The following is a 57,471-nucleotide window of genomic DNA, read 5'->3' as shown; positions in this document are numbered from 1 at the left end:
CATGCGTTTGCTGGCCCCACCCGCAAGGATCAGGCCATAAAGCGGCCTCACGATTCGATCCTCTGGAAGTCGCGCTTGCCGCCTGCCTTGCCCATCAGCCGGACCTCGCGGATGACCATGTCGTGGGACATGGCCTTACACATGTCGTAGATCGTGAGTGCCGCTACGGACGCGCCGGTCAGGGCTTCCATTTCCACGCCTGTCCGCCCCTTGCACGACACGCGACAGTCGATCACCGCCTCGTCGCCCTCGATCGTTATGTCCACCCGGCAGCCGCTGAGGGCTAACGGATGACACAGCGGGATAAGCTGCGATGTCGATTTCACACCCATCACGCCTGCAATCTGCGCCACGGTCAGAACTGCGCCCTTGGCCGTCATGAATCCGGCGTCAGACAGCGTCCGCGCCATGTCGGACGGGAAAACCAGACGGGCCTGCGCGTGGGCGCTGCGCTCGGTCACGTCCTTGCCGCTGATATCGACCATGCGCGGATCTTCGCCGTGCTCGTTGACATGGGTGAGCGTTTTCATCGTGTTCGATCTCCCGATCCGACTACCATTTTTAGCCGCCGATATAGTTCATCTCGATGCGGCGACGTGCTGGTGCATCCGCAGACGCAGCCCGCTCCTCACTATACCTGTCCGTCCGCTGGCGCCACACCCCGGCCAGCAGCGCACGCAGGGCCGTATCGTCTTCGTCGCTCCGCAAAAGTGTTCGCAGATCTGTCCCTTCCGACGCGAACAGGCAGGTATAAATCTGCCCCTCCGACGACAGGCGCGCGCGGGAACAGTCCCCGCAGAACGGCGCGGTGACGGAAGAAATAAACCCGACTTCTCCGCCCCCGTCGCAGTAGCGGTATCGTTGCGCCACTTCCCCGCGATAATGCGCGTCGACCGGTTCGAGCGGCCAACGGGCGTCAAGACGTTCCAGCAGTTCACGCGACGGAACCACTTCCGCGCGCTCCCAGTGATTGCGCGTTCCGACATCCATGTATTCGATGAACCGCAGTACGACGCCACTGCGGCGAAAGCGTTCGGCGAGTGCTTCGACGCCTGAATCGTTCAGACCGCGCTGGATGACGGTATTGAGTTTCACGCCGCCTGAAAAACCTGCCTGCGCAGCGCTGTCGATCGCCTCCAGAACCAGCTCAAGCTGCGCGCGGCCTCCGCTCATCCGCGCAAAAACCGCCGGGTCCAGACTGTCGAGACTGACCGTCACACGATTCAGCCCCGCCGCTTTCAATTCCCGAACATGCCGCTCCAGCAGAACCCCGTTCGTAGTCAGTGCAACATCTTCCACACCCGGGATGGACGCCAGACGCGCTATGAGGTCCGGTAGCTTCGGACGCAGAAGCGGCTCGCCGCCTGTCAGGCGCAGTTTGCGCACCCCGAGCGATACGGCCACACGCGCCACACGTTCGATTTCATCAAAGCTCAGCCGTTCTTTCGGCTCCAGAAAGCGGAAATGCTCATGATAGGTCGCTTCCGGCATGCAGTACGGGCAACGGAAATTGCACCGATCCATCACGGAGATCCGCAGATCATGCAGCGGACGGCTGAAGCGGTCGGTTAGGGCGTTACCAGCCATGAAACAACACGGCCGTTCCACGGGACGACACACCATCCCCACGCGACAGTTCCACAAACCCGTCCGTTGAGGCCAGAAAGCTGAAATCCCCGGATGTCGGCATCGGACAGGGCGTTGCGCGCGCCTGCCCCGTCGCATCATAATGGAGTTTTACGGGCAGAAAGCGCGTCAGTGTCGGGATACGTTCGGCATCGGTGTCCAGCATGACCGTGTAGGGTTCGGGGCGGCTCAGTCCCTGCCCGGCCAGAAGCATCGGCATGACGTAACGCACTCCACAGGTCGTGGCGGAAACCGGGTTGCCCGGCAGTCCGAAAACACGCTGCCCCTCCGGTCCGACCCCGAACCATAACGGTTTGCCCGGACGCTGCGCCACCTTGTGGAACACCCGCTCGACCCCGATTTTCGACAGCGCTTTAGGAACGTGATCGAAGGCCCCCATCGAAACGCCCCCACTCAGGATCAGAACATCATGCCGCGAGAGCTGTTCGCGCAGCGCGACGATCGTCTCCGCGAGATCGTCCGGGACGACGGAGCGTTCAATGCAGTTGAACCCGCGCGACAAAAGCGCGCCGGTCAGGGCGAATTCATTGGAGCGGCGGATTTCCCAGTCCCGCACAGGGCCGCCCACATCCACGAGTTCGTCGCCCGTCGCCACGATCCCGATGGAGGGAATCCGCGACACGCTCACCTGCGCATGGCCATTGCCCGCCAGAACAGCAAGCGCCGGACCGTCCAGACGGCGCCCGGGAGACAGAAGCTCCGTTCCGGCGGCACAATCGGAACCCCGGCGATGGATGAACTGGCCCTTGCGCGGCTCATAGCCCTCTTCAAAACGAATCAGTCGCCCTTCGCGGACAAGACGTTCGACCGGAACGACGGTATCCGCCCCTTCCGGCAACACCGCGCCCGTCATCACTTCCAGACAGACAGGGCCATCCGGTAAAGCCTGCCCCGGCGCACCGGCGCGCTGGATTCCATGCGAGACCAGCGTCTGGCCCGTGCCGTGACGATAGGCAATGCCGTCCATCATCACACGGTCATAAGGCGGCTGGGCGCGCTCGGCATGGATCGTCTGCTGAAGGACACGACCGGCCGCCATCGTCAGATCCACGGTCTCAGTCCCGAAGCTGCCGGCATAATCCAGCACCAGTTCCATGGCCCGTGTAACGCTCAGGAGATCACTCATTTCCGCTCCGGTCTCTGGTGCGTCTGTTGCGCTGGCTGAAATGCCGACGCCGCGTTCCCTGCCGATATAGACCTCATGGCCTACGGATCAACAGTCTGTGGGTGAAAGGGTATGTCATAATCGTCTTTGGCGTTACCCTGACGCCTTCAAAGCGCATCAGGGACCCCCATGACGGACGCGGTACAGCTCTCTCCCCTTCCCCAGTGGCCGGACTATGGCCTGACGGACGATCTGCTTCCCACACTGGAACGCTGGGCCGCAGACGGGAAAAGGGCGGCTCTGGCGACACTGGTCAGCATCACGGGTTCTTCGCCCCGCCCGCTAGAAAGTGAAATGGCGATCTGCGAAGACGGAGAGGTTCAGGGCTATGTGTCGGGCGGCTGTGTAGAAGCAGCCGTGCGCGTCGAGGCGCTGGAATGTCTGAAGGATGGACAGCCCCGAACTTTGGATTATGGCGCGGGCAGTCCGGTTCTGGACATCCAGCTTACCTGCGGCGGGCGGATCGGTATTTTCGTGCGCCCGATCCCTGATCTCGCTACTCATGTTGCTGCCCGCAAAACCGCACGGGACAACCGCCTCCCCATCACCCTTGTCACGGATCTCAACAGCGGAAGCATGACGTTCCGGGACGAAATGTGCCCTACCGGACTGGAAGCAGGCCGTTTCTTTCGCCCGTACCTGCCACTTTTAAGGCTGGTTCTGGCAGGTGGAGATCCGGTCACACTGGCAATTTTGAACCTGTCCGCTGCCATGGGACTCGAAACCATTCTGATCCGCCCTTACGGACCACCCGAACCTCCTCCGGGACTGCCTTCGACACGTTATTTACGAGGAAATCTGGAGGCTGCCCTCCCTACGCTGCCACTGGACCGATGGACGGCGGTTTACAGCCTCACCCATGACGCCCATTCCGATCTGATGCTGACGGCACATGCGCTGAAATCAGACGCTTTTTGCGTCAGTATTCTCGGCAGCCGCCGCAAAATTCCCGGACGTCTGGAAGCTCTCAGAGCAGCAGGCGTCCCTGCCGAAGCCTTTGATCGACTGCACCTGCCCGCCGGGCTGGAGATCGGCGCACAGGCTCCCATGGAAATCGCTCTCTCCATTCTGGCCCAGATGATCGCAAAGCAGCCTCAATGAAACGCCACTGCGCTCTGCTTCTGGCCGCGGGGGGCAGCACACGCCTAGGACGGCCCAAGCAGCTTCTGACTATCCATGGCGTGCCATTGGTGCGCCATATCGCAGAACTCCTGCTAGCGACGGAGCCGGAGCGTCTTATTGTCGTGACGGGTGGCGCGGCCACAGAGACAGGTCAGGCTCTCGCGGGTCTCGACAGTGTTCTTGTGCAGAATCCCGACTGGAAAACCGGCATGGCGTCTTCGCTCCAATGCGGATACCAGGCACTTGGAACAGATCCGGGCCTATTGCTGATTGCTGGAACGGATCAGCCTCGCCTGACATGCGAGCACCTCAGCACCCTTCTCAGACAGGGCGACAGCCATACGGATGTCGTCACAGCTTATGGAGAGGAAGGCCGAGGCATCCCAGTCCTGCTCAGCCCTGCAACGCAACTACGCCTTGCCGATCTGCGCGGTGATACCGGCCTGCGCCAGCTCTGGAAAAACGGCGCCAGCACACCGGCTTTCCTCCACGCTCCCGAACTCGGCTTCGACATCGACACGCCCGAGCAGCTTGATGCTGCGATCCGGGCGGGATGGATTGATCGGGACTGAAAAGCCGGGCTCGTTATGAACCCGGCTGGCAGACTTCAGGAAATACGGTGAATCCAGCCATGGACGTCATTCGTCCGACCGCCCTGCACATCCGTCAGGGTTTTCTTGAGCTTCTGGGAGACCGGGCCTGGCGTTGTTCCATCCCCAAACACGGCCTCGCCCGACGGACGGACAAACTTGCCGATCGGCGAGAGAACCGCCGCCGTGCCGCAGGCAAACGCTTCCGTATATTTGCCCGAAGCCGCACCCTCAAAAAGCTCGTCGATCTCGACAGGCTCTTCAATCACCTCAATCCCCTGATCCGCAGCAAGCTGGATCAGGCTGTTGCGGGTGATGCCGCGCAGGATGGTCCCGCCCAGAGGCGGCGTGACGATCTTGCCGTCCTTGCGAACGAACATCACGTTCATGCCGCCCATTTCCTCAACGAAGCGACGCTCGCGCGCATCCAGGAACAGGACCTGATCGCAGCCCTTCTCCTTGGCTTCAGCCTGGGCGATCAGGCTGCCGGCATAGTTGCCGCCACACTTGGCTTCACCCGTGCCACCGATCGCAGCCCGCGTATAGTTTTCAGACACCCAGACGGACACACAACCGGAACCGAAATAAGCTCCGACCGGACAGGCGATGACGATGAACAGATATTCGTTCGCTGGCTTCACGCCGAGGAAGACCTCGTTGGAAATCATGAACGGACGCAGATAAAGGCTCTGCCCCTCTCCAGACGGCACCCAGTCCTGATCCACGCGCACCAGTTCATCAACGGCCTGTACAAACAGGTCTTCCGGCAGTTCCGCCATTCCCATACGACGTGCGGATTCGGCAAAGCGCGCTGCGTTGGCTTCCGGGCGGAACGTGGCGACATGGCCGTCCTTTTCCCGATAGGCCTTCATGCCCTCGAAGATCTCCTGCCCGTAATGCAGAACCGTCGAGGCCGGATCAATGCTCAGGGGACGGCGCGGCGTGATTTTCGCATCATGCCAACCCTTGTCTGCGGAATAGCGGATGATGGCCATGTGGTCGGTAAAGACGCGTCCAAAGGACGGATTGGCCAGCAGTTCCGTCCGCTTCACGGGATCGGTCGGGGTTTCGGTCTTTTCGATGATGAAAGGCGTCATGGGAAAACACTTCCGAAGATTCTGGTCTTTTAAAACAGCGGACGCACTCTGCCATACATGGCTCACGCTGGCGATACGGAAGATTATTTCTTTTTTATATTTTTTTACGAAATTAAAATACCTAATATCCCTAAATCAGGCATAAAAAAAACCCGACCATTCTGGTCGGGCTTTTCGTCGTTCGGGAAGACTGAAAAATCAGCGCTTCGAGAACTGGAAGGAACGACGTGCCTTTGCACGGCCATACTTCTTACGCTCGACGATGCGGCTGTCACGCGTCAGGAAGCCAGCAGCCTTCAGGATGCCGCGCAGGCTCGGCTCGTAATAAGTCAGTGCACGGGAGATACCGTGACGGACGGCGCCAGCCTGACCGGACAGACCGCCACCAGCGACCGTGCAATACACGTCGAACTGGTTGTAGCGATCGGAAATCAGGAACGGCTGCGTGAGAAGCATACGCAGAACCGGGCGGGCAAAATACGTCGTGACCGGACGGCCATTGACGATGATGTCACCCTTGCCAGGCTTGATCCATACGCGGGCCACGGCGTCCTTACGACGGCCGGTTGCGTAGGAACGGCCCTGGGCGTCACGCTTGACTTCGTGAACCGGGGCAGCGTTGGAGGTAACGGCAGGAGCAACGCTCGCAAGGTCCTGCAGCGTGCCGGTGCGCTCTTGGGTCTCGGACATGATACAGGCCTTACGACTCGTGGGTTACGGTGTTTTTGCGGTTCATCGCAGCAACGTCCAGCTTGACGGGCTTCTGGCCGTCATGCGGGTGCTCGGAACCGGCATAGACATACAGGTGCTTCATCTGGGCGCGCTGCAGAGGACCACGGGTGATCATGCGCTCGACAGCCTTCTCGACAACTTCACCCGGGTGCTTGCCCGTGAGACGCTGCGTGATGGTGCGCTCCTTGATTCCACCCGGATGACCCGTGTGGTAGTGGAACAGCTTCTGTCCGACCTTGTTGCCCGTAAGGACAACCTTCTCGGCGTTGATGACGACAATGTTGTCGCCGCAATCAACGTGCGGGGTGAACTGCGGCTTGTGCTTTCCGCGCAGGCGGGTGGCGATGATGGTGGCGAGACGGCCGAGAACGAGCCCTTCGGCGTCGATCAGCACCCAGTTCTTCGTCACCTCCGCTGGCTTCAGCGAACGTGTGGTCTTCATTAGTGACATTCCAGCTTGGGGTGCGCCCACAAAGGCCGCACCGTGGATGGCGCCTGCGGTCAAAACGATGTCCGAAGACACCCTCCTTCCCCACAAGGCGGATCAGGTGGGGCCTTATTGCCGTCTGCAGCGCGCGCGTCAAGCCCCGTTCACACATTGAATTATGTGATTCGCAGCAGTTTTCAGCCATTTTTGGCAATATGGTATCCCATTACCGCAACAAAAACGAGGTCCGCATTGCTCCATGTCACGACAATGGTATCCTGCGGCCACACAGAACGTTCGCGCCCGACGCCTGTGCGGGGCCGTTTCAGACAGGAACATCAACGTGAAAAAACCCTGGCTCGCGGCGAGCCTGATTTCAGTAACGGCTGTGATCGGCCTGGCCGGTGTTCACCACGAAGCCCATATGGGGCTGGTCCGCGGTCTGTCGAGCTTCCGAGCCGCCCTTCCGCCGGGAACCACATTCACTTACGGGACGGCCACACCGTCCATCCTCGCCCTCGGCGCCACCTTGACAGATATTACCCTGCGCGACGGTTCAATTACCCTGCGCGCCTCTCAGATGCGGCTGGGGCACCCCCGCTCGCTGCCAGATGGCAGGCTTTCCATCCGAGGCGTAGACGTCCGCGAACCCTTTCTTCAGACCCCGACCCAGATCATTCACGGCAGCGCACTCAGCCTGCGGAAACTGATCCTGCCGAAAGCACGAGAGGCGGCAGAAGGACATTCCCGCATCGATCTGGCGCATGTCACCCTTGCCCACGGGCAGATTGAGCAGCTTTCGATCCAGAATCTCGCGCAGTCCTCGCCCCCCGCCCCCGTGAACGTTCACAGTCTCTTCACCCGACGCCTGATAGTGGACAATTACGGACCGGCCCTGCTCACAACCCTGCGGGCCGATGCTGCAACAGTGGCTTACGAACGCACGCTTCAGGCTCCCGGTCATGATCCACAACTTGTCAGCGGTCAGGCCAGTCTGGAACGGCTCGATCTGAAACAGGTCGATCTCGCAGCACAGGTCGCAGCGCTCTGGGATCATCTTCCTCTCCCATCGCAGATAGCGCCCCCTCAGAGCTTTGCCGCCCATAATTTCAGACTGAACATGACATCCGGCCTGTTCCGGCTGGACGATCTGCACGGGACGGGCGCTCTGGAAAACCAGATCGCGACAGTGACGCAGGATCTGAAAGGCTTTCACTTCCAGAGCGACGAAAAACTGCCCTTTCACATCAATGGTGCGGGCTCGACCGCGCATTATGTGCAGGTCTCAAACCTCGCGGATCACACGTCCCGAACCAATGCCACCCTCGCAGTTCCAGGTTTCATGACCCTCACCGCCGATGCGCGCACCATCCAGACAGACTTCACAGAAAGACATCCGTCGCAACAGCAGTTGCTTCAGTCCACAGCTCTGCAGAACGTCACGATCTCCCTGCAGGGAGATCGGCTTCTTGATGCCGGTTTCCTTCTTGCCGCACGACAGATCGGAAATGGCACCACCGCAGAGCAGATCCGCGAGCGGACCGCACAGATCCTACAGGCAGGCCTTTCCGCCAACCCAGCTCTCGCAGCAATTCCAGATTATGTGGAACATCCCACAGGGCGCACTCTGACGGTCACTTATGCTTCCGCAACGCCGATGTCCCTGACGGCACTCAATGCGGCCATGTCTTCGCCCGCTGCAATGCTGACGTTCCTCGCCTCCCCCGATCTGAAGGCTTTTGCACAATGACGCCCGAAGATATCACGCATCACACAGCGCCGATCAGTGGCCCGGTCTGCATCATCGGCGCCAGCGGACGCTCAGGAGCAGCCCTGTGCCGTGCACTTCTGGCGCAAGAGCAGAAGATCATTGCTGTCGTCCGCAGTCAGGGCAATCTAGCGCCGGATATCGCACAGGCCTGTCAGGCCGTTCGGATTGCCGATCTGACGGACCCCGCCACGCTGCCGCTGGCCTTCGAAGATGCCGCAATTGTCGTGAATACGGCCCATGCGCGCCACCTGCCCGTCATCCTCGCAGCCACGACAGCGCCCATCGTCGCTCTGGGCAGTACGCGCAAATTCACGAACTGGCCGGACGATCACGGACGTGGCGTTCTGGCCGGTGAGGCCGCGCTTGAGGCAGATGGCCGCCCTTCGATTCTTCTGCATCCAACCATGATCTATGGCGCTCAAGGCGAAGACAACGTGCAGCGGTTGGCCAAGCTGCTGGAACGTCTGCCGGTCATTCCGCTGCCCGGCGGAGGGCGCGCGCTCGTGCAGCCCATTGATCAGCGCGACGTAACACGCTGCGTGGTCGCGGCCATCCGCCTCATTCAGAACGGAAACGTCTCAGGCCCCGAGAGTATCGTCATCGCAGGCCCGACCGCCGTAGCTTACCGGACCTTTGTTCGCATGGTTCTGTATTTTGCGGAGCTTGGCGGACGCCCCATCATCTCGCTGCCGGGATGGATGCTCATGGCGCTGTCTCATGTCACGCGCCATATCCGCAGGCTGCCCCAGATTGCCCCGGAAGAAATCCGTAGGCTTCTGGAAGACAAGAATTTCGATATTGGCCCGATGGAACATCGTTTGGGAGTGACGCCCATCCCGCTTGCCAACGGGCTTCACCATCTGTTCGGGCGCCGTTCCACCGAGAAACGCAAACCCTGATCTTCAACAGATCAGGGTTTACGGCCTGCCTCAGTTGCGGGCGTAAACGTCTTCGATACGCACGATATCGTCTTCGCCCAGATAGGGTCCGGATTGGACTTCGATGAGCGTCAGCGGAATGCGACCCGGATTCTCAAGACGGTGCACGCAGCCCAGCGGCAGATAGACGCTCTCGTTCTCACGAACCATGATCTGGTCCGTATCGCGCGTCACAAGCGCCGTCCCGCCAACGACGACCCAGTGCTCCGCACGATGGAAGTGCTTCTGCAGCGAGAGCTTCTGTCCCGGCTCGACCACGATCCGCTTGACCTGGAAACGGTCCGCCTGAATCAGGCTCTCATAGAAGCCCCACGGGCGATACATGCGGTTATGCGCCACCGCTTCCTTGCGGCCCGCCTTCTTCAGACGGTTAACCATGTGCTTGACGTCCTGCGCGCGGTCACGATGCGAGACCATGACAGCATCCTGCGTCACAACGACGACCAGATCTTCAACGCCAGTGACCGTGGCAACGATTCCGTCCGACCGGACGTAACAGTTCTTGGCACCATCAAGGAAAACATCCCCGAACGTGGCATTGCCCGCATCGTCCTTGGAAGACAGATCCCAGAGCGCATCCCAGCTTCCGATATCCGACCATCCGAACGTACCCGGCACCACTGCCGCACGCTTGGTACGCTCGGCGACGGCGTAATCCACGGAGATATCCGGAGCCTGACGGAAGCTCGCATCATCCAGCCGGTCAAAATCCAGATCGCTGTGACGGGCCTGAACGGCCTGTCCGACATGCTCATAGATGTCCGGCTCGAACGTCTTGATTTCGGAGAGGAAAACACTAGCCTGCGTCACGAACATGCCGGAATTCCACAGATACCGGCCATCACGGAAGAAAGCCTCTGCGGTCGCGGCATCCGGCTTCTCGACAAAGCGCGACACTTCAAACACACCATCCAGGCCCGGAATAGGCGCGCCGCTCTCAATATAGCCATAGCCGGTTTCAACGCGCGTCGGCTTCATGCCGAATGTCACGATCCGCCCTTGGGCTGCCGCTGAGACTGCATGCTCAAGAGAAGCGTAAAGCGCGGCTTCGTCGGTAATCGCGGCGTCGGCGGCCATGATCCACAAAATGGCGTCTGGGTCAGTCTCGGCCACAAGGAACGCCGCCGCCGCGATTGCAGGCGCGGAGTTGCGTCCAACGGGTTCGAGCATGATCCGGGCATTATCGACGCCCACATCCCGCAACTGTTCCGCCACGATAAAGCGATGCTCGGAATTACAGATCACGATCGGTGCCGAGAGTTCCGCACGGACACCGCGCAGAGCGGTTTCCTGAATCAGAGTCCGTTCCGTCAGGAGAGGCCAGAACTGTTTGGGATAGCTGCTGCGCGACACTGGCCAGAGGCGGCTGCCTGATCCACCGGAGAGAATGACTGGAACAATCTTCTGAGACATAAGGGGGCTCACGCTTTTTCATCCAGGAGATGGGGGCCATACAGCCTACCCGAATGACGCGCACCATACATGAAGACGGCAACCTCTCCAATTTTACTTATAGATAGTTTTTAGAAAACCAATATTCACTTAATATTAATGATTTATAAAGCAGGAAAAACGATCCCTGAAATCTGAAACTCTTGACTGTCGACAGCAGCAGATTTTCTTATTTTCATACGGAAAACAGCTTTATCTGCGGAGAAACCAGCCCATGAAACAGAACATTTTCTCCTCGGGTATTCTACTGGCACTTCTCGGATATGCCGCCTTTGCCATCAGCGATGCCTGCTCAAAAGGGCTTGCGGGGCATCTCGATCCTTTCGAAGTCGCCTTTTCAGGCGGCGTTTTCGGCTTTCTGCTCCTGCCGTTCATCCGCAGGCCAGACGAACCCTATTCCGACATTTTCGCAACCAACCGACCGGGCATGTGGGTTCTGCGGGCTGTTTCAACATTCGTCTCGACCGCCGCCAGCGTCATGGCTTTCATGCTGCTTCCCATGCCAGAAGCGCTGTCGCTGATGTTTCTGATGCCGTTCTTCGTCACCATCATTTCCGTGACGATCCTGAAGGAAAAGGTTTCGTTCTGGACGTGGCTTTCCGTTGGAATCGGTTTTCTGGGCGTATTGATCGTCCTGCGTCCCGGCGCCCGGGCATTTCACCTCGGGCATGTCTGCGCCATCGTCGCCGCCCTCGCCAATGCCAGCAGCGTCGTGGCTTATCGACTGGCCGGGGACAAAAGCGCGCGACTTTCCCTGTTCGGATCAAGCCTTTTCGGACCGCTGATCGGCGACGGCCTTCTTATGATCACCCATGCCTCATGGCCACATGGACTGCGGGTCTGGGCCCTTCTGTTCGGATACGGTTTTCTGGCCGCTCTGGGGCAACTGTTCATGATGATGGCCACAGCCGTCGCCCCCGCGAACCGGGTCGCGCTGCCGCAATACAGCCAGATGGTCTGGGCCGTCGCGTTCAGCTACCTGCTGTTTCATCAGCCATTGGACAACTGGACATTCATGGGAATCATCGTCGTGACGCTGTCGGGCATGCTGAACTGGATCCGACAGAAACTGCGCTTCGAGCGCATGGCGCTGGAAGAACGTTGGGAGCACAGACATAAGCATCAGGCTGATACTGCAAAGCCCGGATGAATGTTCATTCAGATTTTCAGAAGAAGTGCTGGGGCGAATGACGGGGATCGAACCCGCGACAACCGGTACCACAAACCGGCGCTCTACCGACTGAGCTACATCCGCCACACAGCGACGCACTCTCTAGAGGAAGGTTGGGGCACTCGTCCAGTCTTTTGACACATTTTTTTTTCACCCTCCTGATTTTTTTTGCCTCTCCCACCCCGCGCTCCTGTCGGTTCTCCCGGCAATTCCGTCTCTTCAATCCTGAGGCCAGCCGGGTTACACTGCACGCATCATTGCCGCGCCGGGCCTGAATACGTCGCACCCCGTTCACGCCCTGCCTTCAAGGATTTTCATGACTCCCGCTCTCTATCGTCGCCAGTGGGCACAGAACCCTCTGCGCGAAGTGCTGGCCGGAATGGTTGGAACCTTTGCCCTTATTCCCGAGGTCATTGCCTTTTCCTATATCGCTGGGGTCTCCCCCGCGGTCTCGCTGTTCGCGTCATTCGTCATTTCCGTTTCAATCGCCATTTTCGGCGGCCGTCCGGGGATGATCTCGGGTGCTGCCGGATCTGTTGCTCTGGTGGCCGCACCACTGGTTCATGCCCATGGCGTTCAGGCCATGCTGCTTGCCACACTGGCTGCCGGTGGGCTTCAGGTCCTGTTCGGCCTGCTGCGGCTTCAGGCCGTCATGCGGTTCGTTCCGGCAGAAGTTCGGACCGGCTTTGTCAACGCTCTGGCCATCATGATTTTTGCCGCACAGGTGCCGCAGATGCTGGGGGTAAGCTGGCACACCTATGCGCTGATCACGCTGGGTCTTGTCATTATCTATCTGTTGCCCCGCCTGTCGGATGCCATTCCCTCTCCGCTGATCTGCATCGTGGTTCTCACTGCCATCACGATGTTTTATCCGATGCCGGTTCATACCGTCTCCGATCTCGGCGACCTCCCGACCGGTCTTCCCAGCCTGACCTTCCCGCATATCGCGCTGAACTGGGCCACATGGTCCGTTGTGCTGCCCTATGCGCTGGCTATGGCCGCTGTGGGCCTGCTGGAATCCATGATGACGGCCTCCGTCGTGGATGACATCACCGATACCCACGGCGACCAGCGCATGGAATGCACGGGCCTCGGGATTTCAAATATTCTCGTCGGCGCCTTCGGTGGCATCGCGGGCTGTGGCATGATTGGCCAGACCGTTGGCAATCTGCGCTATGGCGGACGCGGGCGTCTGTCCACTTTCACAGCAGGCGCGTTCCTGCTGGCCCTCATGGTTCTGCTGCACCGCTGGGTCGGGCAGGTTCCGATGGCCGCTCTTGTCGCCATCATGATCATGGTTTCCGCCAGCACATTCTCCTGGGGGAGCCTGCGCGATCTGGCACGCCATCCGCGCCTCTCCAGCCTGACCATGCTCGTCACCGTGGCCGTAGTCGTCATGACCCACGATCTGGCCGCGGGCGTCGCGGTTGGCGTCATGCTTTCGGGCGTGTTCTTCGCCTGGCACGCCGCGAGCCTGCTGCGCGTCACGGAAAAGCGTTCCGGCGATGTGCTGACATATAGCGCGTCCGGTCAGGTTTTCTTCGCATCCGCCGACAGCCTCTCCGATGCGATCGACTACCATACCGATGCCTCTCGTGTTGTTCTGGACCTGACCGAGGCCCGTCTGTGGGACATCACGTCCGTTCAGGTTCTGGAAAAAATTATCGGCAAACTGCGGGCGCGCGGTCGTACTGTCGAAGTTATGGGGCTGCATCCCGAACGACATGGCATTCTGGCAAGCCAGTCGAACGAAGCCCTGCTCGCGCTGTAAAAGACGATCCGGGCGGGGCAGATTGGAGATGAATTCCGTCCAATCTTTAATGTGGCCGTAATCTGGCCCCATACCCCTGCCCACGCTCTGACGGTAAGAAGAGATTATGGAGCCGCCCCAACCCTCCCCATCAGCTTTAACGCGAAAGATTTCCCGCGATCATCGCGTGGATGCCCTGCGCGGTCTCGCGCTGCTGATGATGCTGGTGGACCATGTTCCGGATGATCTGCTCAATCGCATCACGATCCGCAATTTCGGGTTTGCCGATGCCGCCGAGATTTTCGTCATGCTGGCGGGTTACGCCTCCTATCTGGCCTATGGACGCCTGATCGACCGCGAAGGCTGGAAAACCGGGATTCACCGTATTCTGGCCCGCTGCCTGAAGCTGTACCTGTACCAGACCGGCATGACGCTGGTGTTCGTCTGGACGGTTCGGCAGTGGCGGCACTATCAGCCTCTACCCGAATACACGATCGAGCCCCAACTCGCGCACGGCTATAGCTGGCTGTGGCGTATCCTGACGTTCGATGCGCTGCCCAGCTATCTGAACATCCTGCCGCTTTATGTGGTGCTTCTGGCGCTGTTTCCGCTGATTTACTGGATTCTCAAGCGCAGCCTGTGGCTGCTTGTTGCGCTCAGCGTCGGTATCTGGGCCATCGCCAATCTGGACCCGCACCTCACCATTCCCAACTGGCTCGATCCCAGTGGATGGTATCTCAATCCGTTCGGCTGGCAGTTTCTCTATATTCTCGGGATTCTGGGAGCTGTCTGGGCCTCGAAAAACAACGGCGATCTGCCGTATCGTCCTTGGGCCAAGGCTCTGTGTCTGGCCTATCTCATCGGCGCGTTCGTAGTCTGCTTCCCTTACGAATACTGGCACGTCCCGTTTCTGCGGATTTTTCCGGCGCCACCCAATACCGGCAAATCCACGCTAGCCATCTGGCGACTGCTGGACATCATGGCGATTTTCTATCTGGTGCAGTCTTCGGCTGCCCTGCGTCGCATTTCCGCCGACCGGATCGGCCAGAGCCTTGCCCTGCTTGGACGGAACTCGCTGGAAGTCTTCGCCTGCAGCACGGTGCTAGACCTACTGGGACGGCTGATGTTCGCCAGCTTCGGCATCAATCTGTGGGAACAGCTTGTGATGAATGTGGTCGGCCTCGGCCTGACCTACGCGCTGGCCATACCGCTGGACCGTGTCCGCCAGCGCGCCAGAGCCGCCCGCGCCTCTTCGCGCAGCGCGGCTCTGGCGACACCGACGTCCGAGTAGAAAAACTCAGGCGTCCGGCTGCACGATCCGGTCTGGATGAAGCAGCTCGAAACGTTCCAGATCCGCCGAGAACAGACGGACCTGCACATCGATTCCGTCTTCCCAGTCTGTCCGGCCAACCACTTCACCATGCTGGTACAGCCAGGCCAGCGCCGCGCCGTCCGTGATCGGCAAACGGACATCGACGGATTTCATGGATCGCGTCAGATACTGGTCCAGAACCTCGAAGAGGTCCGGCAGACCCTCGCCTGTGATGGCGGAAATCGCGACCGCATTCTCACGCTTCGGAACAGCCTCGACACCGCCCACCAGATCGGCCTTGTTCAGAACCTCGATCGTGCGGTCCGACCAGTGTGAGTCCAGCACCCCGTCCCGCACCATGCCGTCCAGCACGTTCAAGACGTCCGCCCGCTGGGCCACGCTGTCAGGATGCGAAATATCGCGCACATGCAGGATCACATCCGCCTGCGCCACTTCTTCAAGCGTCGCCCGGAAGGCAGCGATCAGTTCGGTTGGGAGTTCGCTGATGAACCCCACCGTGTCGGACAGGATCACATTGCGCCCTGACGGCAGACGCATACCGCGCATGGTTGGGTCCAGCGTGGCGAAAAGCTGGTCCTGCGCATGAACGGACGCCCCGGTCAGGGCATTGAACAGCGTGGACTTGCCCGCATTGGTGTAGCCGACGAGGGCCACGACCGGAAACGGTACGCGCTTGCGGGATTCACGATGCAGGCCGCGCGTCCGGCGTACCTGTTCCAGTTCCTTTCGGATCTTGCCGATCCGCTCGGCCAGCATCCGGCGGTCGGCTTCCATCTGCGTCTCACCCGGACCGCCAAGGAAGCCGAAGCCACCCCGCTGACGCTCAAGATGTGTCCATAGCCGCACAAGGCGCGAACGCTGGTATTCCAGATGGGCCAGTTCGACCTGCAACACACCTTCACGGGTGGCGGCACGCGCGCCGAAAATATCAAGAATCAGTCCTGTCCGGTCCACGACCTTGCAGGCCAGCGCCTTTTCAAGATTGCGCTGCTGACCCGGTGACAGCCGCGCGTCAATCACGACCACATCCACGTCGTCGAGCTTCACCGCTTCGGCAAGCTGCTCGACCTGACCGCTGCCCAGCAGGGTTGCCGGACGGCGCGCGCGCAGCAGGATCGCGGCCTGACGCACCACAACAAGTCCGATCGACGCCGTCAGACCGACAGCTTCCTCAAGCCGTGCATCGGCCGCACGGATTTCTTCCTGCGGCCCCGATTTTTCCCACGGCAGAATGACGGCGGCGCGTGTTGCGGGTTTTTTGGTCTCGAAACCGCTCAAAGTTCTTCTTCCACAAAATTCATCGCCGTGACCGGCATGATCGTGCTGACGGCATGTTTGTAAACAAGCTGCACATGGCCATCCCGCCGCAGCAACAGGGTCTGCGCATCCGACTGGGCCAGGATTCCCTGAAGCTTCACGCCATTGACCAGAAAGACCGTCACGGAAGCTTCCGTCCGGCGCAGATGATCGAGGAAGGCCTCCTGAACGGCACGAGGGCCGGCAGGAGAGGAATGTTCTGAAGTCACGCTGTTATCAGTCGACAGAGGAAAGAGAAGGAAAACCGGCAAGCCACTTCAGCCACTCACCGGCGTGGATGACGCGGGCGCGCGGTCTTCATTGGTTGTCACGCCAAGCTGCTTGAGTTTGCGATGCAGCGCACTGCGCTCCATGCAGACAAAGCTGGCCGTACGGCTGATATTACCGCCAAAGCGCATGAGCTGCACCTGAAGATACTGCGTTTCGAACAGATCCCGTGCCTCACGCAGCGGCAAACTCATGACATCCGCACCAGAATTGAGGCGTGTCATGGACGGCGCGCCCTGACTGATGGTGGAGGGCAGCATGTCCGCACGGATCGGATCGTTGCCCGTCCCCGGCATCATGATCAGCAACCGCTCCATCAGGTTGCGCAACTCCCGCACATTTCCCGGCCATTCATAGGATTGCAGCGCCGCAAGCGCGTCCACCGACAGTTCTCGCACCGGCAGGCCCGAAGACTCGGCGCAGCGGTCAAGGAAGTGCCGGGCAAGACCCGGAATGTCTTCGCGCCGTTCGCGCAGGGACGGAATCCGCAGCGGCACGACCGCAAGGCGGTAATACAGGTCTTCCCGGAACCGGTGTGCGGCAATCTCGGACTGAAGATCGCGGTTGGTGGTGGCGATGACGCGAATATCCACTTTCACCCGCGTATTGCCGCCCAGACGCTCGAAGGTCTGATCCTGAAGCGCGCGGACGATCTTGCCCTGCGTTTCAGGCGGCATATCCGCGACTTCATCAAGCAGGAGCGTCCCGCGATGGGCACGCTCCAGCACACCGCGACGCATCGGCTGACCGTCTTCGCCCTCAAGGCCAAACAGCTCTTCTTCGAAGCGGTTGGGTGCGAGCGTCGCACAGTTCAGGGCGATGAACGGGCCTTCCGCACGACGGGAGCGCGCATGGATCATCCGCGCTGCCACTTCCTTGCCTGCCCCGGCCGGACCGCTGATTAGCACACGGGAATTGGTGGGGGCGACACGTTCGATCTGGGCACGGATGGCCGAGATGACAGCACCATCTCCCGAAAGGGTCGTTTCCGGCCCTGCCCTCAGACGCAACTCGGCATTTTCCCGCCGCAGACGCGCGGCTTCCAGTGCACGCCGCACCACAACCAGAAGCCGGTCCGACTGGAACGGTTTCTCGATGAAGTCATAGGCACCCAGCTTGAGGCTCGACACCGCCGTTTCGATGGTGCCGTGGCCCGAGATCATGAGCGTCGGCAGACCGGGCTCTTCGGTCTGGAAAATCTTGAGCAGTTCGATTCCATCCAGCCGGGAGCCCTGAAGCCAGATGTCCAGAATTGCCAGCGACGGACGATGCGCGCGAAAGAGTTCGAGCGCCTGATCCGAGTTGCCGGCTGTCCGGGTTCTGTAGCCCTCATCGTTCAGAATACCCTCGATGAGGAACCGGATGTCCGGTTCGTCATCGACGATCAGGATCTCATGTTCCATCTGCTGTCCTCATAGTCTGAAGGTCCGTTTCCCCGGGGACATAGCTCTCCTGCTCCCATAACGGCAGGGACAGGGTGACGCGCGTTCCCCGCTGCCCGGATGTCGGGCCACGGGAAAGGTCTGGTTCCCGATCAGTGAGCTGAAGCATCCCGGAATGGTCCTCCATGATCTTCTTGACGATCGCAAGGCCGAGGCCGGTGCCCTTCGCCTTGTGGGTTACATAAGGCTCGGTCAGCCGGTGGCGTTCCACCGTCGGCAGGCCGATCCCGTCATCTTCTATGTCTAGCAGGACATGCCCGCCGCGAATGTGCAAGCCCACCACAATGTGTCCTATTGGCTGCACTGCCTGTCCTGCGGGCTGTCCGGAAGCATTTTCTCCCGGTTTTCCGCGGCCTGCCATGCTGATGGCATCGGCTGCATTCTGTAAAAGGTTTGTCAGTGCCTGACCAATAAGTCGCCGGTCACACCGCACAATCGGCCCTGACGGCGGCAGTCCGCTCGTCTCGAACACGATTTCGGGATGGGCATTTCTCTGCAACACCAGCGCCTCCCGACACAACCGCGAGAAATCCTCCGGCTGCATGACGGGCTGTGGCATCCGCGCAAAGGCGGAGAACTCGTCAACCATCCGCCCGATATCGCCGACCTGCCGCACGATCGTATCGACAAGCTGCGTATAGGTCTCTGGATCGGAGTGGATTTCCTTGCGGAAGCGCCGTTTCAGACGCTCTGCCGCCAGTTGGATCGGAGTCAGCGGATTTTTGATCTCATGCGCCACACGACGTGCCACATCGGCCCACGCAGCCTTGCGTTGGGCTGACTGAAGATCTGTGATGTCATCGAAGGTCACGACATAACCCGCAACGTCCTGACCGCGTAGTTCCGCCACGACCCGCACGAGAAGCGTGCGCCCCGCCCCCGCACCGGCGCCCTCGCCCGGCCCACCCGGACGCTGCGCGCCTTCGGTATCCACTTGAATTTCGGCGGTATGGACGCGCTCTGGCGCCATGCGGGCCGCGTCCAGCAGGGCGGAGAACTCCGGCACACGCTCCGTCAGTTTTCGGCCGATGGCGGGCTGGAGGTCGCGCTGGAGCACACTGGAGGCTGCGCGGTTCGGTAGTTCGATCACCTGCGCCCGGTCCAGCCCGATCACGCCGGCCGAAACACCCGCAAGCACGGTTTCGGTAAAGCGGCGGCGCTCGTTGATCTGGTCATAGGCCTGCATCAGTTCGGAACGCTGGCTTTCGAGCTGGTCTGTCATGCTGTTGAACGCACGGGACAGCCCCGTCACCTCGTCGTCCTTTTCCTGCCCCGCGTCTTCCGGAACTGGAACCCGAACGCCCAGATCGCCTTTGGAAATCCGCTGGGCGGCCAGAATGAGAAGCCCCAGCGGGTTGGCGATCCGGTTGGCCAGCGCCAGACCCGTCAGCATTCCCACCGCCAAAACCAGCAGGCCCATGAGCGCGAAAATGACTGCAAACAGAACCTGGGTCTTGCCACGATTGGCAATCAGCCGCTGATAATCCGCAACCAGAGTATCCGTCCGGCGCATGTGCTCCACCACATCCGGATCGACCGGACGGGTAATGACCAGCATGAGCCCGGAATTGCCACCCAGCGCCACCACGGCCCGCACCTTGCGCTGATCCGGGCGATCAAGGATTACGGCCTCACCATGCCGGGCCAGTTCCACAACCGATTTCGGCGGAAGTGGCGGGGCCGTGGACATATCCGCGTCGCTGCCCAGAAGGCCACCGACGGCCAGAACTTTGGAGGTCAGGGGATCGAAGACCTCCGCATCCGTCAGGCCGCGTTCCGTGACTTCGTCGTCCAGAAATTCCTGAAGGCGCGCCGGGTCGTGGAAAAGATCAGTCCCGCGAGAGAAAAGCTCGTCGTTCTGGACCGTGATCAGCGTGTTTGCGAGGGCGAAGGCTTCGGTCCGAGCGTTGTCGTTATGCTCCTGCAGATAGCCGACCGCGACCGATCGTGCCTCCGTCAGGGCATCGTTCACACGGTTGGAGAACCAGATTTCCACGCCATAGTGAAAGAACAGCGTTGCGACTGCCCCCACGACGATGGTCGGGGCGACCGCCACAATGCCGAACAGTGTAATAAGCCGCACATGCAGACGCGCGCCCGCCAGACCAAGCCTGCGTTCGGCCACCATCCGCCCGATCTGCACCACGGCCGCCGCCGCAATCAGCATAAGCGTGATGAAATCGAGCAGGAACACGATTGCCTGAACCTGCGGGCGGTGCGCCAGAGACATGCCACCTGACAGTACGACGAACGTCGCGAAGGCCAGTACGAGCGCCAGAACTGTCAGAAGAACCGCCCCATTGGCACTGGTCAGCCTTGCAAACAGGCGCCTCAGGGAAGGGAATTTCACTCGTCGATGCCTTTCGGGATCGTGATGTCCAGTTCGCGGATACGTTTGCGCAGGGTGTTGCGGTTCACTCCCAGAATGGAAGCGGCCCGAAGCTGGTTGCCGCAGGTCCGGCGCAGAACCATTGTAATCAACGGTCGCTCGACTTCACCCACCACACAGGCATGCAGATCGCCCGCGCCGTTTTCCAGATCACCTTCAAGATATTCGGACAAAGGCCGTTCCAGCGCCCGTTCCAGTCCGCGAGGACGCGCCGTGCCCGTACCTGCCGCCAGACGGCAGACCGCGCCGATGCGTTCAGGCCCCATCCGCTGCGCCGACGGCAGCGCCGACAACCACTGGTGCAGCCCTGCCGCCAGTCCCCCCTGTCGCAGAAGCAGGAGCGGATCGTGACGGCTTCCGGCGATGACGCGCAGATCCGTCTGTGCAAGACACTCCACGAACCGGTCCTGCATCTTGGGACACAGACAGTCGATTTCATCCAGCAGAAGGGTTCCGCCCTGAGCCTGCTGGATCCAGCCCGCCTCGGCGCTTCCAAACAGTGCCGCCTCACGCAAGGCGCGCGGAGTGGCGGTCAGAGCCGCAACCACGAAAGGATGCTGCGCGCGCGGGCTGTGACCGTGCAGCCTGCGGGCCATGTCCTGCCGGTCCAGCCGGGAGGCTCCGTAAAGGAAAACCGGATGACAGCCCTGCTCGACCAGACCGGACACGGACACTTCCGTCATGAACGACGCATGATATCAGGCCGCCTCACGCGTGCCATCGCGGCTCAGACTGCCTGCCGGTCCGGCTTCGCGGTTCCGCACAACACCGGCTTCGATATGACGGCCATAGAAGCCTTCGAGCAATGCGATGGCTTCAGCAGCATTATCCACATTATTGATCGTGGAGCGGAACGTCGCAGACCCCGGCAGCCCTGCGGAATACCAGGAGACATGTTTGCGCGCGAGGCGCAGTCCCGGACGTTCGCCGAAATGGTCAAGCATCATGCGGTAATGACGAAGGGCGATCTCTTTTTCGGTCGCCAGATCCGGGTCCGGCACATCCTCGCCGGTCCGCAGGGACTGCGCCACCTGCGCCGTGAACCACGGCCGTCCGTAGCAGCCGCGCCCGATCATGACGCCATCGGCCTGAGACTGGTGCAGCGCCTCACGCGCATCGCGGATGGTGTTGATGTCGCCATTAACGATGACCGGCAGCGAGACCGCGTCCTTCACCGTTTTAACGAAACGCCAGTCCGCTATGCCGTTATAGAACATCTGCCGGGTGCGACCGTGGACCGTCACAAGCCGGATTCCGCTCTCTTCCGCAATTTTCGCCAGACGCGGCGCATTGAGGGAGTTGTGGTCCCAGCCCATACGCATCTTGAGCGTCACCGGCACATTCACGGCCCGCGCCGTGGCTTCCAGCAGCTTCCCGGCCAGAACCTCGTCGCGCATCAGTGCGGAGCCAGCCATCTGCCCGATCGCCACTTTCTTGACCGGACAGCCAAAATTGATGTCGATGAGGTTCGCCCCCCCATCGACCGAAATCTTTGCCGCCTGCGCCATGGCTTCAGGATCACACCCGGCAAGCTGGACCGCATTGGGCCCGCGCTCGGCCATCCGCGCCATGCGCATGGTGTTTTCGTTCTCACGGATCATCGCCCAGGAGGCGATCATTTCCGACACGACCAGCCCTGCTCCCAGATCGCGCGCGAGTTGGCGGAACGGCAGATCCGTCACCCCCGAGAGCGGGGCGAGGATCACCGGGTCCTCGATCACCACGCCCTGCCCCAGATCAATGGGTTTCAGAACACGGTTCGGAGGAGCGTTCTCAGACGCATCAGGCGTGATGGAAGATGAGGGAACAGTCATGGCCCATCCAATTTACCGCCCCGCTCTCGCAAGCGCAAACGCTCCTTTGAACGCAACCCGCTTCATAGCAGGGCGTTTTCGGGCTGACCGGAGTTTACGCTCTGACTTTTAACCCGTTGGGCCGATTTCTTCGCGATGTCGCTTCAGGCCGTCCTGTGTAATCACGAAACGCCCGTCAGCACGCAGTTCGGACAAACCCAGCCGCTCCAGCCGCTCCAGACAGGGCTGGTCTTTCAATCCGGTCGGACGGCCTGTGGAGGCACAGAGCAGAAGCCGGTGCAGCGTCGAACGGCAGCACGTCTCCAGATAAGGCTCGTCATAGGATTCAGAAACAGGGGCATCGGACATGAGTTCGCGTCTATCGTGTCCCTGCGTTACCGCCAAGATAAAACGCCATCAGACATCGCCCAAAGCTGTGAGGTGGATGCTTCACAGCACGGATTAGGGTATGGAAACGATTCATGATCGATCTCGGAACGCTCGTCACTCCTCTCCTGCACCGCTTCGACACCGAAACGGCGCATGAACTCGCCATTCACTCTCTCGCTCTTGGCCTCGGCGGTCAGGCGGCGAAAGACGTCCCGGCCCTCTCGACCCGCGTGCTCGGCCTGCGCTTTCCCAATCCGATCGGCCTGGCCGCCGGGTTCGACAAGGATGCCCGCGCCATTCGCCCGCTTGCAAAGCTGGGCTTCGGGCATATCGAGGCCGGAACCGTGACGCCCCGCCCCCAGCCCGGCAATCCGGGCCCGCGCCTGTTCCGGCTGGTCGAGGACGGCGCGATCATCAACCGGATGGGCTTCAACGGCTGTGGCGTGAACCGCTTCTGCCGACGTCTCGCCCGTCTACACCGTCCGATGCCCAATGGCCGGACGCGCGGCCCGATCGTTCCGCTGGGCGTGAATATCGGCATCAACAAGACCGGTTCCGACCCGCTTCGGGATTATCCGGAACTTGTGGCCCGCGTGCGGCCGTATGCCGACTACATTACGATGAATCTGTCGTCGCCCAACACGCCGGGTCTGCGGGATCTTCAGTCGGCGGCGATGCTGAAAGAGCTGCTAACAGCGATCAACACGCGCAATCCCGAACGGCCACCGCTTCTGGTCAAGCTCGCGCCGGATCTGGATGACAGTTCCTACGAACCGATCCTTGAAGCGGCTATCGAAGGTGGTGCGCAGGGCCTGATCCTGACCAACACGACCATCGCCCGCCCCGGCACCCTGCGCGATCCGGCAGCCCGCGAAACCGGCGGCCTGTCCGGACGCCCTCTGGCGGCCCGTTCGCGGGATGTGTTGCGGATCGTCTCGGGGCTGAACAAGGGTCGACTGGCGCTGATTTCCTGTGGCGGCATTGAAACCGGCGAGGACATTCTGGCCCGCATCCGCATGGGCGCGGACATGGTGCAGATCTATTCCTCCTTCGTGCTTCAGGGCCCCGGCATCCTGAGCCGCATGAAGCAGGAACTGCTGGACGCCATGCGGCGTGACGGCTTCGAGTCGATTGCGGATGCCCATGGAGTGGACTGGAAGGACTGATCCTCCGCAGAACTTTACGTTTCCCGGGCATCTTTTCTCTTTTGGGGAAAGATGCCTTTTTCATATCCGTACTCTTCGCCGCAATCGAACCCCTGTCTTTGTAAACCGTTGAAAACCCATCAAGACACTGAACGGAACACCCGACGCATGACCACACGGCCTGCCGCGCGCGCCTCTTCATTTCTCAAAAAACAGCGGTCCCGAGCCTCTTGCGGACGTGTTCTGGGTGTTCTTTCCGTCGCTTTCACGCTGGCCTTTGCAGGACTCGTTCCCCCCTCATCCCTTGCTGCGCCTCAGGCTACAGCCCAAACGAACACGGCCCCTTCCAAGGCTCCGTCGAAAGGCATCGGGAACGATGCGCAGTCCGATCCCGCCCTGTCCGGCCTCGGCTGGGCTGCGGTTTCCAACACCATTGCTCATCAGCTCGACGACAGCGCCACGACCCTGCGACAGGTTTTTGCCGTTCTGAACCGCAAGGACGAAAATACGGGCAACAGCGAACTCGACAGCCTGTCGTCCCGGATCCAGAAAGTTCAGCAGAACACACAGGACGCGGTCACGCAGATCCAGTCCTATGACAACATCACCGAATCTTTTCTGAAGATCCTCGGCACCAGCGCGGCGGAAAACGAAGACCCGTCTGTCACGGCACAACGGCAGCGGATACAGCAGAACGCACAGTCCGTGAAATCGGCCCTGATCCGCGCCAGACTTTATAATCTTCAGGCCCAGCAGCTCAACACGGCCATCAACGCCCGCCGGACGCAGTTGCAACACGCGGCCTTATCTGAGCATACGGTTTCACCACTGGCCCCGCGCTTCTGGAAAACCCTCCTGACCGAGCGCGCCGAAAACCACTCTTCATTTCATGAGGGCGGCGTTCTGGCGGACTGGCTCCACCTTCTGATTGGCTGCGCGATCACGTTCGCGATCATCGGGCTTAGCTCTCCGCTGACCCTGCGTTTGCTGAAACGCTGTGGCGCCCATTTCCGTCCCGCTACCGAAGACAGCGTGAAAGAAGCTCTCTCCGCCAGCATCATTGCCATTACGCTCAATGGTGCGCTGGAGGCCCTGATCGCGACCCTGACATGGTTCATCTGGGCTGCGGCAACCCTGCCCGATGGGGGCGGCCCGATTGGTGCGATCATTGGCGAGACCGTTCCTGTTTGCGGCTTTATTATCGGCGCCGGACTGCCTGTTTTTGGACGGAGCGGTGTTCTGGCGCAGGGCAATCCCGGTGAGCGTAAGGCGCTTCGGGGTGTGGACTGGATTCTAGCGATCAGCATTCTTCTTCTGGATCTGCTCCGCGCCTTTCAGGCTCAGGATGCTTTCGGCCAGACACTTCAGATCCTGCTGGAAATCGCGTTCTCCATCGCCATCGGCCTGTGTGCCGTGGATACGTTCCGCCGACTGGGCAACCAGAACGATACGCGCGGCTTCGCGCCATCCGCGCTGGGCGTATCCAGCCTGCTTCTGACGGTCACGGTCATTGCCATCCTTCTGGGCTATGTGGCCTTTGCCTTCACGCTCAATGGCTGGCTGCTGTCGCTGGGCACCGGTGTAGCCATCGTGGCACTTCTGGGTTTGTGCTGGCGCGATGTTCTGGAGCGGCTGTTTTCGGAAGGCAGTTTCTTCAGCCTCCGCCTGATGCAGCTTGGCCTTCCCCAGCCGCGCCTGTCGCAAATTGGGGTGATCCTGTCCGGGCTTGGAAATATCCTACTGCTTCTGCTGCTGTTTTCCATCGCCCAGACAGACGGCAGCTTCAGCGTCACGGATATCACGACCCGCCTCTGGCTGCTGTTCGTCGGCAACACCATTCATGGCGTGAAGATTTCTCTCGATACGGTCGTGCTGGTCATCGTGCTGGCCGTGGTGGCCTATTACGCCATCCGCCAGACCCGCAGCTGGATCAGGGACCGGTTTTTTCCCACCACCCGCCTCGATATCGGCAGCCGGACGTCGATCCTCAGCATTTTCACCTATTGCTCGTGGATTCTTGTCGGCCTCGGAATTCTGTCTATCTCTGGGGTATCCGTGCAGAACCTGACCTGGGTGGTCAGCGCCCTCTCGGTCGGTATCGGTTTTGGCCTGCAATCCATCGTGCAGAACTTCGTCTCCGGCGTTATTCTCATGGCCGAGCGGCCAGTGCGCGTTGGCGACATGGTCGAAATTGCCGGTACACGGGGCGATATCAAACGCATCAGCATCCGCGCGACCGATATCGGGCTGAGCGATGGTTCGACCATGATCGTTCCGAACTCTCAGTTCATCACGACAAGCGTCAAAAACGCCACGCTGAGCGGCGCGACAGGTACCCTCACCCTGACATTTCAGGTTCCGGTGACGACCCATCCTGAAAGGGCAAAATCCATGCTGCTGGAAGTTGCAGCGCATCGCGACGACGTGCTGGCGACACCTGCACCCAAAGTCCGGGTCAGTGCCATTACCTCAGACAGTCTGACTGTAACGCTGAGTGTCGCCATCACCTCCGCCCGGGACGCCAGCAGCGTGCAGGACGCCATTCTCTTCGATGTCTTCCGCCGGTTCCGTTCCGAAGGCGTCGCCATCACGACAGCCTGATCAAAAATACGGAGAGAGACTCCGGGAAATACTCGATTTCCGAACGGACTGACCATAATGTCAGTCCGTCCAGAGAAATCAGGATTCAGACCAATGCCGTCTCCGACACATATTCCCGGTGAAAAGTCAGGCGGACAGGTCTTTCATCTGCCTGTACGCTCCAAAACGCTCTCAAGAGCGGAAGCAGCCGCCCATCTCGCACTACCGGAACGCAGAATGAAGCTGCTGTCCCTTCTCGGCACGGGGCCTGCACACACGCAGGGCCCGGATGGCAAAATCGCGTATCGCCGCGAAGATCTGGAACTCTATCTTACGGCCCTGCACGAAAAAGCCGATATATCCGGGACGGAACTGATTCGCCGCCGGGCACAGGCGGCGCCCAGCCGTCAGCGGGCCCTGGAACTCGTGCAGATCAACAGCAAAACCGGTTTTCCTGATCCAGACCCCTTCATGATGCTGGCGACCGGCGCGGATGCCCGCCATCACGCCTGCTTTTTTATCATCAAGGTCATGGCGCTGTTCGGGCTGATCATGCTCTGCATTTCGTCAACACCGCTGCTGCGAGCGCATTTCAACTGAAAGATCGTCAGAGCCTCAGCCCTGACGATCCATCAGCATATTTGTCACGGCAGCCTTGAAGGGCAGAAGCCGGTTGGCTACCGCCAGCCCAGCTCGACGCGCCATCAGGAACGGGGCTTCGTCACGGGTATAAACGGTCGCAATGGCATTGGTGGCCGCAAAGAGCGGTGCGGTCGCCAGACGGTGCGTCCGCTCGAAACGCGACAGAACAGACGGATCACCCGCATCGCCCGGACCATCCGCAATCGCCTTGGCCAGAACTTCCTGTCCCTTGAGGCCAAGATTGAACCCGTGCGCCGTAATCGGGTGCATTCCCACCGCAGCATCTCCGATCAGGGCCAGACGCGGAGCCTGAAAGCGATGGGCGTAAACGGCCTTGAGCGGATAGACACAACGCGCACTCTCCAGCGTCATCGGCCCCATACGGCCCTGCGTGCGGGCGGTGATATCTTCACTGAACGCCTTGCCATCCAGCGCCTTGAGACGCGCGATCTCGTCCGGCTCCAGTGTCAGAACCAGCGATGAACAGGACCCCGGCCGCTCATCCGTTGCGACCGGCAGCAGAGCGATCGTCTGACCTTCATCGAACCACTGAAGCGCCGTGTTAGCATGCGGCTCGGGGTGCCGCATCCGGCAGACCATGATGTTGCGCTGGAAATCGTGCACGATCGCCCCGATCCCGGCTTCGGTCCGCAGGCGTGAAAAACGCCCATCCGCCGCCACGAGCAGATCGGCCTCAAGACGCTCGCCATCGGCCAGAACGACACCTGCCGACCGCGTATCGTGCCACGAACTGGCAATGCCTTCCCCGGCTTTGAGGTCTATACCCTGCGTTCTCGAAACCACGCGATAAAGCGCCCGGCGGATCAGATGATTCGCCACCATATGCCCCAGCGCATCAGGGCCATCGGCGGGTGCATCAAAGAGAAGTGGCGGATTTCCAGTCTTCCCGGTCTCAATCCGGGCTGTATACATCGGGCAGATGCTACCAGCGGGGATTTCATCCCATGCCCCAACGGCTTTCAGCCATTCCGAGGCATGATGTGTCAGCGCGATTTCCCGCCCGTCAAAAGGCGGATCGGCCAGCACATCCGCAGATGACCGCTCGACAAGGCAGACCTTGCGTCCGTCCCGCGCAAACGAAATGGCGGCAGCCAACCCGACCGGACCACCACCCGCGATGATAACGTCGTAACGCATCCGTTCAGCCGGCATCCGCGGCGAACTTGATGGCATCGCCCTTCCAGACCGCCATGTAATCGTCGATTTCGGGACGCTTGCGCTCATCGGAATGCTTCGCGGGCGTTCCGACGAACAGGAAACCGGCGAGACGATGCGGCTCGGGCAGCCCCAGAGCTGTTAACATAATACGGTCTTCACAGAACGGACCCGTTACCCACATACCGCCGAAACCGGATGCGTGAAGCGCGTTCAGAACATTCATCGCTCCTGCCGCCACAGCCATTTCCTGTTCGATGACCGGGATTTTTCCTTCAGGCTGAAGATGCATGCCCAGTGCGATAATCATCGGCATGTTGGAAAAGCGGTGATGACGCTTGGTCTTTTTGGCTTCAGGGGCATCGGGCTCCTGCCGCCCCATCGCTTCCACTACGAGATCGGCGAAGGCCTCGCGATGTTTGCCCTTGATCACCGTATATCGCCAGGGCCGCATTTTCCCGTGATCCGGCGCCCGCAGACCAGCGGAGAGAATGGTGCGGAGATCATCCCCCTTCGGCGGAGGCTCGACGAGATGGTCCGTCGAGGCGCGAGAGAGAAGGACGTCGAGGGGGGAATGATGATGTGCCATAATCAGGAAATATGGTCCCATCTCTCTTCCTCGCCAAGGGCAATTTCCTGACACAGCCCACTTCAAGGAAACGTGACGTGCTTTCGCACAGTTTCCTCCGGGAACACGCTTTCCCCGCTCCGGCTTTTTCTTTCTGCAAACGGACGGATTTTGCACGCATCTTAGCCGGATAGCGTGGAAATCCGCGCCATGCTGGTGTAGCAGGGAGGTCATGAACGACATCCGCCACGCCAGCCTGCATCGCGCCACCAGCGAAACCGACATCACCCTTGCCCTCACGCTCGACGGCGAAGGCCGTTCCGACGTGGACAGCGGCATCGGCTTTTTCGATCACATGCTGACGGCGCTGGCCAAACATGGCGGCTTCAACCTTGACCTGAAGGCCAAGGGAGACCTGCATATCGACGGGCATCATACTGTCGAAGATGTCGGCATCGTTTTCGGACAGGCCTTTCGTCAGGCCATCGGAGACAAGCGTGGGATCGAACGTTTCGGTCATGCGCTTGTCCCGCTGGACGAAGCCCTGTGCGAAGCCGTGGTGGATATTTCCGGCCGCCCTTATCTCGCTTGGAATGTCATCTTCCCGCGGGAGAAGATCGGCATGATGGACACGGAACTGTTCGAAGAGTTTTTCCGCGCTTTTGCCATGTCCGCCCATATTGCCCTGCATTTGACGTGCAAGGCCGGCACCAATGCGCATCATATTGCCGAAAGCGGCTTCAAGGCCGTTGCCCGCGCGCTGAAAGTTGCCGTTTCGCATGATCCGCGCTCGGCGGGCGCTATCCCTTCCACCAAAGGCGTGCTGTGAAGCTCTATATTCCCTGCACGAAGCCTGATGCTCCCGGCCCGCAGATGCCCGTGATGGTGCAGGACGGCTTTTCATGGCGCGTCCTGTTTTTCGGCTGGTTTGGTCTGCTGACCTATGGCGCGTGGATTTCCGCCCTTCTGGCTGCTGCCGTCACCATGATCGTTCTGCATGTCCTGAAAGGGTTCTGGCCCCGGCTTGATCTGGTCGTAGCCATTCACGCCGTACTCGCCAGCTTCACGGCTGAGATCCGGCTGTGGGAACAGCGCCTGAATGGCCGCGTTCCCGGTACGCCCATCGCCGCACCCAGCCGGGACATCGCGCTCCTGCGCTGGATGGACCAGCAGCAATACGCCCCTTCCTACGGCACATCTCCGGAGTTTCCATGCGCGTCGTCGTAATTGACTACAATGGCGGAAATCTCGCCTCGGCCGCACAGGCAGCCCGCAAGGCCGCGACACGCAAGGGGATCGAAGCCGACGTCGTCATTTCCCGCGACTCAGACGACATCCTCACCGCAGACCGCCTGATCCTCCCCGGTCAGGGCGCATTCGCGGACTGCGCGCAGGGCCTTGGCCCCGAACTGCGCGCCATGCTTGAAACCGCAACTTCCAATGGCACTCCGTTTCTCGGCATCTGCGTCGGCATGCAACTCATGAGCGAATATGGCCTCGAACATGGCCGCACCGAAGGGCTGGGCTGGATCTCTGGCAATATCCGCCGCATGGATGAAGCCGCCAGTGCTGGCCTGCGCCTGCCTCACATGGGCTGGAACACACTGGATTTCACACCCGGCGCGCATCTGCTGACGGACGGTCTTACACCGGGCAATCACGGCTATTTTGTTCATTCCTACGCCCTGCATGATGGCGCGGACAGCGATCTGGTCGCCACCGCGCAGTACGGCACGCAGGTTCCGGCCATCGTTGCCCGCGGGAACCGCTGCGGCACACAGTTCCACGTCGAAAAAAGCCAGGATGTCGGCCTAACCATCCTCGGCAACTTCCTGCGGTGGACTTCATGACGATCACCTGTGAACGGGTCGTCTCGTCGCTGTCGCCCGAAGATCTGGACGCCCTGATTGAGGCCACATCGGCGGGTATTCTTGACGGTGGCGGCTTCGGCTGGCTTCAGCCTCCCGGCCATCAGGCATTGGCGCGTTATTTCGAGGGCCTGCTGCTTGTGCCGGAACGCAGCCTGTATGTCGTGCGTGACAGCGGCACGATCTGCGGGGCGGGTCAGCTTGTCCGGCCGCCTGCAAGCTATGAAGCCCATGCGGCAACCGCCAACCTGACCGGATTTTTCGTGGCGCCCTATGCCCGCGGACGCGGTCTGGGACGCACACTGCTGGAAACCATGCTCAAGGGCGCAAAGGCCATTGGCTGCAAGGTTGTAAACTGCGACATCCGCGAAACGCATGTCGCCGCTATCGGGCTGTTCCGGTCATTCGAGTTCGAACACTGGGGCACGCATCCTTATTATGCACGGATCGGAGGGCAGACGGTGCGCGGACTTTTTCTCTCAAAACTTCTAGCAAACGAGAACGAGGCCGCCCGCTGGCAGTCCAGCATCACGATGCCTGACGCCAGCAGTTCCGCCTCCAGTGCGGCACCTGAACCGGAAACTTCGCCTGCGACACATGGCCTGACGCTCTACCCCGCCATCGACCTCAAGGATGGGGCCTGCGTCCGCCTGCGGCGCGGCGAAATGGAAGACGCCACCCACTACTCTGACGATCCCGGTGCCCAGGCCCGCATGTTCGCCGAAGCCGGATGCCGCCACATTCATGTCGTGGACCTGAATGGTGCTTTTGCAGGACGTTCGACTAATATTCCGGCGATTGAATCCATCGTGAAAGCCACAAGCCTTCCTGTACAGCTCGGCGGTGGCATCCGGGACATGACCGCCATCGAACGCTGGCTCGAAGCGGGCGTCTCGCGCGTCATTCTAGGTTCCGTGGCCGTCAAAGACCCCGAACTCGTCCGTCAGGCCGCCCGTGCCTTTCCGGGCCGTATCGTTGCTGGCATCGACGCCCGGCAGGGCCGCGTCGCCACCGAAGGCTGGGCAGAAGTGTCGGAACTGGAAGCCAACGATCTGGCCCTACGCATGGAAGATGCCGGCGTCGCAGCAGTGATCTTCACCGAAATCACCCGCGACGGAATGTTGGCCGGACTCGACCTCGAACAGACCGCAGACATGGCGCGCCGCCTGTCCATTCCGGTCATCGCCAGCGGCGGTGTCGGAACTCTGGAGCATCTCAAAGCCCTGCGCGACGTCGCCCGCGACGTTCCGGGCATTTCCGGCGCGATCGTCGGACGCGCGCTCTATGACGGCCGTATCGCGCTCAAAGACGCACTGGACGTTCTCGGGTCATGCTGAAACTCCGCGTTATCCCCTGCCTGGACGTCAAGGACGGTCGCGTCGTCAAAGGGGTGAACTTCGTCTCCCTGCGCGACGCGGGCGATCCGGTCGAACAGGCCAAACTTTACGACGCCGCCGGTGCCGACGAACTCACCTTTCTGGACATCACTGCCAGCGTCGAAAACCGGGACACCATTCTCGACGTCGTTCGCCGCACGGCCGAAGCCATCTGCCTGCCCCTGACCGTGGGCGGTGGTGTGCGCACCTGCGAAGACATGCGCCGTCTGCTGCTGGCCGGTGCTGACAAGTGCGCCGTCAATTCGGCTGCCATCAAGAACCCGGACCTGATCCGTGAGGCCTCCGAACGCTTCGGCAGCCAGTGCATTGTAGTCGCCATCGATGCACGCTCCAATGGTCGGGATGGATGGGAAGTCTATGCCAAAGGCGGCCGCGAGCCCACGGGACTGGACGTCGTGGAATGGGCGCGGAAAATGCAGGATCTGGGTGCGGGCGAAATCCTGCTGACCAGCATGGATCGCGACGGCACCCGCGCAGGCTTTGACCTCGATCTGCTGCGCGCGGTCTGCAATGCCGTAACTGTTCCGGTCGTTGCCTCGGGCGGCGTGGGCGAATTACAGCATTTCGTGGAGGGCGCGGAAGTTGGCGCAAGTGGCCTTCTGGCGGCAAGTGTGTTCCACTTCGGCCAGTTCCGCATCGATGAAGTCAAGAACGCGCTGAACAAGGCCGGTCTGCCGGTCAGGCTTGGAGAATAAGATCATGGGAAAACCCGCCACAAAACTGGCTCCGAAGCCCTCAAAACAGCAGGATGACAAAAAATCTGACCTCCTGCAGGAACAGATTCTCCAGCGCCTGTATGACACGGTCCAGTCCCGTCGCGGCACCGACCCGTCCCTCAGCCATTCCGCACGCCTGATGTCCCGCGGCCGCAACAAGATTGCCCAGAAATTCGGCGAAGAAGCCGTCGAATGTCTGATTGAAGCCGTCAACGGCAACCGCAAGGAACTGATCGGCGAAAGCGCGGATGTTCTGTACCACCTGATCGTCATGTGGGTGGATGCAGGCGTCTCTCCTGAAGACGTCTGGACGGAACTCAAGCGCCGCGAAGGCACCAGCGGCATCGCAGAAAAAGCTGCCCGCCCCAAGGAAAAGATTGGCTGAACAGGAGCCTGCCCATGGCATACGACCCCAACAATATCTTCGCCCGCATCCTGCGTAAGGAAATCCCTGCCCGCACGGTTTATGAAGACGATTTCGTCCTCGCCTTCCACGACATCGCCCCAAAGGCGCCTATCCACGTTCTGGTCATTCCAAAAAGCCCTTACATCTCCATCGCTGATTTCAGCGCAACAGCTTCCTCAGAAGAACTCACAGGTTTCTGGCGCGCTGTTTCAAAAATCGCAGAGGAACAGGGCCTGACCCACGAAGGCTTCCGCCTCATCAGCAATTCGGGTCCCAATTCCGGACAGGAAGTTCCTCATTTCCACGTCCATCTCTTCGGTGGCACCTTTCTAGGCGTCTAAACCCAGATTTTGCGGGCATACAATTCGTATGCCACGCCTCTGTTCAGGGTTTTAAACTGTTATCCAAAATTGTGAGACGATCATGAAAGCGTTTGGATAACTGTGTCCTACGCGAACCCAATTTTAAAATACAAAATATTACAGCACCCATCCAAGCCAACCAGATATGTCGCATTCGTTACATAAACTAAATAATTTTTCGGAAAATTAAGAAATTACGAAGAAGTATCAATAATAAATTCATGAAATAACCGAGAAGATATCAAAATAAAATTTCCATAAAGTTAAATTAACTATAAAATTAATTAAAATAGATATTATATGCAGTAATATATTGGATTACATCCTTGAAATAAGAATTCTATTCTTATCCAGATAATTAAATTTTTTATCAAAAAGATATTTAAAATATTGATGGATATTTATCGAATATTTTTACTTTATTGAAATAATAGATATCCATTACGGCACTCCATAACCATAAAATATCGTGGGAGAAGCAATAATTAATACAAAATATCACTATAAAACGTTAAATGAAACAAAACATTAACAAGAGAAATAATCAAAAACCAGTAAACGTCCCGCGCAGCGAGAGCAGATCTCTGTTTATTCCAATTCAAGGCTTCACGAATGTCTTTCTCAAGTCGGTCTTTCGCGTTTGCGCTTTCAGTTCCGTGTCTTGTGCCTGCTGTTGCTTTAGCCCAAGATTCCCAGAGCGTTTTTTCTCTTCCCTCACAATCGCTGACATCCGCACTGACGGTTTTTAGCAAACAGACAGGAATGTATGTCGCATTTGATGCCAATGTGACGAACAGTCTGCGGTCTGCCCCGCTTTATGGGAGAATGGATAACCTGAAAGCACTCCGCAAACTGCTCGGTAAGAATGCTTTCAAAATCGATGCATCAAACCCGAAGCACCTCACATTGCGTGCCACATCCTCCAAAAAGTCTACCGAATCTGAAGCAGACATGGAGGATAACCTGACGGTAAGAGGAAGCCGGCACGAACTACGGACAAAACGTAATTTTGCGGGTGTTGTTGACTCCATAACTTATGATGACGCGTCCAACCTTGGTGGGGCAACGTCTATGGCCCAGTTGCTGACGCAGCTTCCAGGTGTCACGGGCATCCGTAATGGTGACGAACCTCGTTATATCAGTGTACGCGGCGTTTCTTCCGACCTCAATCAAACAACACTGGACGGTATGACGCTGGCGAGTATCAGTGACGGCGGTAGTATTCGCAGGCGCGTCAATATGCAGAACATACCGGCTGAAATGACCGGAGAGGACGATATTTACAAGACCTTTACTGCTGAACAGGATGGAGGTGCCATCGGTGCGGTCATTAACATGAACCCTCGCAGCGCCTTTGATCATGACGGGCTTTACAAATACGTGAACGCCTACGGTATTTATAGTACCGAGAAAGGTTCAGCAGGCGCTAACCGAATACCGGGCATGTCACCGCATCTAGGACAGGGCGCTAAGGCTGTTTTCTCTGATCGATTTGGAAAAAATAAAGAATTCGGCATTATATCGTCATTCCGGTACCAAAAACGCACCCGAAACACGACCAAGAAGTGGCAAGAAGATAGTTACAATTACTATAACACTAAAGGTAAAATTCTAAGTCCAAACGATCCAAGCACCCCAGGTTGGAACGGCATGACTGCTCCCCGCTATGTTGACGGTGGAAGTTATTCCAATGATCTCAATTCCCTGGGTGGGGCCACACGCCTCGAATGGCATCCAGAAAATAGCGGATTCAGTGCATCCGTTATGGGATATGCTTATGAGAGGTGGGAAAATTCCTTCATGGAGCATAACGAATACCTGCTCGACGATACAGGTATCTGGAATCAGACCCCAACTTCAGGACGTGAATACATCTACCGTGCCCGGACGATCGGTCGAAAAGATAACTGGCGAATGAATACCGATGGTGTTCTGGGCAATCTGAGTTGGCACGACAATATCTCAACGCTGAAATTACGCGCTGGATATACATGGGAAGATTATTACAATCACGAGCCGTATGTGGCTGCCCGTGTTTATCCGAAAGAAAATGCAAAAGGCGCTGTTTTCGCCGATTATACCATCAACAGAGAAAACGTAGCCAATCTTGTCGACATTATCGACATGAACAAACTTCTCAACAGCGGCTACGCGTTCCAGACTGTTGAACAGGAAGATGATCGTGATCATGAAGGGGTTACGAACGTTCGTTTGGATTATACCCGTAACCTCAGCCCGGATTTTCACGGATTTGGATTTGCGAGCGGCTTTGAATGGCGGAGTCTGAATGCCAATAATTCATCGGATCAGCTTTGGTACAAACCCGGTGGAAACGCAGCTTCAAGCATGTTCATCCCGGATATGCAGAACCCGAACGGACCATTCTTCGACCTGGAGAATTTTCCATGGAACAAGCAGACACTTGATTCCGTCAAATCCAAAAATTACACGGAACTGGCCTATTTCCGGTATCGGGAACAGCTATTCGATGGGTATGTCTCGCTTCACTACAAGTGGCGTAATTCGCAGATTATAGCAGGTGTTCGCGCTGATTCGGTCAACTTCAATGCGCTTACTCCGGGAATTGACAGTTCCTCAAACCCAACAGGAAAGCTTGAAAAAAATAACGGGGGTTATATCAACCCACTCCCTTCTGTGACGTTCGTTCACGAGTTTCCCAAAAATCTGATTCTTCATGCTGTCTATAGTCAATCTGTCGGTCGGCCTCAGCCGACAGACCTTGCACAGGCGGCACAATATAGCTGTGGTTCTTCTCAAGATACTCAGACAGCAACCGTCAATTGTTCAATGTCTCGGGGCAATCCAAACCTGATGCCTCGCAAATCGCATAATTTCGATATTTCTCTCGATAAATTCTTTAACCGTGGAAAGGGTGTATTTAGCGTTGCTTATTTTGATAAAATTATCAAACACGATATTTACACCACCAGATCGACCGAAGTGATCAATGACGAACTCACTTATGTCACACAGCCGCGAAATGCTAACAATTCGTCGCTGATGGGTGTTGAGGTCTCGATCGTGAACCGTAATATCAAAGGTCCATGGAAACAGTCTTTTGATATTAATGCCAGCGGAGCCTGGATGCGGGGTCGGATGACCTATCAGGGCGTCAATGTTTCTTACAAACTGAAGCAACTGACCGAACAGCCCTCGTATGTTTTCAACGGCAGCGTGACATGGCACATTCCGCAAATTCGTAGTGCGGTCAAAGCCGCGTTTTCGTATTCCGCAAAGTATCTTGAAGGTCTTAATGACGATCCTACGCAGATGTACGGTTACGGATCTCAGCCAAGCCTTGATCTCGGTGCCTGGACCGATATTACAGATGATCTCCGCTTGAAATACGAAGTCTATAATCTGGCGGGATCACATACGCGGATGTATTACGGACAACATCTCGACCGCCTTGAAGCAAAAGAAGATTATGGTCGCAGCATCTACTTTGAGATGGTGTATAACTAATATCTGATTTCATCGTCAGAGTTAGAAATCTTCTACTCTGACGATGATTCCTATACAATTTCAAATTGTAAGGGGCTTTCCCCTTACAAATGCTTCGGATCAGGACGCGAATACTTTTGAAATGGCGTCTTGTGCTTCCTGCTGGATGGCCCGCAGGTGTTCGGGACTGACAAAGCTTTCCGCGTAAATCTTGTAGACATCTTCCGTGCCGGACGGACGTGCGGCGAACCAGCCGTTCTCGGTGACGACTTTCAGGCCGCCAATCGGCGCGTCATTACCCGGTGCGCGGGTCAGTTTGCTGATGATTTTGTCACCGGCGAGCGTTTCCAGCGGGAACTGTTCTGGCGTGAGTTTGCTGAGCTTTGCTTTCTGTTCCGGGTTTGCCGCTGCGTCAATGCGCTCGTAATAGGGTGTGCCGAGACGGGCGATGATTTCATGATAATGGGCGCTGGGGTTCTTGCCGGTCTTGGCTGTAATTTCAGCCGCCAGAAGGCCCAGAATGAGACCGTCTTTGTCCGTGGTCCAGACGGAGCCGTCGCGCCGCAGGAACGTGGCGCCTGCGCTTTCCTCGCCACCAAAGCCCAGCGATCCATCCATCAAACCGGGCACAAACCATTTCAGGCCGACCGGTACTTCAACCAGTTTACGTCCCATTTCGGCTGCCACGCGATCGATCAGGCCGCTGCTAACGAGTGTCTTGCCGATACCGAGTTCGGGGCTCCAATCCGGGCGGTTCTGGAACAGATAGGAAATCGCCACGGCAAGATAATGATTGGGGTTCATCAGACCATCGGGCATGGCGACAATCCCGTGGCGGTCGGCGTCTGTATCGTTGGCGAAGGCAACGTCGAAGCGGTCGCCCATTTCGATCAGACGTGCCATGGCGTAGGGGGAGGAGCAGTCCATGCGGATCTGCCCGTCCCAGTCGGCTGTCATAAATGAGAAGGTCGGGTCCACCACGTCGCTGACGACGGTAGCGTTGAGGCCGTATCGGTCGATGATAGGCTTCCAGTACGCGACAGCCGCTCCGCCTAGAGGATCGATGCCGATTTTCACGCCAGCGTCCCGAATGGCCTTCATGTCAATGACGGAGTCCAGATCGTTCACATAAGGCGTGATGAAATCGTAGCCCTTGATGCAGGCTTCCTGTCTGGCCTGGTCATAAGGAAGGCGTTTGACGTCTTTCAGGCCGTTAGCGAGGAAGTCGTTGGCCATGTCCTGAATGGCTTTGGTGATGGAGGTATCGGCCGGACCGCCATTGGTCGGGTTATATTTGAACCCGCCATCTGCAGGAGGATTATGCGACGGCGTGATGACCACGCCATCGGCAAGGCCCGTGGAGCGGCCCCTGTTGTATGTCAGGATAGCATGAGAGATGACCGGGGTCGGCGTATAGCCGCCATTTTCGTCGATCCGCACATCGATACCGTGCGCGGCAAATACCTCGATGGCGGATTTCTGCGCCGGACCAGAGAGCGCGTGACTGTCCATACCGATAAAGAGGGGGCCATCAATTCCTTCGGCCTTGCGATACCGACAAATGGCCTCGCAGATGGCAAGGATATGGTTTTCGTTAAAACTGGTGTGGAGTGAGGAGCCGCGATGGCCTGATGTACCGAAAGACACGCGCTGCGTGGAGACCGCAGGATCGGGTTCGCGATCATAATATGCCGCGATCAGGGCGGGAATGTCGGTGAGTTGGGAGGCGGAAAGTGTTTTTCCTGCCAGAGCACTGAGATGGGCCATAGCTTTAGAGATCCTTGCATCCACGTTGAATATGGTGCCGTTTGTTGACGGCCATAACGCATGAACGTCCTATCCGGACGCGTCGTTCAGGCAGGAGAACGTGTATCTGGATTGATGTCCAGAGAGATGCGTTCATTTCATGAAGATTCAATACCAATTACCATTCACGAAAATTCATCGTGGAGAAAAAACTGTTCCGGCGAGCCAAATCATAGCCTAAATCTTGGATTAATTTGATTATCTTACAGTTAAATCCAATATAAATATTGAAATTTATAATGTATTTACGAATTAAGTATAAATTAAAATTCGAAAAATATCATGTTTTATCCCATTTAGGATTATAAAATCTTTATCTGGATTCCTCTCTCACTCCAATAGTATTTCCGAACAACTCTTTTTGTGTGTGCGGATCAAAAAAGATACCCCCGACATCTTAATTTTGTGAGGCATTCTTCGTCTCTGAGCGGGCAGTCATACAAGCAGGCAGCATCACATGAATAAATTTCATGGATTAATGAAATAAAATCATTTTTTCTCACAGACGCTCTCAGGCATAACGTCTTCCAACGCGTCTCAACTCAATCAGTATAAAACTGCTTAATTAAAGATGTGAACAAATAAAATTCTCAACAGATTTAATAATAATCTGGAGAATTCTGCCCAATCGAGGGGAAACAGGAATGTCTGCCGAATTTACGTTCTCTATCAAGAAAACCCGGTTTGATGAAGACTATACACCTTCGGACGACACACGCCTGACAACCAATTTCGCCAATCTGGCCCGAGGGGAACACCGGCGCGAAAATCTGCAAAAAGTCCTGCAGATGATTGATAATCGCTTCAATTCCCTCGCACATTGGGACAATCCAAAAGCAGATCGCTATTCTGTCGAGCTCGAGATCATTTCCATCGAAATGAATATCAATGCCAGCGCGAAGCAAGACGTCTTTCCGCTCATTGAAATTCTCAACACGACTATTGTCGACAAAGTTAAAAACGAGCGGATCCCGGGCCTCTCCGGAAACAGTTTTTCGTCCTATGTTCGCGATTATGATTTCAGCGTTCTGCTCCTGAAACACAATCAGGGTCGGTCAGAGTTTCAGGTTCCCGAGCATTACGGGGATCTGCATGGCAATCTGTTCAAGGCGGCGATTCATTCGGCTGACTACAAGGCCCTGTTTGGCAAAGCACCCGTCATCTGCCTGAGCGTTTCCAGCAACAGAACCTATCATCGGACCGAAAACCATCATCCGGTTCTGGGGATCGAATACGAACAGCGCGAATTTTCCCTGACCGATCAGTATTTCGGGAAAATGGGCATGAAAGTCCGGTATTTCATGCCTGCTTTTGCCACCGCGCCGCTGGCGTTCTATTTCATCGGGAACCTTCTGTCAGACTATTCCGATCTGGAACTGATCAGCACGATCAGCACGATGGAATCATTCCAGAAAATCTACCGGCCGGAAATCTACAATGCCAATTCTCCGGCATCCGACTGCTATCAGCCCACCTTGAAGCATCAGGATTATTCGCTGACCCGGATCGTTTACGATCGTGAAGAGCGCAGCAGGCTGGCCGTTGAACAGGGTCTGTTCACGGAAGAACGCTTCATCAAGCCGTATCAGGACATTCTGGGACAGTGGTCTGCCCAGTTTCCCGCCTGATCCATCAAAAACACCAAGGCCGCAATCATCATGAAAACACTTCTCCCGACTTCGACCGCTGGCAGCCTGCCGAAACCGTCATGGCTCGCAAAGCCGGAAACCCTCTGGTCCCCCTGGAAACTTCAGGGGGAGGAACTGGTCGAAGGCAAGCAGGACGCCCTGCGCCTGACGCTGGACAACCAGAACCGTGCCGGCATTGATATCGTCAGCGACGGCGAACAGACGCGCCAGCATTTCGTCACGACATTCATCGAGCATCTGAGCGGCGTCGATTTCGAGAACCGCCAGACGGTCAAGATCCGTAACCGTTACGACGCAAGCGTGCCGTCCGTCGTGGGTGCCGTGTCGCGTGAAAAGCCCGTCTTCGTCGAAGACGCCAAGTTCCTGCGCAAGCTCACGGACAAGCCGATCAAATGGGCCCTTCCCGGCCCCATGACCATGATCGATACGCTGCATGACGCACATTACAAGAGCCGCGAAAAACTCGCCTGGGAGTTCGCCCGCATCCTGAACCAGGAAGCCCGTGAACTTGAAGCGGCGGGCGTGGACATTATCCAGTTCGATGAGCCTGCCTTCAACGTTTTCTTCGATGAAGTGAATGACTGGGGCATCGCAACGCTAGAAAAGGCCATTGAAGGCCTGAAATGCGAAACCGCCGTCCATATCTGCTACGGCTACGGCATCAAGGCGAATATTGACTGGAAGAACACTCTGGGCTCGGAGTGGAGACAGTACGAGGAGATTTTCCCCAAGCTGCAGCGGTCGAACATCGATCTGATCTCGCTGGAATGTCAGAACTCGCGCGTTCCGATGGATCTCATCGAACTCATCCGCGGTAAGAAGGTGATGGTCGGCGCCATCGACGTGGCGACCAGCACCGTTGAAACGCCGGAAGAAGTCGCCAGCACGCTACGAAAAGCGCTTCAGTTCGTCGATGCGGACAAGCTGTATCCGTCGACCAACTGCGGAATGACCCCGCTGTCCCGGCAGGTCGCAACGGGAAAGCTGAACGCTCTGAGCGCAGGCGCAGCAATCGTTCGGAAAGAACTTTCGGCCTGAGTGTTTGGTCTCATAAGCTCGCCAGATTGATTTGAGGATGATCCGTTCAGAATTCTGACCTGTCATCCAGAGTTATAAACGGCCGTGATGTTAATGAGGTACGCCTTCAGCAACGTCACGGCCGTCGTTTGATGATTGAGTTCTACCTGACCATTTCAGGTAACGATTGCGTTGTGTGAAAGGGTGTTTCAGCGCTTGACGCTGAATGCGATCTGCAAAACCCGATTGGGTCACCGATTGCTCACGACCTTCTCAGGTTGATGAGCAAAGCTACCTTTCTCAATGTCACGCTCGACATGATCCGACACCCAGATACAGCAAAAATCTCCTCAATCCTTTTCCAATGGAGGATTGAAAGCGGGATGCCGCGCGTAGCAAAGGTCGTGATCCACATCACTGTATAGCGCCACATATTACGCCGAAACGGCTCCTCCATGAATTTCCCAACGAGCTTTGAGAATTCCCGGATTACGCTTCAAAACAACATCACATCATCAAATTCCGCTAACAAACGTCTATTTCAGAAAAGTGCTCACCGAACTTTATTACAGTCACCTGAATATGATTTTCGTCATATCCGGAATGCTCATAATAGTCTCTTCCGATCCTCACTGTTTACTGCTGTGGCGAGGCGTAAACATCTCTTTCTGTGTATCTTTTTTTGCTGCCCATCCCCTTAACGGAGGCATGAAAACCGATGCTGTCTCGACCTGAAATTCTGATTGTCGGAGGTGGCGTCGCTGGCCTGTCTCTCGCAACGCGCCTCGGAAAATCGATGGGGAAACCCGGAAAAGCGCGCATTACGCTGATCGACAAGAGCTTTTCCCACGTCTGGAAACCGATGCTGCACTGCTTTGCGTCCGGCACGCTCAGCAATGAAAACGACAAGGTGAATTTTATCACACAGGCCAGCGGTCATCATTTTGAATTCTGGCCCGGTGAAGTCGCCTCTATTGATCGTGAAAACCGGGAAGTGATCCTCAGTCCGCTTCTGGAAGCAGACGGCACCGTCGTTCTGGAAAGCCGCCGTATGAAATACGACACGGTCGTCATTGCGATCGGCAGTTGCGCCAATGATTTCGGCACACCCGGCGTTAAAGAATACTGCATGTCCATCGACAACCTCGTGGAGGCCAATGCTTTCAACGAGAAATTCCGTATGGAACTGCTTCGCGCATTCGCCAATACGTCCGAACTGGACATTGCGATTGTCGGCGGTGGTGCGACCGGCGTTCAGCTTGCCGCCGAACTGCATAAGGCCCTAGAGATCGTCGGCCCATATAATCTGCACGCGTTCGGCAAGGCACCGCCCAAACTGCATGTCACGCTTCTTCAGTCAGGTCCGCGTATCCTCCCCGCTTTTCCGGAATCCGTTTCTGCGGCCGCCCAGAAGGAACTCGAACATATCGGCGTGACCGTTCAGACCAACGCCCGCGTTGCCGGAGCGGATGCCCATGGCTTTATTCTGAAAGATGGATCTTATGTTCCCGCCAAGCTGCGTGTCTGGGCGGCAGGTGTCAAAGCCCCCGAAGTCACTACTGCCTATGGCGGGCTGACGATCAACCGGACCGGCCAGATCCTCGTCAATCCGAACCTGTCTTCCATTGACGATGAGCGTATTTTCGCGCTTGGAGACTGTTCTTTCATTCAGGATGATCCCCTGCCCGCTACAGCTCAGGTTGCGGGGCAACAGGCCAAACATCTGGCCCGATATCTTCCCGCATGGATCGAGCATGGCCGGAAAGTCCCGGGCTGCGTCTTCCATAACAAAGGCGCGATCGTGGCCCTCGGAAAATACAATGGCTGGGCCGCCCTCCCGGGGGGAACCGTCTGGGGCGGGGGAATCTCGCATGGTTTTTCGGCGCGACTGGCGCATCTGATGCTGTATCGCCAGCATCAGATGGAACTCTTCGGCTATTATCGCGGTCTGATGTCCTGTTACTCGGACTGGGTGGAAACCTTTGTGCGTCCCTCCGTCCGACTGGACTGATAGGACGTCGCGAGGCTCGTTACATCATGACGTATGCAAACGTTCCGTAGAGTTTTCCCTGAATTCAGACGCTCTGACTTTCGCGGATCAGGCGATGAATGAAAGCGAGTTTGTGCATGACACCTGCCGTCAGCACAAATGGATAGAAATCCGCCAGCCCCATGGAGCGGTTCAGACTGTTCACAGCATAGGTCAGGGGCAGCCAAGCCTGCATGATGTCTTCGAAAGATGCCTGCGTATAGGGATCTTCGAGTGTTCGCCCGAAAGCATGGCCGATCCCCTCAAGACGCGGATTGACGCTGACACCGAAAGCACAGGCGGTTTCGAGCGTTGAGACGATATGCAGATAATGCGCCCAGGTTTCTGCAAAATCCTCCCACGGATGGGATGTCGCATAGACGCTGACATGATTGTCCTGCCATTGGGGTGGCGGGGGGCTGTCATAATAGACCTGAAGTGCCTGCTGATAATCCGCCCGATCATCACCGAAAACGGCTCGACACTCCTCCAGCCGCCCAGCGTCGCGCACTAGCAGGTTCCAGTAATAATGCCCGATCTCGTGCCGGAAATGCCCGAGAAGCGTGCGGTAATATTCTCCCATCTCGACACGCATCCGTTCGCGCGTAGCATCGTCGGCTTCGCGCATGGCGATGGTAATGACGCCGTTGGAATGCCCCGTCATGACGGGTGCCGATCCGTCCGGCGCATCATCAAGGAAGTCGAACACAAGCCCGTTCTCCGGGGCCTGACGGCGATCCCGAATGGGCAGTCTGAGGCGCAAAAGCGTGTAGAATAGGCGGTGCTTGGCCACCTCGATCTTGCGCCAACGCTCCAGATTTCCGGGGATGTCAAGGCTTGGAATCGTACGGTTGAAGCGACAGGCAAAACAGAATGACCTGTCACTGTGCGGGTCAGGTTCGGTCAGCCAGTTGCAGACGTCATGATCATGATTGGAGCAGTAGCGCAGACTCTCATGCCGGGCCGAGGGCTCAAGCGGGTGCCACAGCCGCTCCCCAGCCGGGTCCAGCGCAGTCAGCAGTGACTGTTCCGGAAGGTACCCGACAGGATGGCGGCAGTGCTCGCAAACCGTGTTTTCAAAAAAGAGAATCTGTCCGCAGAACTGGCACTCAAAGAGCTTCATGGGAATGCATTACACCGCCTTCCCCGATCATGGCCAGTTCCGGAGCAATGTTCCCGACGGGAAGCGGTGTCGCACGCATCGTGACTTCAAACGTGGCCTTGCAGCGGTCCAGCAGTCCTGAAATGGGCGCGGTTTCCTCGGGACGCCCGGCGACCGCCAGCGGAATGTGATGCTGCGCCACCATCAGACCGGACGTCGTATCAAAACCAACCCAGCCACTTTCCGGAATCCATGCTTCAGCCCAGGCGTGCAGGTCACAGCTCAGGCCATTGACGTCATCCGGCTGGATCAGATAGCCCGACACAAACCGCGCCGAAAACCCCAGATGCCGCAGGATCGTTACCAGAAGCCACGCGCTGTCACGACATGAGCCGCTTTCCCGCTGCAACGTCTCTTCAGGCGTCCACACGCCGGGCTCAAATCTGCGCTGATAGGTCAGACGCTCCGCCACAGCCCGGTTGAGATCCGCCACCACGGACGGAACCCTCTGCTCACCCGCGATCCGCCAGGCTTCGACGAAGCGGGACACCTGCGCCCCAGCCGTATCGACATCCCGGTAGGCGGCACAGACCGGTATTTCCGACTCTCCTGCCTCACCCGGCTGGCTACCCAGATCCACCTCCATACTGACCGAAACATCAAACGCCGTAACGCGCTCTGGAACCCGGACTTCCGCCACACGGTTGCCGTACGCATCGTGCCGCCAGAGCACATCCGCAGTGTCCGGCGATATGTCGAGCGCATAATTCCGGATGACAGAGGCCACACGCGGCACCGGACACAGACGCACGGTCTGACGGCCCAGAAAGACAGGTCGGTCATACTGATATCGGGTATGGTGACGCAGTACGACGCGGGAATTCATGCTCGGCAGGCCCTGAGGACAATCAGTTTCAGAAATGCATTCCTGACACAGGATTTTCGGGCCATCCTGCTCCGGCAACCACCGGGTCTGATGGCCGTTCAAACCATTACCCTATCAGTCTTGTCGGGAACCGCAACAATTTCCGCCACACTTCCCACGATCTGTCCAAACGCCAAATTTCACGCTTGGCAAAGCGTCGAAATCTTGCTCCGTTAATAAAATATCGTAACGAACCGGCACGGCTGATCGGGCTTTCCTTCAGCAAACGGGGTCAGGAAAAAACAGGGTGTGAGGCAGAGAATGAGCAAGCCGGTTTTGCAGTCTCCCGATCCCTCCGCGACCAGTCTTTCCGCACTGGCTCCGGCAAAGGCCGCGGCAGGTATTTTCGCCGCCTATGACACACCGGATTTTTTCTGCGAACTCATGCGCCGGACGGATGACATACCCCCCGCACTCAGGACCGTGCGAGACCGTCTGGCTGGTTTTGATCTTTCGGAACTGCGCCACCGCACCAGCACGGCTGAGACACAACTCTACCGGTTGGGCATCACTTTCACCGTCTATTCCGACCGCGAAGCGATCGACCGCATCCTCCCCTTCGACATGATCCCGCGCGTTCTCACCGCCTTAGAATGGGATCATATCGACCGGGGCGTGCAGCAGCGCGTCAAGGCGCTCAACCTGTTCCTGCGGGACATCTATCATGAGCGTCATGTTCTGCGGGATGGAATCATCCCTGCCAGTCTGGTGCTCGGTAATCCCAATTACTGCGACGCCATGGTTGGCGTCCGCGTCCCCGGTGACGTCTATGTCCATATCAACGGGACCGACCTGATCCGCGACAGCAGCGGCCGCTTCATGGTGCTTGAAGACAATGCGCGCACGCCGTCGGGCGTCTCTTACGTCATCGAGAACCGGCACATGATGCTGCGCCTGATGCCCGACCTTGCCTCAGGCATGCCCCTGCGCTCGGTTGAGGAATATGGCCTCAAACTGCATCAGACCCTCTGCGAGGTCGCGCCCGAGAGTGTGACCGATCCGCAGGTCGTCCTGTTCTCGCCGGGCATCTACAATTCCGCCTATTTCGAACATGTCTTTCTGGCCCGCGAGATGGGCGTGCCCCTTGTCGAAGGCCGGGATCTGATCGTCGAGAACCATCGCGTCTATATGCGGACCGTCGCAGGGCTGCGGCCCGTTCATGCGATCTATCGCCGCCTCAACGATGAATATCTGGACCCGCTGGCGTTCAATCCGGACAGCATGCTCGGCGTTCCCGGCCTTGTGGAAGCCTATCGCCGGGGTAACGTGACGCTGGCGAACGCTCTGGGAACGGGCGTTGCGGACGACAAGGCCGTATACGCCTATATGCCCCGCCTCATCCGCTATTATCTTGGCGAAGACCCGATCCTCGACAGCGTCCAGACCCATATCTGCGCCGAGCCGGAGGGGCTGGCCTATACGCTGGCCAATATGAACAAGTTGGTCATCAAACCCGTCGGCGAGTCCGGTGGCTACGGCTTGTTGATAGGCTCGCAGGCCACCCAGACCGAACTGGACGAATTCCGTGCGAAGCTGCTCGAAGATCCTTCCAATTATATCAGCCAGCCGGTCATCGACCTCTCGGTCTCTCCCACGCTTTGTCCCAGCGGTGTGGAGGCCCGGCATGTGGACCTGCGACCTTTCGCCCTGACCGGAAAAAATACATGGGTCCTCCCCGGTGGCCTGTCCCGCGTAGCCCTTCGCAAGGGCTCGCTGGTCGTCAATTCCTCACAGGGCGGCGGCTCGAAAGACACCTGGGTGATGGCCCGATGACACAGACCGGCACACGCTTTCCCGCCATGCTCGCCAATCTCAACACGCTGCTGTCGCGCTATGGCGAGAGCATGATGTGGCTCGCCCGTTATATGGAGCGGATCGAAAATCTCGCCCGTATTCTGGAAGTGACGGAAGCCTTCGTCCGCAATGCTGATGGCAGCCCGGGATGGGATTCCATCCTTCAGATCAATTCTGATGAAGAGCGCTACGCCACCCTTTATGCGCTGCCCGCGACGGAAGAAAACATCCTCGCGTTCTACATCACGGAAAGCACGAACCCGACGTCCATCCGCGCCATGGCGCATATGGCCCGCGAAAATGCCCGTTCAGCCCGTCCGCTGATCTCCACCGAAATGTGGATGCAGCTCAATATTTTCACCCAGAGCATGATGGAGCTGTCCACGCCCGACATCCGCCGCAATGGTCTGTCCGGGCTATGCAACCGTATCAAACAGGACTGCCAGACGCATTTCGGCGTTACCGAAGGCACCCTGTACCGCGATCAGGCGTGGCTGTTCTATCTGCTGGGGAAATATCTGGAGCGTTCCGACCAGATCACCCGTCTAATCGACATCCGATACCATACGCTGCTGCCGGGCGGCGAAATCTCTGGCTCGCAGATGGACCTGACGCAATGGGGGGCCGTCCTGCGTTCGGCTGCAGCCTATCATGCCTTCCGCCGCCTCCAGCCGGTGACGATCACACCGGCCAATGTCGTGGGGTTTTTGCTTAAAAACGAAGGGTTTCCGCGCTCCTTGATGCTCAATCTGCGACAGGTGGAAAGCACGCTTAACGCCTTGTCCACACACTACAATCTCCGCCACCAATGCGGACCACTACAGGAACGCATCATCAATCTGAGGGCCACGCTCGAAGACCAGACCGTCGAGGAGATCATTTCCCGCGGATTGCACGAATACATGACTTATATTCAGGACGAGCTAGGGGCCTTGCAGGCGGAAGTTTCCGTCACGTTCTGGCCAATCGCTCCGGTCATGACGCGACAGACAACTTTCAGTCCGCAGTAAGTCCGGGAGCGGGGCGCGGGACATTGGCAATCCTCAGCGATATGCCCGCGTCCCGCAGCAGTTCGGCGCAGGCGGGATCGATTCCATCATCCGTAATCACGACGTCGAATTCAGACAGGAGCGCCAGCCGGTTCATGGCCACAGTGTCGAACTTCCGGCTGTCTGCCAGAAGAACGCGGCAATCCGCCACATCCATCAGGGCCCGCTTGGCCTGAATGATGTCCTCAACCTGATGATAGGCCGTCACGCCCGATATTGCGGCCGCCGACACGAATGCCATGTTGATCCGCATGGACATCACAGCCTGCTCGCAGATCCTTCCCACAAAAGCATCGAACGTCGGACTATAACGTCCTCCCAGACCGATCAGACCGACCGTTTCGCAAGGCCCCAGACGGCTGACGAGGCCCAGACTGTTCGTCACGACCGTCAACTGGGCGATTTCGCACAGCGTGTCCGCCATCGCCCCTGCGGTTGTGGAATCATCCAGCGCTACGGTGTCGCCTTGGCTCACCATAGAGGCGGCCAAGGTCGCGATCGCCTGCTTTTCAGCAACGGCCTGCGCCCTGCGATACACCACACTTGCCGATGCGCCGATGTTCGGAAGAGTCGTGATGTCCGTTCCGATCCGCCGGACCAGACCCTGCGCGCAGAGCACCAGAAGATCCCGGTTGATCGAAGCCCGACTGAGCGAAAAGCGCTTCAGCAGGTCCGCGACCGGCACCACGCCATGTTCGGTGACATAATCAAGAATCCCGCGCCGGCGGCCAGACAGTGCCTGCCCTTCCGTAAGCAGGGCACTCATCATGCAGGAACCTTCGGAGAGACCACATCACGCACGCTCTCGACCAGATCCATGAAATCCGCTGGATTCCAGCCTGCCCGGCCGATCAGCACGCCGTCCACGTCCGGCAGGGCCACATAGTCGCGGATATTGCCGCGCGAAACGCTACCGCCATAAAGCAGCGGAATCCGCACGGAACTGCCCTGCATCGCGATCTCTTTCACGACACCACGCAGCGTCGTATGGATCTGGGAGACGAAAGCCGGTTCAGCAGGACGGCCTGCCGATCCGATGGCCCAGACAGGCTCATAGACCACGAGAACCCGTTCAAGGTCTTCCTGTGAAACCCCATGCAGCGCAATTTTTGTCTGCCGCGCCAGTGTCTCCTGCGACACACCGAACTCATATTCGTCGAGCGTATCCCCAATGCAGATCAAAGGACGCAGACCATGCCGAAGCGCTGCACGGACCTTCAGGTTGACCGTCCAGTCCGTTTCCCCGAAATGCTGCCGACGTTCAGAATGCCCCAGCACGACAATAGACGCGCCGCATTCGGCGATCATCGGCGCGGAAATTTCACCCGTCCACGCCCCATTGTCTTCCCAATACATATTCTGCGCGCCGACCATCAGAGGGCTGTCCTGAAGGACTGCTCCCACATCCCGCAGCGACGTGGCGGGTGGGGCCAGAAAACACCGGACGCCCTCAGGGGGACGAAAAAACGCTAGGGCGCGGGCATCCGCAATGGCTTCAGCCGGCCCCTTGTTCATTTTCCAGTTCGTCCCGACCCAGATGCTTTTCTGATTCACGATGCCTCTCCCGACAGCTTTCCGACCCGCTGGATCGTCACGACGATTCTCCTGACCCCAGACCGACCAGAATTTTCTTTAGCGTTAAACAGTAACATAGAAAATGTCATGCGTCTCATGAATAACGATACATCCCGCAACTCAGCGACAGTTCGGAATAAAGCGATCAGCATCTTTCCGACGTCTCTTATGTTGCCAACCGGCCCCTGCACGCCCATACAGACAACACGATATTGCAGGTCCTGCCCGGGGCGATCCGTGCTGATTTTCGCTGGATTTCAGCCATTCGGCGTATGACGGCCTGCTTCTGGAGACGGAGCACGCACACGACCCGAGAAACAGCCGCAACCGCCTTTCTGACGGCCCGGAACATTCCTTTCAGCGTTCATGATTATGAGTATGCCCCCAATGGCGGTCTGATCGGGATGCAGGCGGCAGAAGCCATCGGCGTGGCGCCGGAAGACGTGCTCAAGACGCTGGTTGTCGAAGTGGATAAGAAACAGGCCGTCTGTGTCGTCGCCCCCGCGCATCAGCGCATGAATCTGAAGAAGGTGGCAGCTTTGTTCAACGGGCGGAATGCCCGCATGATGAGCCCTGAAAAGGCGCATGAGCTGACAGGCTTCGAGTCTGGCGGCACAAGCCCGTTCGGATCGAAAACCCCAATCCCAGTTGTCCTGTCGCAGGACGCTATGCCGCGCACGCATGTTTATATCAATGCGGGTCGTCAGGGGCTGGTCGTGCGGATCACACCCGCCGACGCCCAGCAGGCCACGGATGCCAAAGTCGCCGATATCGCGGCGGACTGAATGTCGTGAGCGTTTCCGGGAATGCCGCCACAGGCAAGCTCTCCCCGGAGCGTGCGCTTTCGGGGCCGCAGAGGGATCTGTTGCAGCGCGTGATTTCATTCTGCGAATGCCACCGACAGGACGACAGTGCCCTTTTCATTATTGAGGGTGCAGCGGGGACAGGAAAAAGCGTCGTCCTGAACGCAATCTTCAACACGCTCCAGACCCGGGCACGAAATGGTTCACCCGCCGACCCGCTGAAGGGTCTGCGAAACATGCTGATCGTCAATCACCCGGAGATGCTCAAGCTCTATCGCAATATCGCGACCACCATGCCCAATCTGCGCAAGAGCGACTACGAACGCCCCACGACCTTCATCAATAAATCCGCAAAGACCGGACAACGCGCGGATATTGTGCTGGTGGACGAGGCGCATCTGCTGCTGACCCGTCCGGACCGGTACAATCACTTCTCCCAGCAGAACCATCTGGAAGAAATCCTGCGATGGGCGCGGATCGTGGTGGTCGTGTTCGATCCTTTGCAGGTTCTGAAATTCAAGAGCCACTGGTCCAGTGATCTTCTCGAGAGCTTCCGCAAAGATCGCCCTTCAGAGACTTTCCATCTTAAAACCCAGTTCCGTGTCGCGGCCAATACCGCCACATGTTCATGGATCGACGCTTTAGGGCAAGGTAAGATCCTGTCCCGGCCAAAAGATCCGCGCTTCGATCTGCGGATCTATGACGACTGCGCAAAACTGTATTCAGATCTGCGTGACTACAATGCGAAATACGGCCTCAGTCGTCTGCTCTCGACTTATGACTACCCATACACGCTCAATGGTGAAGACCACTTCATCACCGAAGGCAACTTCCATTTACGATGGGATCGTTCCCTGCCGAGCGAAAAACTCCCTTGGGCCGAGCGCCCGGATACGATCAACGAGGTCGGGTCCGTCTATACGATCCAGGGGTTCGACCTGAATTATGCCGGGGTCATTCTCGGACCGTCCCTGTTTTATGATGCGGAACATGACCGGATCGGCGTAAGGCCGGAAAGGTACGAAGATAGCGCGGCCTTTCAGGGGCGGGATGGAATCGCTGCACCCGAAGAGGCAAAAAAGCGCGTTATTCTCAATGCCCTAAACGTCATCCTCACGCGTGGGATTCATGGGCTGTTTCTATATGCCCACGACCCTGCCCTGCGCGCGCGCCTGCTGAAACGCTGATCTTCTGCACTCACGTGGGCGTGGGTTGTCAGGCCTGAGCCATTCTGTTCCTTTAGCGGTAAAGGAGATCTCAGCCATGGCTCGTCAGACATTTCTAACCTTCGCTTTCAGCGTCGGCATTGCAGCACTTACTACCGCCTCTCCCCTCCTCGCCGCCGAAACCGTCGACAAAGGCACACTTCCGTCCGGCAATGTGCAGGTCATCGGACGCTTTTCCAACGCCCAACCTTCCGGCATTGCCGTTCTGCCTGATGGACGCCTGGTGCTCGGCTTCCCCCGGAGCGCGCACGAACATTCCGGCCCCAGGCTGGGGCTGTATACGAAGGGTAAGCTGACCCCCTTCCCCGATGCTGCCGCACAGGAACAGTTCGTCTCGCCGCTCGGCATGACCATTGATACCAACGGACAGCTCTGGGTTCTGGATGAAGGCATGGTCGCTGGCACGGGAACAGTAGCAGGCGCGCAAAAGCTCTTCCGGATTGACCCCGCGAGCGGAAAAATCGCGCAGGTCATTCCCCTCAGCGCCCCAGCCCTTCTGCCGGACAGCCACGTCAATGACGTCCGCATCGACCTGACTCATGGCAAGGCGGGAACCGCTTTCATTACCGACACGTCCGTCGACGTGCATCCTGCACTGATCGTCGTTGATCTGGCCACGGGACATCAGCGTCGCATTCTGGCGGACACGGTCTCCGTCATGCCGGTTCCGGGCTTTGTTGCCGTAATGGACGGCGTGGCAGGACGCTACGATCCAGCGCATGCCACGATCCCTCAGGGGGGCGTAAACGGGATTGCCCTCAGCCCAGACCAACAGACGCTTTACTGGCAGCCGCAGAGCAGCCGCCGCCTCTATTCTGCGCCAACCGCTGTTCTGTCTGATTCGAACACCAGCGAAGCCAATCTGGAAAAGGCTGTGAAGGATGAAGGCGAAACCGGAGTGGGCGATGGTATAGCAACTGGCCCGGACGGTTCGCTCTACATCACGGATGATGAGCGCCATGCCATCCTGCGCCACCGGCCGGATGGTCAGGTTTCCGTGGTGGCACATGATCCGCGCCTGACCGAACCCGATGGCTTGACCTACGCCAATGGCGCTTTGTACGGCACGGTCGGACAATGGGCACGGCTACCCGTTTTTCATAACGGCAAAGATCTTGAAGTCATGCCTTATATCGTCGTGAAGATCGCACCGCTGAACTGAAGAGATTTCCTGCCGGAGAGCAATCACCAGCCCTCCGGCACCAGCCTTCTTTCATCAGATCCCGCTCCCGTGAGACCTTCTGGCGAGGAAGACGCCCCTGGATTATAACTCCTGCGGCTCCCGATGCCTGTACCAACACTGACCGTTCCATGAATCTGATGATCCGATGGTATCGAGTTCTCCTGCCGCCCGGAACCGGTCACGGCAAAGGGCTTCAAGAGCGCCGCGCGGGCATCAACAGTTCGTGGAGGCAGATGAGAACACCCTGTCACCCCTACTGCCAGAGACATCACGACAAAAAATCGCTGTGCCACACGAACCTCCCAAATACAGATTGCCTGCCATAGAGAGCATCCGGCACGACAAAGCGTGCAGTTGCGTGAATGAAAGACACATTTTACTGAAAGGGAGCTTAGTACTCAACCTTACTGCAACATTTAAAAATGTATGAGGGGACCTGGTGGAGAGAGTTGGATTCGAACCAACGTAGGCGTACGCCAGCGGATTTACAGTCCGCCCCCTTTAGCCACTCGGGCACCTCTCCGGGTCGGCGGTTGAGATATGGCGGATTGACGGCTATGTCAATCGCCTGTTGTCGATTATATGCTTTTTATGGCCAGAAGATCTCCCTCCCGCTCCGCTCCCGACCGTTCTACGGATCGCTCCCCCCCTCCATCCGCACGTGCTGACCAGCCTGCCCGTTCCTCGGGTGAGCGCTCTGGCGGACGTAGTGGCCGTTCCGGTCGCGGTCATGCTGGCAACTCCGGTTCCGGCTACTGGATTTATGGGCACCATGCCGTGCAGGCGGCGCTCGCCAATCCTGAGCGTGTGATTCATGATTTTCTGGCGACACGCGAAGCCGCGGCGTCTTTCGAAGGCGCATCGCACAAGCCGCAGATTGTGGACCGTGAGCGCCTCGACAAACTCTGTGAGCGCGATGCCGTGCATCAGGGTGTCTGCTTGCGGGTTGAGCCTCTGGAGACACTCGCCATTCTCGATATTGTCGAGCGCACCGGCCCGGTTCTGGTGCTGGATCAGGTGACGGACCCACGCAATATCGGCGCTATTCTCAGATCAGCTGCGGCGTTCGGAGCGGCGGCACTTCTGGTGCAGGATCGCAATGCCCCGCAGGAAAGCGGCGCCATGGCGAAGGCTGCTTCAGGCGCACTCGACCTCGTTCCCATTCTGCGTGAGGTCAATCTCTCCCGTGCCCTTCAGGCGCTTCAGGCCGAGAATTTTTGGGTTGTCGGTCTGGATGCCGGTGGCACACGACTGGATGGAAAAGGGTTTGTCGGGCGTCGTGTGGCGCTGGTTCTGGGGGCCGAAGGGGCTGGATTGCGCCGCCTGACGCGTGAGACCTGCGACGAGATCGCCAGCGTTTACATGCCCGGCGACATGGAGAGCCTGAACGTCTCCAATGCTGCGGCGGTCGCGCTGTACGAACTCGTCCGGCCCGTCTGACTGAAAATCCGGGAGCGACTAAGAGCTCCCGGACTGCCTCAAAGCTCAGTTAGGGCCTGAGGTCGCGGACGGGTAGTCGATATATCCCTCCGGCCCCTGACTGTACCAAGTCTTCATATTGTCAGGCTCAAGAGCGATGCCGCGCTCGAAACGCTCCGGCAGGTCAGGGTTCGAGATGAACTTCCGGCCAAAGGCAATCGCATCGGCGTGCCCTTCTGCCAGTGCTTCCTGCGCCATCTCGAACGTATAGTCCTGATTGAGAACCAGCGGCCGGGTAAAGACCTTGCGGATCTGCGGAGACAGTTTGGGCTGATCGGTCTTTCCGAAAGTCCCGTCCGGGCCGGGTTCGCGCAGTTCAAGCCAAGCAACGCCCAGATCCTGAAGCAGTTTGGCGGCCGGTACGAAGACCGTTTCCGGCGCACTGTCGATACAACCCTGTGTATCACCATTCGGGGACAGGCGGACGCCTGTGCGTTCCGCACCGATCGCGCCAATCACGCGCTCGGTCACTTCACGCAGGAAGCGGATACGGTTTTCCGGCGAACCGCCATATTCGTCAGTGCGGAGATTCGTCCCATCCCGCAGAAATTCATCAATGAGGTAGCCATTGGCCGCGTGGATCTGCACACCGTCAAAACCCGCACGGATGGCGTTGCGCGCCGCGTTCTCGTAATCGTTCAGGATACGGCTGATGTCAGCGGCGTCGATTGCACGCGCCTGTTCGTAAGGCTTTTTGCCTTCATAGGTATGAACTTCGTTCGGAGCGGTGGTCGCGGAAGACGAAACGGGCTGCGTGCCCGTGACGGAAGAATGGACCATCCGCCCCATGTGCCAGAGCTGGCAAACAATCTTGCCGCCCTTGGCGTGAACTGCGGCGACAATCGGCTTCCAGGCTTCCACTTGCTCATCCGACCAAATTCCGGGAGCAAACGGCCAGCCCAGACCTTCGCGGGAAATGCCTGTGGCTTCACTGATAATCAATCCGGCGCTGCTGCGCTGGGCGTAGTATTCCGCCATGATCGGAGTCGGAACGGCATTCCTGTCGGCGCGCGCACGCGTCAGAGGGGACATCAGAATCCGGTTCTTCGCGTGAATGGGACCGAAATCAATCGAATCGAACAGCGTTGGCATCCTGTTTCTCCTTCAATGGACTGATCACCATATTGTTCGATAAAAATCGAACAAAGCAAGTGTTGCGATAAAACTTCAGGAAAGGGATAAGACTTCATGGCCGCCTACGATCATCCTGACTCCGCGACATTCGAACTGATTCCGGTGCTGCGTGCGCTGGCTGATCCCGCGCGTCTGGAGATCGTGCGGCATCTGGGGCGCGTCGGGGAAGCCAACTGCGCCACGCTGATCGGAACGCGGCCCAAATCCAGCATGTCGCACCATTTTCAGGTCCTGCGTGAGAGCGGGGTCCTGAGAACCCGGATCGAGGGCGTTCAGCACCGTAATTCCCTACGACTCGAGGAACTCGACGCCCGGTTTCCCGGGCTTATGGCGGCCATTCTGAACGCCGCCTGAGGCATCCTTAGTTCGTACGCCAGATTTCTTCGTGAATGCAGGTGGCGAAGATCAGCCATGCCAAAAACGGAACCTGCATTGAGGCTGCCTTACAGTCCACCTTATGCGCCGCACAGATCGAGGCTCCGGACGTCATGATCAGGCCGACACAAATGGCCAGACCCGCTCCAAGCTGCCGTTTGCGGAACACGAAGAACGGAAAGCCTGCCACACCGGCAACGCACAGCGCCCAGAGGATCAGCGCCGCCGTCCGGCAACAGGATTTTTCAGCACGCAGAAGCCGGTAGCCCGACCAGGCCAGAAGCCCGTCCAGAATCGTCCAGACCACGCCGTAAACCGGACCGGGCGGATTGAAATGCGGCTTGTTCAGCCGGTCGTACCACCGGCGCGTGGACGGATCGTCCGCCGGGCTGATTTCACGCGAGGCGTACTGCACTCCAAAAACCGTACCGACGGCCAAGGCCGCATCAATCAGACGTCCCATTATCCGTGATCCTTTCTGAGTCCTGCCACCTTAACGTGGAAACACAGCGGCAGGTTCAGGCCGGTCAGGGCGAAGATGATGCGGGGGTTCCGAAATCCAGCTCGGCGGCGATTTTTCCGGCCTCGGGGTTCCACAGCAGCACACGATCGCTTCCGGCGTCGCTCAGTGTCACCGCCATCAGGCCGTCAGGACGCGCCGTAACGGCCGTAATATGCTCGCCCGCACCGAGCGGAAGAGCCAGACGTGAGAAGCCTCCTTCGGCCAAGGGCACAGTTGCTGTGACGCTCGGGCGGGGATGCAGGAAACGATAGGCAATCACGCCAATCAGCCCGAAAACGGCCGCAATAATCAGCACGCCCATCAAAATTACAGCGGCCAGAAGCGCTTTTGGTGTCTGCGACTCGCTGTTCGCCATTTCCTCGGCTACACCCTGTGTCATGTCTGATCCTGTTTCCCCATTCCGTCTTGTTGTCGATGCGTCCACGGCTGGCCAGAGGGCCGACCGCGCGCTGGCGGACGCCATCGGCACGGTTTCACGCTCCCGGGTCAAGGCCCTGATTGAAGGCGGCAGCTTTTCCGTCAACGGAAAGACGGTCTGCGAACCGGCGGAAACGTTGCGTGACGGCATGGAACTGCTGCTGACATTTCCCGAACCCCTCCCTGCCCGCCCCATCGCAGAGCAGATCCCGCTGAACATCCTGTATGAAGACGACGACCTGATCGTGCTCGACAAGCAGGCCGGGC

At 58.3% G+C, this 57,471-nt stretch carries 54 protein-coding genes and 2 tRNA genes (2 of these 56 running past the window's edge); 29 read left to right on the top strand and 27 right to left on the bottom strand.

The window, feature by feature from the left end:
* The 4 genes in view from GKO01_RS10605 to GKO01_RS10590 are tightly spaced (at most 31 nt apart) and all read right to left on the bottom strand, a layout consistent with a single transcriptional unit that may run on beyond the window.
* Positions 1-51, bottom strand: the 5' portion of a protein-coding gene (locus tag GKO01_RS10605) for an NTP transferase domain-containing protein (RefSeq protein ID WP_099287069.1). The gene continues 789 nt to the left of window position 1, outside the view; the window shows 51 of its 840 coding nt (coding positions 1-51); the start codon lies at positions 49-51; its stop codon lies beyond the left edge, outside the window.
* Positions 48-530, bottom strand: coding sequence for a cyclic pyranopterin monophosphate synthase MoaC (gene moaC, locus GKO01_RS10600; RefSeq protein WP_099287068.1), 483 nt, complete (start codon positions 528-530; stop codon positions 48-50). The genes GKO01_RS10605 and moaC overlap by 4 nt, the downstream gene beginning before the upstream one ends.
* A gap of 31 nt (positions 531-561) precedes the next feature.
* The gene (gene moaA, locus GKO01_RS10595) at positions 562-1,587 is read right to left on the bottom strand and encodes a GTP 3',8-cyclase MoaA (protein ID WP_099287067.1); all 1,026 of its coding nucleotides are present in this window, start codon (positions 1,585-1,587) and stop codon (positions 562-564) included.
* Positions 1,577-2,773, bottom strand: a complete 1,197-nt coding sequence (locus GKO01_RS10590) for a molybdopterin molybdotransferase MoeA (RefSeq protein ID WP_099287066.1) — start codon at positions 2,771-2,773, stop codon at positions 1,577-1,579. The genes moaA and GKO01_RS10590 overlap by 11 nt, the downstream gene beginning before the upstream one ends.
* Positions 2,774-2,941: 168 nt before the next feature.
* Between GKO01_RS10590 and GKO01_RS10585 the strand changes: the two genes are divergently transcribed.
* On the top strand, positions 2,942-3,913 hold the full coding sequence (locus GKO01_RS10585) for an XdhC family protein (RefSeq protein WP_099287065.1): 972 nt from the start codon (positions 2,942-2,944) through the stop codon (positions 3,911-3,913).
* Entirely contained in the window at positions 3,910-4,506 is a 597-nt protein-coding gene (locus tag GKO01_RS10580) for a nucleotidyltransferase family protein (RefSeq protein ID WP_099287064.1), read from the top strand. Before GKO01_RS10585 ends, GKO01_RS10580 begins: the two co-directional genes overlap by 4 nt.
* A 35-nt stretch (positions 4,507-4,541) precedes the next feature.
* Here GKO01_RS10580 and GKO01_RS10575 read toward each other — a convergent pair whose 3' ends face one another.
* From GKO01_RS10575 to rplM, 3 genes are all read right to left on the bottom strand, one after another.
* Complete coding sequence (locus GKO01_RS10575; protein WP_099287063.1) at positions 4,542-5,621, bottom strand: branched-chain amino acid aminotransferase; 1,080 nt, start codon at positions 5,619-5,621, stop codon at positions 4,542-4,544.
* 198 nt (positions 5,622-5,819) lie between these two features.
* Positions 5,820-6,311: a 30S ribosomal protein S9 gene (gene rpsI, locus GKO01_RS10570; protein WP_062028979.1), complete on the bottom strand. Its 492-nt coding sequence runs from the start codon at positions 6,309-6,311 to the stop codon at positions 5,820-5,822.
* Between the two features lie 10 nt (positions 6,312-6,321).
* A complete protein-coding gene (gene rplM / locus GKO01_RS10565) occupies positions 6,322-6,795 on the bottom strand; it encodes a 50S ribosomal protein L13 (protein WP_062028977.1) in 474 nt (157 codons plus the stop codon).
* Positions 6,796-7,123: 328 nt separating this feature from the next.
* Between rplM and GKO01_RS10560 the strand changes: the two genes are divergently transcribed.
* Both GKO01_RS10560 and GKO01_RS10555 read left to right on the top strand, forming a co-directional pair.
* On the top strand, positions 7,124-8,530 hold the full coding sequence (locus GKO01_RS10560; protein ID WP_099287062.1) for a hypothetical protein: 1,407 nt from the start codon (positions 7,124-7,126) through the stop codon (positions 8,528-8,530).
* On the top strand, positions 8,527-9,450 hold the full coding sequence (locus GKO01_RS10555) for an SDR family oxidoreductase (RefSeq protein ID WP_099287061.1): 924 nt from the start codon (positions 8,527-8,529) through the stop codon (positions 9,448-9,450). The genes GKO01_RS10560 and GKO01_RS10555 overlap by 4 nt, the downstream gene beginning before the upstream one ends.
* Before the next feature lie 30 nt (positions 9,451-9,480).
* Here GKO01_RS10555 and GKO01_RS10550 read toward each other — a convergent pair whose 3' ends face one another.
* Complete coding sequence (locus GKO01_RS10550) at positions 9,481-10,902, bottom strand: mannose-1-phosphate guanylyltransferase/mannose-6-phosphate isomerase (protein ID WP_099287060.1); 1,422 nt, start codon at positions 10,900-10,902, stop codon at positions 9,481-9,483.
* Between the two features lie 253 nt (positions 10,903-11,155).
* Between GKO01_RS10550 and GKO01_RS10545 the strand changes: the two genes are divergently transcribed.
* Entirely contained in the window at positions 11,156-12,091 is a 936-nt protein-coding gene (locus GKO01_RS10545; RefSeq protein WP_099287059.1) for a DMT family transporter, read from the top strand.
* A 29-nt stretch (positions 12,092-12,120) separates the two neighbouring features.
* Here GKO01_RS10545 and GKO01_RS10540 read toward each other — a convergent pair.
* A tRNA-His gene (locus GKO01_RS10540) sits at positions 12,121-12,196 on the bottom strand.
* Between the two features lie 232 nt (positions 12,197-12,428).
* On the opposite strand from GKO01_RS10540, the gene GKO01_RS10535 reads away from it, so the two are divergent.
* On the top strand, positions 12,429-13,883 hold the full coding sequence (locus GKO01_RS10535) for a SulP family inorganic anion transporter (protein ID WP_099287058.1): 1,455 nt from the start codon (positions 12,429-12,431) through the stop codon (positions 13,881-13,883).
* Positions 13,884-13,989: 106 nt separating this feature from the next.
* Positions 13,990-15,153 (top strand): OpgC family protein, encoded by a 1,164-nt coding sequence (locus tag GKO01_RS10530; protein ID WP_099287057.1) that lies wholly within the window; start codon positions 13,990-13,992, stop codon positions 15,151-15,153.
* Positions 15,154-15,159: 6 nt separating this feature from the next.
* Here the strand turns inward: GKO01_RS10530 and hflX are convergent, their stop codons facing one another.
* The 7 genes from hflX to GKO01_RS10495 form a co-directional block, all read right to left on the bottom strand.
* Entirely contained in the window at positions 15,160-16,473 is a 1,314-nt protein-coding gene (gene hflX, locus GKO01_RS10525; protein ID WP_099287056.1) for a GTPase HflX, read from the bottom strand.
* Complete coding sequence (gene hfq, locus GKO01_RS10520) at positions 16,470-16,721, bottom strand: RNA chaperone Hfq (RefSeq protein ID WP_099287103.1); 252 nt, start codon at positions 16,719-16,721, stop codon at positions 16,470-16,472. The genes hflX and hfq overlap by 4 nt, the downstream gene beginning before the upstream one ends.
* A 48-nt stretch (positions 16,722-16,769) precedes the next feature.
* Positions 16,770-18,182 (bottom strand): nitrogen assimilation response regulator NtrX, encoded by a 1,413-nt coding sequence (gene ntrX, locus GKO01_RS10515; RefSeq protein ID WP_099287055.1) that lies wholly within the window; start codon positions 18,180-18,182, stop codon positions 16,770-16,772.
* On the bottom strand, positions 18,172-20,571 hold the full coding sequence (locus GKO01_RS10510) for a sensor histidine kinase NtrY-like (RefSeq protein ID WP_099287054.1): 2,400 nt from the start codon (positions 20,569-20,571) through the stop codon (positions 18,172-18,174). The genes ntrX and GKO01_RS10510 overlap by 11 nt, the downstream gene beginning before the upstream one ends.
* Entirely contained in the window at positions 20,568-21,293 is a 726-nt protein-coding gene (locus tag GKO01_RS10505) for a sigma 54-interacting transcriptional regulator (protein ID WP_099287053.1), read from the bottom strand. Before GKO01_RS10505 ends, GKO01_RS10510 begins: the two co-directional genes overlap by 4 nt.
* A gap of 15 nt (positions 21,294-21,308) precedes the next feature.
* Positions 21,309-22,424 carry a tRNA dihydrouridine synthase DusB gene (dusB, locus tag GKO01_RS10500; protein ID WP_099287052.1) on the bottom strand — a complete coding sequence of 372 codons (1,116 nt, stop codon included), beginning with the start codon at positions 22,422-22,424 and terminating at the stop codon, positions 21,309-21,311.
* 108 nt (positions 22,425-22,532) lie between these two features.
* Positions 22,533-22,772: a hypothetical protein gene (locus GKO01_RS10495; protein ID WP_099287051.1), complete on the bottom strand. Its 240-nt coding sequence runs from the start codon at positions 22,770-22,772 to the stop codon at positions 22,533-22,535.
* Positions 22,773-22,885: 113 nt separating this feature from the next.
* On the opposite strand from GKO01_RS10495, the gene GKO01_RS10490 reads away from it, so the two are divergent.
* The 3 genes from GKO01_RS10490 to GKO01_RS10480 all read left to right on the top strand — a co-directional run bounded on the left by GKO01_RS10490 (position 22,886) and on the right by GKO01_RS10480 (position 27,118).
* Positions 22,886-23,959 (top strand): quinone-dependent dihydroorotate dehydrogenase, encoded by a 1,074-nt coding sequence (locus GKO01_RS10490; RefSeq protein WP_099287050.1) that lies wholly within the window; start codon positions 22,886-22,888, stop codon positions 23,957-23,959.
* Positions 23,960-24,106: 147 nt separating this feature from the next.
* Complete coding sequence (locus GKO01_RS10485) at positions 24,107-26,539, top strand: DUF3772 domain-containing protein (RefSeq protein ID WP_099287049.1); 2,433 nt, start codon at positions 24,107-24,109, stop codon at positions 26,537-26,539.
* Positions 26,540-26,632: 93 nt separating this feature from the next.
* Positions 26,633-27,118: a hypothetical protein gene (locus tag GKO01_RS10480; RefSeq protein WP_099287048.1), complete on the top strand. Its 486-nt coding sequence runs from the start codon at positions 26,633-26,635 to the stop codon at positions 27,116-27,118.
* Between the two features lie 15 nt (positions 27,119-27,133).
* Here GKO01_RS10480 and ubiM read toward each other — a convergent pair whose 3' ends face one another.
* Positions 27,134-28,318, bottom strand: a complete 1,185-nt coding sequence (gene ubiM, locus GKO01_RS10475) for a 5-demethoxyubiquinol-8 5-hydroxylase UbiM (protein WP_099287102.1) — start codon at positions 28,316-28,318, stop codon at positions 27,134-27,136.
* A gap of 4 nt (positions 28,319-28,322) precedes the next feature.
* On the bottom strand, positions 28,323-28,925 hold the full coding sequence (locus GKO01_RS10470) for a nitroreductase family protein (protein ID WP_099287101.1): 603 nt from the start codon (positions 28,923-28,925) through the stop codon (positions 28,323-28,325).
* 211 nt (positions 28,926-29,136) lie between these two features.
* On the opposite strand from GKO01_RS10470, the gene hisB reads away from it, so the two are divergent.
* From hisB to GKO01_RS10430, 8 genes are all read left to right on the top strand, one after another.
* Positions 29,137-29,733: an imidazoleglycerol-phosphate dehydratase HisB gene (gene hisB, locus GKO01_RS10465; RefSeq protein ID WP_099287047.1), complete on the top strand. Its 597-nt coding sequence runs from the start codon at positions 29,137-29,139 to the stop codon at positions 29,731-29,733.
* Positions 29,730-30,131 carry a hypothetical protein gene (locus GKO01_RS10460; RefSeq protein WP_099287046.1) on the top strand — a complete coding sequence of 134 codons (402 nt, stop codon included), beginning with the start codon at positions 29,730-29,732 and terminating at the stop codon, positions 30,129-30,131. Before hisB ends, GKO01_RS10460 begins: the two co-directional genes overlap by 4 nt.
* A complete protein-coding gene (gene hisH / locus GKO01_RS10455; RefSeq protein ID WP_099287045.1) occupies positions 30,116-30,754 on the top strand; it encodes an imidazole glycerol phosphate synthase subunit HisH in 639 nt (212 codons plus the stop codon). Before GKO01_RS10460 ends, hisH begins: the two co-directional genes overlap by 16 nt.
* Positions 30,751-32,109, top strand: coding sequence for a 1-(5-phosphoribosyl)-5-[(5-phosphoribosylamino)methylideneamino]imidazole-4-carboxamide isomerase (gene hisA / locus GKO01_RS10450; RefSeq protein ID WP_174694287.1), 1,359 nt, complete (start codon positions 30,751-30,753; stop codon positions 32,107-32,109). Before hisH ends, hisA begins: the two co-directional genes overlap by 4 nt.
* Entirely contained in the window at positions 32,103-32,864 is a 762-nt protein-coding gene (hisF, locus tag GKO01_RS10445; RefSeq protein ID WP_099287043.1) for an imidazole glycerol phosphate synthase subunit HisF, read from the top strand. Before hisA ends, hisF begins: the two co-directional genes overlap by 7 nt.
* A gap of 4 nt (positions 32,865-32,868) precedes the next feature.
* Entirely contained in the window at positions 32,869-33,270 is a 402-nt protein-coding gene (locus tag GKO01_RS10440) for a phosphoribosyl-ATP diphosphatase (protein ID WP_099287100.1), read from the top strand.
* 14 nt (positions 33,271-33,284) lie between these two features.
* Complete coding sequence (locus GKO01_RS10435; RefSeq protein WP_099287042.1) at positions 33,285-33,632, top strand: histidine triad nucleotide-binding protein; 348 nt, start codon at positions 33,285-33,287, stop codon at positions 33,630-33,632.
* Between the two features lie 633 nt (positions 33,633-34,265).
* A complete protein-coding gene (locus tag GKO01_RS10430; RefSeq protein ID WP_099287041.1) occupies positions 34,266-37,139 on the top strand; it encodes an outer membrane beta-barrel protein in 2,874 nt (957 codons plus the stop codon).
* A 99-nt stretch (positions 37,140-37,238) separates the two neighbouring features.
* Here GKO01_RS10430 and pgm read toward each other — a convergent pair whose 3' ends face one another.
* The gene (gene pgm, locus GKO01_RS10425; protein ID WP_099287040.1) at positions 37,239-38,885 is read right to left on the bottom strand and encodes a phosphoglucomutase (alpha-D-glucose-1,6-bisphosphate-dependent); all 1,647 of its coding nucleotides are present in this window, start codon (positions 38,883-38,885) and stop codon (positions 37,239-37,241) included.
* Between the two features lie 683 nt (positions 38,886-39,568).
* Between pgm and GKO01_RS10420 the strand changes: the two genes are divergently transcribed.
* From GKO01_RS10420 to GKO01_RS10410, 3 genes are all read left to right on the top strand, one after another.
* Positions 39,569-40,552, top strand: a complete 984-nt coding sequence (locus GKO01_RS10420) for a DUF1852 domain-containing protein (protein WP_099287039.1) — start codon at positions 39,569-39,571, stop codon at positions 40,550-40,552.
* Between the two features lie 30 nt (positions 40,553-40,582).
* Positions 40,583-41,611 (top strand): methionine synthase, encoded by a 1,029-nt coding sequence (locus GKO01_RS10415; protein ID WP_099287038.1) that lies wholly within the window; start codon positions 40,583-40,585, stop codon positions 41,609-41,611.
* Between the two features lie 697 nt (positions 41,612-42,308).
* Positions 42,309-43,601 (top strand): NAD(P)/FAD-dependent oxidoreductase, encoded by a 1,293-nt coding sequence (locus GKO01_RS10410; RefSeq protein ID WP_099287037.1) that lies wholly within the window; start codon positions 42,309-42,311, stop codon positions 43,599-43,601.
* A 64-nt stretch (positions 43,602-43,665) separates the two neighbouring features.
* On the opposite strand, the gene GKO01_RS10405 is transcribed toward GKO01_RS10410, so the two are convergent.
* On the bottom strand, positions 43,666-44,742 hold the full coding sequence (locus GKO01_RS10405) for a zinc-binding metallopeptidase family protein (protein ID WP_099287036.1): 1,077 nt from the start codon (positions 44,740-44,742) through the stop codon (positions 43,666-43,668).
* Positions 44,729-45,607: a transglutaminase family protein gene (locus tag GKO01_RS10400; RefSeq protein WP_099287099.1), complete on the bottom strand. Its 879-nt coding sequence runs from the start codon at positions 45,605-45,607 to the stop codon at positions 44,729-44,731. Before GKO01_RS10400 ends, GKO01_RS10405 begins: the two co-directional genes overlap by 14 nt.
* 300 nt (positions 45,608-45,907) lie before the next feature.
* On the opposite strand from GKO01_RS10400, the gene GKO01_RS10395 reads away from it, so the two are divergent.
* Together GKO01_RS10395 and GKO01_RS10390 are read left to right on the top strand one after the other, a co-directional pair.
* Positions 45,908-47,419 (top strand): circularly permuted type 2 ATP-grasp protein, encoded by a 1,512-nt coding sequence (locus tag GKO01_RS10395; RefSeq protein WP_099287035.1) that lies wholly within the window; start codon positions 45,908-45,910, stop codon positions 47,417-47,419.
* A complete protein-coding gene (locus GKO01_RS10390) occupies positions 47,416-48,450 on the top strand; it encodes an alpha-E domain-containing protein (protein WP_244901418.1) in 1,035 nt (344 codons plus the stop codon). Before GKO01_RS10395 ends, GKO01_RS10390 begins: the two co-directional genes overlap by 4 nt.
* On the opposite strand, the gene GKO01_RS10385 is transcribed toward GKO01_RS10390, so the two are convergent.
* Entirely contained in the window at positions 48,437-49,258 is an 822-nt protein-coding gene (locus GKO01_RS10385) for a DeoR/GlpR family DNA-binding transcription regulator (protein WP_244901417.1), read from the bottom strand. The genes GKO01_RS10390 and GKO01_RS10385 overlap by 14 nt on opposite strands.
* The gene (locus GKO01_RS10380) at positions 49,255-50,046 is read right to left on the bottom strand and encodes a triose-phosphate isomerase (RefSeq protein ID WP_099287034.1); all 792 of its coding nucleotides are present in this window, start codon (positions 50,044-50,046) and stop codon (positions 49,255-49,257) included. The genes GKO01_RS10385 and GKO01_RS10380 overlap by 4 nt, the downstream gene beginning before the upstream one ends.
* A 290-nt stretch (positions 50,047-50,336) precedes the next feature.
* Between GKO01_RS10380 and GKO01_RS10370 the strand changes: the two genes are divergently transcribed.
* The 3 genes from GKO01_RS10370 to GKO01_RS10360 all read left to right on the top strand — a co-directional run bounded on the left by GKO01_RS10370 (position 50,337) and on the right by GKO01_RS10360 (position 53,255).
* Complete coding sequence (locus tag GKO01_RS10370) at positions 50,337-50,849, top strand: aminoacyl-tRNA deacylase (RefSeq protein ID WP_099287096.1); 513 nt, start codon at positions 50,337-50,339, stop codon at positions 50,847-50,849.
* Between the two features lie 5 nt (positions 50,850-50,854).
* A complete protein-coding gene (locus tag GKO01_RS10365; RefSeq protein WP_099287032.1) occupies positions 50,855-52,054 on the top strand; it encodes a DUF2075 domain-containing protein in 1,200 nt (399 codons plus the stop codon).
* A gap of 76 nt (positions 52,055-52,130) precedes the next feature.
* The gene (locus GKO01_RS10360; protein ID WP_099287031.1) at positions 52,131-53,255 is read left to right on the top strand and encodes an SMP-30/gluconolactonase/LRE family protein; all 1,125 of its coding nucleotides are present in this window, start codon (positions 52,131-52,133) and stop codon (positions 53,253-53,255) included.
* 458 nt (positions 53,256-53,713) lie between these two features.
* Here the strand turns inward: GKO01_RS10360 and GKO01_RS10355 are convergent.
* Positions 53,714-53,799 (bottom strand) — tRNA-Tyr (locus GKO01_RS10355).
* Positions 53,800-53,867: 68 nt separating this feature from the next.
* Between GKO01_RS10355 and rlmB the strand changes: the two genes are divergently transcribed.
* Positions 53,868-54,716, top strand: a complete 849-nt coding sequence (gene rlmB / locus GKO01_RS10350; RefSeq protein WP_174694286.1) for a 23S rRNA (guanosine(2251)-2'-O)-methyltransferase RlmB — start codon at positions 53,868-53,870, stop codon at positions 54,714-54,716.
* A gap of 45 nt (positions 54,717-54,761) precedes the next feature.
* Here the strand turns inward: rlmB and GKO01_RS10345 are convergent, their stop codons facing one another.
* On the bottom strand, positions 54,762-55,847 hold the full coding sequence (locus GKO01_RS10345) for an alkene reductase (protein WP_099287030.1): 1,086 nt from the start codon (positions 55,845-55,847) through the stop codon (positions 54,762-54,764).
* Between the two features lie 96 nt (positions 55,848-55,943).
* Here GKO01_RS10345 and GKO01_RS10340 point away from each other — a divergent pair, with 96 nt between their 5' ends.
* Positions 55,944-56,243 carry an ArsR/SmtB family transcription factor gene (locus GKO01_RS10340; protein ID WP_099287029.1) on the top strand — a complete coding sequence of 100 codons (300 nt, stop codon included), beginning with the start codon at positions 55,944-55,946 and terminating at the stop codon, positions 56,241-56,243.
* A 7-nt stretch (positions 56,244-56,250) separates the two neighbouring features.
* Here the strand turns inward: GKO01_RS10340 and GKO01_RS10335 are convergent, their stop codons facing one another.
* Positions 56,251-56,727, bottom strand: coding sequence for a TspO/MBR family protein (locus GKO01_RS10335; protein ID WP_099287028.1), 477 nt, complete (start codon positions 56,725-56,727; stop codon positions 56,251-56,253).
* A 64-nt stretch (positions 56,728-56,791) separates the two neighbouring features.
* Positions 56,792-57,166, bottom strand: coding sequence for a hypothetical protein (locus GKO01_RS10330; RefSeq protein ID WP_099287027.1), 375 nt, complete (start codon positions 57,164-57,166; stop codon positions 56,792-56,794).
* Between GKO01_RS10330 and GKO01_RS10325 the strand changes: the two genes are divergently transcribed.
* Positions 57,165-57,471, top strand: the 5' end (the start) of a protein-coding gene (locus tag GKO01_RS10325) for an RluA family pseudouridine synthase (RefSeq protein WP_099287026.1). The gene runs 662 nt beyond the window's last position; 307 of the gene's 969 nt are visible here — the first part of the coding sequence; it begins with the start codon at positions 57,165-57,167; its stop codon lies off the right edge, out of view. The genes GKO01_RS10330 and GKO01_RS10325 overlap by 2 nt on opposite strands.

This window comes from Gluconobacter kondonii (genome assembly GCF_002723995.1).
In the GTDB taxonomy this organism is placed as follows: domain Bacteria; phylum Pseudomonadota; class Alphaproteobacteria; order Acetobacterales; family Acetobacteraceae; genus Gluconobacter; species Gluconobacter kondonii.
This window is presented reverse-complemented; position numbering and strand designations above follow the sequence as displayed.

Coding starts and splice junctions, on each gene's coding strand:
- GKO01_RS10495 (WP_099287051.1), bottom strand. CDS start 22,772: ATGTCCGATGCCCCTGTTTCTGAATCCTATGACGAGCCTTATCTGGAG.
- ubiM (WP_099287102.1), bottom strand. CDS start 28,318: ATGCGTTACGACGTTATCATCGCGGGTGGTGGTCCGGTCGGGTTGGCT.
- GKO01_RS10335 (WP_099287028.1), bottom strand. CDS start 56,727: ATGGGACGTCTGATTGATGCGGCCTTGGCCGTCGGTACGGTTTTTGGA.
- GKO01_RS10330 (WP_099287027.1), bottom strand. CDS start 57,166: ATGACACAGGGTGTAGCCGAGGAAATGGCGAACAGCGAGTCGCAGACA.
- GKO01_RS10395 (WP_099287035.1), top strand. CDS start 45,908: ATGAGCAAGCCGGTTTTGCAGTCTCCCGATCCCTCCGCGACCAGTCTT.
- rpsI (WP_062028979.1), bottom strand. CDS start 6,311: ATGTCCGAGACCCAAGAGCGCACCGGCACGCTGCAGGACCTTGCGAGC.
- GKO01_RS10385 (WP_244901417.1), bottom strand. CDS start 49,258: ATGATGAGTGCCCTGCTTACGGAAGGGCAGGCACTGTCTGGCCGCCGG.
- GKO01_RS10585 (WP_099287065.1), top strand. CDS start 2,942: ATGACGGACGCGGTACAGCTCTCTCCCCTTCCCCAGTGGCCGGACTAT.
- GKO01_RS10370 (WP_099287096.1), top strand. CDS start 50,337: ATGACGGCCTGCTTCTGGAGACGGAGCACGCACACGACCCGAGAAACA.
- GKO01_RS10480 (WP_099287048.1), top strand. CDS start 26,633: ATGCCGTCTCCGACACATATTCCCGGTGAAAAGTCAGGCGGACAGGTC.
- rlmB (WP_174694286.1), top strand. CDS start 53,868: ATGGCCAGAAGATCTCCCTCCCGCTCCGCTCCCGACCGTTCTACGGAT.
- dusB (WP_099287052.1), bottom strand. CDS start 22,424: ATGACTGTTCCCTCATCTTCCATCACGCCTGATGCGTCTGAGAACGCT.
- GKO01_RS10420 (WP_099287039.1), top strand. CDS start 39,569: ATGTCTGCCGAATTTACGTTCTCTATCAAGAAAACCCGGTTTGATGAA.
- hisA (WP_174694287.1), top strand. CDS start 30,751: ATGACGATCACCTGTGAACGGGTCGTCTCGTCGCTGTCGCCCGAAGAT.
- hisB (WP_099287047.1), top strand. CDS start 29,137: ATGAACGACATCCGCCACGCCAGCCTGCATCGCGCCACCAGCGAAACC.
- GKO01_RS10430 (WP_099287041.1), top strand. CDS start 34,266: ATGTCTTTCTCAAGTCGGTCTTTCGCGTTTGCGCTTTCAGTTCCGTGT.
- GKO01_RS10580 (WP_099287064.1), top strand. CDS start 3,910: ATGAAACGCCACTGCGCTCTGCTTCTGGCCGCGGGGGGCAGCACACGC.
- GKO01_RS10400 (WP_099287099.1), bottom strand. CDS start 45,607: ATGAATTCCCGCGTCGTACTGCGTCACCATACCCGATATCAGTATGAC.
- GKO01_RS10530 (WP_099287057.1), top strand. CDS start 13,990: ATGGAGCCGCCCCAACCCTCCCCATCAGCTTTAACGCGAAAGATTTCC.
- moaA (WP_099287067.1), bottom strand. CDS start 1,587: ATGGCTGGTAACGCCCTAACCGACCGCTTCAGCCGTCCGCTGCATGAT.
- GKO01_RS10340 (WP_099287029.1), top strand. CDS start 55,944: ATGGCCGCCTACGATCATCCTGACTCCGCGACATTCGAACTGATTCCG.
- GKO01_RS10410 (WP_099287037.1), top strand. CDS start 42,309: ATGCTGTCTCGACCTGAAATTCTGATTGTCGGAGGTGGCGTCGCTGGC.
- pgm (WP_099287040.1), bottom strand. CDS start 38,885: ATGGCCCATCTCAGTGCTCTGGCAGGAAAAACACTTTCCGCCTCCCAA.
- GKO01_RS10550 (WP_099287060.1), bottom strand. CDS start 10,902: ATGTCTCAGAAGATTGTTCCAGTCATTCTCTCCGGTGGATCAGGCAGC.
- GKO01_RS10535 (WP_099287058.1), top strand. CDS start 12,429: ATGACTCCCGCTCTCTATCGTCGCCAGTGGGCACAGAACCCTCTGCGC.
- hisH (WP_099287045.1), top strand. CDS start 30,116: ATGCGCGTCGTCGTAATTGACTACAATGGCGGAAATCTCGCCTCGGCC.
- GKO01_RS10345 (WP_099287030.1), bottom strand. CDS start 55,847: ATGCCAACGCTGTTCGATTCGATTGATTTCGGTCCCATTCACGCGAAG.
- ntrX (WP_099287055.1), bottom strand. CDS start 18,182: ATGGAACATGAGATCCTGATCGTCGATGACGAACCGGACATCCGGTTC.
- GKO01_RS10360 (WP_099287031.1), top strand. CDS start 52,131: ATGGCTCGTCAGACATTTCTAACCTTCGCTTTCAGCGTCGGCATTGCA.
- GKO01_RS10545 (WP_099287059.1), top strand. CDS start 11,156: ATGAAACAGAACATTTTCTCCTCGGGTATTCTACTGGCACTTCTCGGA.
- rplM (WP_062028977.1), bottom strand. CDS start 6,795: ATGAAGACCACACGTTCGCTGAAGCCAGCGGAGGTGACGAAGAACTGG.
- GKO01_RS10485 (WP_099287049.1), top strand. CDS start 24,107: ATGACCACACGGCCTGCCGCGCGCGCCTCTTCATTTCTCAAAAAACAG.
- GKO01_RS10470 (WP_099287101.1), bottom strand. CDS start 28,925: ATGGCACATCATCATTCCCCCCTCGACGTCCTTCTCTCTCGCGCCTCG.
- GKO01_RS10490 (WP_099287050.1), top strand. CDS start 22,886: ATGATCGATCTCGGAACGCTCGTCACTCCTCTCCTGCACCGCTTCGAC.
- GKO01_RS10505 (WP_099287053.1), bottom strand. CDS start 21,293: ATGACGGAAGTGTCCGTGTCCGGTCTGGTCGAGCAGGGCTGTCATCCG.
- hisF (WP_099287043.1), top strand. CDS start 32,103: ATGCTGAAACTCCGCGTTATCCCCTGCCTGGACGTCAAGGACGGTCGC.
- GKO01_RS10390 (WP_244901418.1), top strand. CDS start 47,416: ATGACACAGACCGGCACACGCTTTCCCGCCATGCTCGCCAATCTCAAC.
- GKO01_RS10435 (WP_099287042.1), top strand. CDS start 33,285: ATGGCATACGACCCCAACAATATCTTCGCCCGCATCCTGCGTAAGGAA.
- GKO01_RS10590 (WP_099287066.1), bottom strand. CDS start 2,773: ATGAGTGATCTCCTGAGCGTTACACGGGCCATGGAACTGGTGCTGGAT.
- GKO01_RS10405 (WP_099287036.1), bottom strand. CDS start 44,742: ATGAAGCTCTTTGAGTGCCAGTTCTGCGGACAGATTCTCTTTTTTGAA.
- GKO01_RS10575 (WP_099287063.1), bottom strand. CDS start 5,621: ATGACGCCTTTCATCATCGAAAAGACCGAAACCCCGACCGATCCCGTG.
- GKO01_RS10440 (WP_099287100.1), top strand. CDS start 32,869: ATGGGAAAACCCGCCACAAAACTGGCTCCGAAGCCCTCAAAACAGCAG.
- GKO01_RS10555 (WP_099287061.1), top strand. CDS start 8,527: ATGACGCCCGAAGATATCACGCATCACACAGCGCCGATCAGTGGCCCG.
- GKO01_RS10415 (WP_099287038.1), top strand. CDS start 40,583: ATGAAAACACTTCTCCCGACTTCGACCGCTGGCAGCCTGCCGAAACCG.
- moaC (WP_099287068.1), bottom strand. CDS start 530: ATGAAAACGCTCACCCATGTCAACGAGCACGGCGAAGATCCGCGCATG.